Below are 57,671 nucleotides of genomic sequence, written 5' to 3'. Positions count from 1 at the left end.
TTTGGACAGATACAAATGGAGCAAAGTTAATAAGCCAGAAAGCGGAAACAGGCTGGCTGGTCTTTTTGCCAAACGTTCCGCAATTTGGAATGCTGGAAATTAGGTTTGTTAAAGCAAAGGAAGAGGATAGTTTCAAAAACAATCCATTTGTTGTGCGGGAAAATGCCATTTCCACTCCATTCTACGAAATAAGCTGGAACGAAGATGCACAGCTGCAACGCATTTTCGATAAGGAAGCAAAGCGGGAAGTTCTTTCAGGGGATCAAAATGGAAATGTGTTCACCGTATATGAAGACAAACCACTCGCCCATGATGCTTGGGATATTGACATTTTTTATCAAGAAAAATATGAAATAGTGAAAAAGGTTATATCAAGGGAAGTGATAGAATGCGGAACTCTTCGAACAGTTATTCGCACGAAATGGAACTATCGCCAATCTGTAATCGAACAAGATATGATTCTTTATGCACAGAACAAACGCATTGATTTTACAACAAAAGTGGACTGGCATGAAAAAAGGAAATTATTAAAGGTACAATTTCCTGTCGATATCAGAGCGGTAGAGGCTACCTATGATATCCAATTTGGGAACGTGAAAAGACCAACCCACTGGAACACAAGCTGGGATATGGCACGTTTTGAGAGTGTCGGCCATCAGTGGGCAGACTTGTCTGAAGCCGATTATGGAGTAAGTTTATTGAATGATTGTAAGTATGGTTATGATATTAAAGATAATGTGCTTCGGCTTTCTTTACTTAAGGCAGCAACCTACCCTGATCCAACAGCTGACCAAGGGACCCATTTTTTCACCTATTCTCTCTACCCGCATCGAGGAGATTGGCGAGAAGGGAATACAGTGAAAGAGGCATGGTATGTGAATAATCCTTTACAAGCAGTAAAAGGGAAACCAAAGACAGATATCTCATCCTTTATGCAAGTGTATGCACATAACCATATACATGTTGATTCTGTTAAAAAAGCAGAAAACGAGGATGGAATCATTATAAGAATTCATGAATATAAGGGAAAACGTGGAGACGTTCAGATAGATTTTCCGTTTGCATGGAAAGAGTGGTCTGAAACCAATTTAATGGAGGAAGCAGTAACAGGTCCACAAAATGGTGTGTTGAATTTTACTATAAAGCCATACGAAATCAAAACATTTCTTATAACATTTGAATAATTTATCTATATGGGTGTCTGGCATATGAACTTGATAGCTAGCACCCATGTTTGATTGTTTCCTTTTTTGCTATAATAATAGAGAATTCATTGTCTGGAAGAAAAGTGGAGGGGATAATGCTGTTAAAAGTGATGGAGCAGTTTAAGAATCGTGTCTTCAATAAGGTACTGTTGATTTATTCCATAACGATTGTCCTCACCCTGTTTCTATTACTGCTTGTTTTATCAAGGTATTATACACAAGTAAAGGTGCAAGAGGAGCTCGATTATAATTCGAGAACATTGGAAAGAATTGAATCGACTTTTGACCGAAAGCATGAATACCTGCAAAGCTCGGTACGGGAGCTTTATATGAAAAATGATCTTCTTACAGATATTAGTTTTGCGCTTCAGCATACATATGGTGAATATCTTTCCTTTAAATTAAATAAATATTATGACAGTAATTCATTTGTACCCAATAATTTAGATACGTTTTTACAAACCTTTTTTAGCCAGGATAAGGATATTAATGCGGTTGCTCTCCGCAGTATTACCACGAATATCGAGTATTCTTTTATATTTAACCATAACCGTTGGAACAAGTCTCTTCCAAATGAAACGCAAGTAAGAAATGTCCTTCCAAATGAAATCATTGATGATAATGGAAAATACAAGAATACCTATATTTTTAATGAAAGTATTAATGACCCTGCCCTTCTAAAAAATATCGGTTATATTACCGTTTATTATAGCTTCGATGGTATAGAAGAATTACTGGACACCGCAAAATTAAAGCTTATAGGGTCTGTTTATATTTTTGACCGCAAAGGACATCATCTCTACTCCTCCGAAAAGGGCAGCTTGCCGGAGCCATTGCGCAAGCTTAGTTTTTCTACGAACTCAAGAGAAGTTCACTGGAATGGTCAAACCTATTACATGAATAGCTTGGCAGACAGGGAAACAGGCTATATGTACGTAGGCTTTATACCGGAAAAAGAGATTTCGAAGATTACAATCGTTCACTGGACAATGGTTTTATTTACTTCCTTATTTGCAATCATTGCCATTATTATCGCTTATTTTGCGATGAGAAATTATGCTAAAAGAATTTATGCCATTGATGCAACAATGAAGCAGGTAAAAAAGGGAAATTTAGCTGTCAGAGTGCAAAACGATGATAAAAAAGATGAACTTTCCACCATTTCCAATAGTTTAAATGATATGTTAGATGAATTAAATCAATATATTGATGACGTTTATATACTAACTATTGAACAACGGGAAGCAGAAATGAAAGCGCTACAATCACAAATTCAACCGCATTTTCTTTACAATACGCTCGAAGCAATCCGGATGAGAGCGGTGATGGATGGCTCTAAAACAACGAGTGTGATGATTTATAATTTAGCAGAACTGTTTCGCTACTCTCTTACTAGCAAGGATGTCGTAACGATAGGCGATGAAATAGAACATATTAAGAAATACTTAGAACTGATGCAAATTAGGTATTCGTCTCGCTTACAAGTCTATTACCGTATTCCAGATTGCTATTATTCTAATAAAATCATAAAGTTTACTCTTCAACCTATTATCGAAAATTATATAAAGCATGGTTTTAGGAAAGAAGCTAGCGATAATTGGATAGATGTGAAAGCCGAAAAAGGGGATTCTGCTTTGCACGTTTATATTGAAGACAACGGATACGGGATTTCGGCACAAAGACTGCGAGAAATAAAGGAAACCCTGGATTCTCCAGCGATGAAATCAGATTCTATTGGTTTAAAAAATATTCATGAACGAATGCAATTAACGTATGGGAAGGAATATGGCATTCAGATTGAGAGTGTAGAGGGAAAAGGGACTATCGTTGAGATTATCATTCCGATTCTTTAGGAGGTATTGGTATATGTATAATGTATTTCTGGTTGATGATGAACCGCTGATTATCGATGGACTTAAGGTATTGATTCCTTGGAAGGATCTCGATTTACAAGTCATAGGTACGGCACATAATGGGAAGGAAGCTTTGAAGAAATTAGAGGAATCTCCTTGTGATATTTTACTGACAGATATTAAAATGCCTGAAATGGATGGACTTGCATTAATCAACCGGCTGAAAAGAGTCCATCCTGGAACGAAATGTGTTGTCCTATCAGGATTTCAGGAATTTGAATATGTAAAAGAAGGACTTTCCTTAGGTATTGAAAATTACTTGTTGAAACCAGTTAACGAACAAGAATTAATGTCCACACTAAGAAATGCAGTGGAAAAACTAGAAAAATCATCTGTAGACGAAGAAGCCTATTTTGTTTTGCGGGATAATACGATTTGGAGATGGTTAAACGAGGATATTGATTCGAAGGAATGGCGCGATAGATTAGAATTGTATCAGCTTCAGTTTGACGAATGTGATACGACTGTATTAGTTATTCAACTGATGGAGAATGATTCACTTGGATCGGAAGAGTTATATACCTTAAGAACTCATATTGAAAAAAAACTCGAAAATGTCTGTATCGTAAATCCAGAAGGGGAATTTGTGGTACTCGTCACCTCCCATAATCAGGAAGAGTGCTCGAAAAAAATCAAAACGATAGAGGTGTTACTAGAACAGGAAGGGATTGATTACTTTATCTTTAAAGGCTCTACTGTTGCCTATATGAATGAATGCTATCAAAGCCTTTCTGTCGCTAAAAAACTAACATCATTTCGGTTGTTACTTAAGGGGAGTTGTGTCATTTCGGAAGATGATATGAATCCTTATAAAGAAGGGTATATAGAAAACCACGAATCTATTCAGCAAATTATCAAATGGGTGGTAACAAAGGAAAGTTCACAGGCGATAAAAGAGGTCAAAAGAATCATTAAAGAATTTGGCAATCAAGTCTCCTTTATTTCTCCTCATGGGATTCAAAGTTTCGCGATTGAACTTGTCACCTCTATTCAAACGGAAGTAATGAAGCATCCGAGTGAAAAAATAACAGAATATGTGAGAGAAATTATTTCCGTTCAATCTCTAGGTAATTTAGAGGATTTACTAGTTTCATATATTGAAAGTACAGTTCGTCATTTACAGGAACAATCGGAAAATGGCAGTCCCATTATTCAAAGCGTACTGAAGTTTATTCAGGAACATTATCATGAAGAGCAATCCTTAAAAACTCTGAGTCAAAAATTCCATGTCAATTCCATTTATCTTGGCCAACTTTTTCATAAAGAGACCGGCTACATTTTTTCCGATTATTTAAATCAGCTAAGGATTCATCACGCGAAAGAGCTACTGAAAGATACCTACAATAAAGTCGGCGATATCGGAAAACAAGTAGGATACTCAGACTCTACTTATTTTTACAAGCAGTTCAAGAAAATAATCGGGGTAACCCCGAAGGAATATCGGCTGCTAGCATTACAGAAAACAGCAAAATAGTTGCCTGGATTCAGCTAATGAGTGCCATAAGGGAATCTCAAGAAGTGAAAAAATGCTTTGCTGCTGCGTAACAAAAAAAGTGGTGGCAATTTTGGAAGTAACTAACCGTACCCTAAAAAATGGGTACGTTTTTTATTTATCGTTAAACGCATTTTAAAGAGATTTTTTGGCTGTTTTCGGAAAATTATACTAGTAAACAAGAAGCCCCGCCTTAAAACGAAAATAAAAGCGTTTCACACGTGTTCTCAATAATAGATTAACGATTTTAAAGATAAAAATCCCCAATCGATTGGTTTTCCCCCTGTTTTGAGGTGGAAGCTGGCTGGGGGTGTGGGGGGTAGCCCCCGCATTGCGTAACTAGATAAAGCATAAGAGCCATCTTTAGACGGATGAACGGGCCTTTTCGTGTAAGAACTTTTTTTGATTTTGAACTGGCACGAAAACAAGAGAAAATCGAAGGAAATGAGAGATTGGTATTTTTCATTATCCGGCTGATTTGTGACTATTTCCCAAACGGAAAACCCCTGAATTTGCCCGATTTTGGTCGAATTCAAGAGTTTGGATGTTATGTTAACTTATAATTTCTTTATGTTATTTATACTGAAAATAAAATATCCAAATGATAATTGGAAATCCAAACCCAACAATATATTGAAAAATAAAAATTAAAATAGAATGAGGTAATCTGGATTTCTAAAACATAGACGAATAGCATCAACTGGATTTAAAATACTAAATATCCCCCAAAATATAACCACAATACACGCAATTAAATAACCAATCGAAGTATTTTTTAACATTATTTCATTTTTTCTTTTTATCAATAAATTTTATAATAGAGCTTCCAATAATTATTGCTAACACAAGACACCAAAAATATAAACTTATGTTCTTGGGTAAAAATTTCAAAATCCATATAGAAGCCATAATTGTTGCAAGAATAAGATATTGTATTCTTTCATTGTATTCAAACTTCTTTAAATTTGAAATGAGGATAATATAACCTATTGGCGGAGTTACAATACAAAAGAAATATAAAGAACCTTTTTTTAAATACCACGGTTGTTTCTTGCCCATAGTGTCAGTGTTCTTCCTCTCTAATAAATTATTTAACTCCTATGATACATTAAATAGGAAGAACCATCATTAATGTTTTAGCAAGACCAGAGGCTAACCAATCAGGCATACTAGGAACTAATGTTTTTATTCCTCGTTTAACTAAATTTTCAGCCTGTATCACTAATATCTCCAAAGTTATCTAAAACTTTTATTAATCCTACTGTTGTAATAACTTTTTTCCGATGTTTTTTAGTTGATGATTTTACTTGTAATAAATCTATCCCTTTATCAATAGCACTAACGATTTTTTTAGCGTATTTTTTAAAACTTTTACAAGTGCCTTGGCAGCTATGGATCCCTTTCCGTAAGGTTCAATTCCAGTTTTGTCTCCAACTAAATCCCTAATATCTTTTTGAGATAAAACATTTGTAAATAAGTTATCAGATTCTTTAATTTCCTTTTTTGATAATCCTAATTCTTTTGCCTTCTTTGTATCAAATTTATAAATACCATTTTCATCTTTCACAAGACATTGAATTATGGTATTAGTAAGTTCATTAAATTAGTGGGAAGGAAGCCATGTTCCTATTCCCGACGCACACTAGTATTGGAATAATAGTCTAGAACCATATTTAAATGAATAAAGATTTGCAAGCGTTTACCTGTTGTCGGGAGTGGATATGGCAACAGGTTATTTTGTATGGAGAATGGTAAAGGGATCCGGCACCATTTCCTAATTTCATCTCCCCAAATTAGTACAGTAAATCTAATAATTGTTAACTTTTTAATCTATTTTCCTTTCTATACAATAATAATGAAAAGGTTTTCAATATGGAAAGGAGGGGCTTTGCGGCAGTGAAGAAATTTATGAAAGAATTATATAAAAATCGTGTTTGGCTCCTCATGGTTTTACCTGGAACCATATGGTTTTTGTTGTTTTCCTATCTTCCGATGTTTGGAACCGTTATTGCATTTAAGAACTTTCGCTATGATCCAAACGGATTTTTCTCTAGTATTTTTAACAGTGAATGGGTTGGGTTTGATAATTTCAAGTTTCTTTTTAGTACGAATGATGCTTTTGTCATTACTAGAAACACAGTATTATATAATGCGATCTTTATTATATTAGGTTTAATACTGGGCGTTGGTATTGCCATTGTCTTGAGTGAGCTGGCCAATAAGAAACTTTCAAAGGTCTATCAAACCGGAATGTTATTCCCGCACTTTTTATCCTGGGTAGTGGTGAGTTATTTTGTTTACACATTTTTAAGTGCCGATCGTGGTTTAATCAATAATCTCTTAGAGTGGTTTGGTGGACATCCGATATCCTGGTACAATCAATCGAAATACTGGCCGTTTATCCTTGTCATTGTAAACATGTGGAAGGGCGTCGGATATGGAAGCATCGTCTATTTAGCTGCTATTGTTGGTATTGATCGCACCTATTATGAAGCTGCTATGATTGATGGAGCAACGAAGTGGAAACAGATTAGGCATGTGACAATTCCAATGATCACTCCATTGATTGTCATTCTAACCATCTTAAATGTTGGGAAAATATTTAATTCTGATTTTGGACTTTTTTATCAAGTCCCTCGTGATTCAGGTCCATTGTTCTCAACGACAAATGTTATTGATACATTTGTCTATCGCGGATTAACGACAATGGGGGATATTGGAATGAGTACTGCGGCTGGTTTATATCAATCGGCAGTCGGCTTTATCCTTGTTCTGTTAACCAATTATATTGTAAAGAAAATTGATAAAGAATATGCCTTGTTCTAAAAGTTTCGTGAAAAATAGCTTATGAAAGGAGGGAGACCGCTCAAAAAAAAGCGGTGTAAATATATGACAACATCTCCTTCAAATTCGGAGGTATCAGAAGTAGTGGAAAGCAATCTAAACTATCAAACGATACCAAAGGCACGAAAAAACAAAAAGTATAATCCGCATGGCCTTGGTAAAGGAACCAATATCATTATGAATATTATCTTGGCTATTTTTGCGATAATGTGTGTATTTCCTTTTATTTATGTGATTATCATTTCCTTTAGCAATGAGAAATCACTAGAATCGAAAGGCTTTCAGTTGATCCCGGACAAATGGAGTACAGATGCATATACGTATCTTTATCATATGGGCTCCCAACTATTGAATTCTTACGGTATTACTATTGTCGTTACCGTTTTAGGGACGATTATCAGTGTACTCATGATTTCCTTTTATGCGTACGCCATCTCAAGAAACCAATTTAAATATAGAAAGTTCTTTACGTTTCTAGCATTTTTTACAATGCTATTTAGCGGAGGATTAGTACCATTCTATATTGTTACAACTCAATTTCTGCACTTGCGAAATACTATATGGGCATTGATTCTGCCATTAGCTGTAAACGCATTTTATATTCTCATTATGAGAACCTTCTTCCAGCGTTCCGTTCCAGAGTCTATATTGGAATCAGCTAGAATGGATGGGGCAAGTGAATGGCGAATCTTTTTTCAAATCGTTTTCCCGCTTTCCTTGCCGGGAATTGCGACCATTGCTTTATTTAGTACACTTGGTTATTGGAATGACTGGTTCAATGCCCTGTTATTCATCGATAATCCAAAATTAGTTCCATTACAATCTTTATTGATGAAAATCGAAAATAATTTGGAATTTATTCGTCAGAACACGGAAATTTCTGCAAGTCAGCAATCCTTACTTCAATCATTACCACAAGACGCTGCAAAAATGGCGATGGTGGTTATTGCTACTCTTCCGATCGCTGTGGCATATCCGTTCTTCCAAAAGTATTTCATCAGGGGTCTGACAATTGGAGGAGTCAAGGAATAATGGTACACACAATAAAATGATGCAATACGATAGGCTTTAATAGTTAATCAGCTTTTACCCTGTCCAACATTTGCTGTCAGGCAGATTAACTAACCATATAGATTCACACAAGAACAAGGGGGAAAAAAGATGAAAAGAAGGTTACTAGTATTTTTAGTTTTCATTCTTGGTCTATCAGGCGTTCTAGCTGCTTGTAGCTCCAATAGTGAAAAAGCCAATGGAAAAGGCGACAAACCGTATGAAATTACTTGGTATATGATCGGGACTCCTCAAAAGGACACCGATAAAGTAATGGCAAAATTAAGTGAGTATACAAAGAAAAAAATTAATGCAACCGTAAAAATGAAGCAAATTGATTGGGGAGACTACGATCAAAAAATGCAAGTAATTATTGCATCTGGCGAAACATTTGACATTGCTTATACCAGTGGTGCAAATTACGTATTAAATGCCCAAAAAGGTGCTTTTGTACCGGTTGATAAACTATTAAACACAGTTGGAAAAGATATGAAAAAGGCAATTGACCCGGCCTTTTTAGAAGGAGCAAAAATTGATGGGAAATTATATGGAATTCCGTCCAATAAAGAGGTAGGTCAACAAGAAGTACTAGTTTTCAATAAAAGACTAGTGGATAAATATCATCTTAATATTAAAAGTGTTCATACTCTAGCGGACTTAGAGCCATTATTAAAAACTATTAAAGAAAATGAACCAGATGTCACACCAATTGCTACCTTTAAACCATATTTACCATTTGACTATGTATTAGGCGACGAGCTTCCAATGGCATTCCCTCTTGAAGGGGACACTGGCAAAGTTGTAAATTTCTTTGATACAGATATAGCCATGAATACATTAGAGACAATGCATAAGTTTTATAAAGAAGGATTTATTAAAGCCGATGCGGCAACAAGCAAAGATCCATGGCCAATGGAAGTCCAAAATTGGTTTGTTCGTAAAGAAATTTATCAGCCATATGCAGAATTATTATGGTCCCGTTCTGCAGGATATGATGTAGCTGTTCAACCTTTATCGAAACCAGTAACATTTAATGGATCTGTAACAGGTGCGATTCAGGCTATTTCATCTACTTCTAAAAATCCTGAGAAAGCAATGGCATTCTTAAATCTACTGAATACAGATCCATATGTTCGTAACTTAGTAGATAAAGGAATTGAAGGTGTTCATTATAAAACATTGGATGATGGCAAAATTGAAGACTTGCCAGCACGTGTGAAAAACTACAATATGCCGACTTATGCATTAGGAAATCATTTTATCTTGAAACTATATGAAAATGATCCTAAAGATAAGTGGGAAGCATTTAAGAAATTTAATGAAGAATCTACTCCAGCACCATCTCTAGGATTCTATTTTGATACAACACCTGTAAGAACAGAAATTGCTTCCATTACAAATGTATCGAAGGAATTTGCTCCTGCCTTATTGACAGGTAGTGTGGATCCGAAAGAATACGTGCCAAAAATGGATAAAAAATTAAAAGAAGCAGGTTTAGACAAGGTCTTAGCAGAAATACAAAAGCAGTATGATGCTTGGAAGAAGAAAAATGAATAATGATGAACCAAGCCGGACACACCCCGGCTTGGTTTTTTCCACAAGGAGGCATAAAAGTGAAAGAATATCATTTTCCAAAGGATTTTTGGTGGGGCTCCGCTTCCTCGGCGACACAAATGGAAGGAGCTGCAAATAAGGATGGCAAGGGGAAAAATATTTGGGATTATTGGTATGAAATAGAACCCAATCGTTTTTTCCATAAGATCGGTCCAAGTGAGACGTCGCAATTCTATGAGAGATATAAGGAAGATATAGCCTTGATGAAGGAGCTTGGCCATAACAGCTTCCGCTTTTCCATTTCATGGTCCCGTTTAATCCCTACTGGGGATGGAGAAGTCAATCTTAAGGCAGTACAGTTTTACAATCAAGTATTGGAGGAGCTAAGGAAGCATGGCATTGAACCTTTTGTGAATTTATACCATTTCGATATGCCTTTTGAGATGCAGGAGAAAGGCGGCTGGGAAAGCAGAGAAGTAGTGAAAGCATATGTGAATTATGCTGAAAAATGTTTCGACTTATTTGGGGATCGTGTGAATAAATGGTTTACCCATAATGAGCCGATTGTCCCTGTAGAAAACCAATATCTCTATGGACATCATTATCCAGCATTATGCGATTTTCAAAAATGTGTTCAAGCCGGTTTTCATTCTATATTGGCTAGTGCGCTCGCAATTCGCGCTTACCACAAAAAAAATTTAGGAGGACAAATCGGGATTATCCTAAATCTAACACCATCCTATCCAAGAAGTCAGCATCCAGCAGACGTAGAGGCTGCCACAATTGCAGATGCCTTTTTTAATCGATCTTTTCTCGACCCATCGGTAAAAGGAACTTTTCCAAGTGAATTAGTAGATGTATTAAAGAAGGAAGGGTTTATGCCCCATATAGAAGAAAGTGATTTAGAAGTAATAAAAGAAAATACCGTTGATCTGTTGGGCATTAATTATTATCAGCCTAGGAGAGTGAAGGCGAAGGAAAATCTCTTTAATCCAAATGCACCGTTCATGCCGGAACGATATTTTGAATATTATGATATGCCCGGGAAAAAAATGAATCTATATCGAGGATGGGAAATTTATGAGAAGGGAATATACGACATTTTACTCAATGTAAAAGAAAACTATGGAAATATTGAATGCTTTATTTCAGAAAATGGAATGGGCGTAGAAAATGAATCCCGCTTTTTGAATGAGGACGGAATGATTGAGGACCATTATCGCATTGAATTTTATGAAGAGCATTTAAGGTGGGTGCATAAAGCAATCCAAGAAGGAGTCAACGTGAAAGGCTATCATGTATGGACATTCCTCGATAACTGGTCTTGGCTAAACGCCTATAAAAATCGCTATGGTCTGGTATCCGTTGATTTAGATAATGACTTTCAGCGAACAGTAAAAAAGAGTGGTTATTGGTTTAAACAATTAGCGACAACAGGGGTTATCACTCAATAACAGGTATAAAACATTGACCATTGGACGCCTTTGGTTGATAGCATTAATTCATTCTTTTAGCAATATGTGTAAGAGTGAATTGGCGGGTAATTACTATGTCTATTGCATATTAACTTTGTCAATCAATTAAATGAGGCTCTCTGTAATAAGAACATATGATAGATAGAAAGGAAAAAAGGATTATTGAACTTGAATAATAGAATCTTGGTGCCTGACACCACTCATGGACAAATGATAAACCTGTCCTTCAAGTGTGGACAATTATCTCTGTCCACCTGTGGCGTACAAATTACCAAAATGTCCACGGAGGGTGCCAGGCACCAAATTAAAGGAGGGATTTATATGAAGCTAGGGGTAAGTTCATACAGTTTTTTACCAGCCATAAAGTCTGGTGAGATGTCTATTTTCGATGTGATGGATTGGATTAAGGAAAATGGTGGAGAACATATTGAAATGGTTCCAATTGGATTTACATTGGATGATAACCAAGAATTAGTAGAAGAGATTCGGACAAAAGCTGCTTCTCTCCGTCTCGATATTTCTAATTATGCTATCGGGGCAAATTTTATGGATAAAACCGAAAAGGATTATCGAGCAGAAATAGAAAGAGTAAAGAAGCAAGTAGATATAGCTCATGAACTTGGAACGAAGAACATGCGCCATGATGTAGCATCCAGGAATCCGAGTGAAGCAACCATTATACAATTTCAAAAGGATTTACCTGCTATTGTAAATGCATGCAAAGAGATTGCAGATTATGCAGCTCAATATGGCATCACAACAAGTGTTGAAAATCACGGCTATCACGTCCAGCATGCTGACCGCGTTCATCAAATTGTCGATCTAGTAGATAAAGAAAACTTCAAAACAACCTTGGATATCGGAAACTTTCTTTGTGTCGATGAAGATCCACTTTCTGCAGTTAAAAGAAATATATCGATTGCATCCATGGTCCATTTCAAAGATTTTTATGTAAGACCATACGACCACAATCCTGGCCGCGGTTGGTTCTCATCTGCAGCAGGTAATTATTTGCGGGGCGCTATTGTCGGCCAAGGTGATATTCATATTCCACATGTTATGAAAGCAGTGAAGGAATCCAGCTATGATGGCTATCTTTCTCTTGAATTCGAAGGAATGGAGGATTGCCGAATGGGGATCCAGATTGGTTTGGAAAATATGAAACGAATTTGGGATGAAGTCTAAATATACAAGGAGGAATGATTCATGAGTAAGTTAAAAATCGGGGTAATTGGAGCAGGATCTATTTCAGAAATGCATTTTAAAGGATATGACCACAATCCTCATGCTGAAATTTCTGCGGTTTGTGATTTAAAGGAAGAAAGAGCAAAGGCAAAGGCAGAACTTTATAAGGCAACTAAGTACTATACGGACTATCATGAACTAGTAAAAAATGAGGAAATAGACGCTGTCAGCATATGTACATGGAATCATTCCCATGCGGAAATTGCCATCGCTGCTTTAAAAGCCGGAAAGCATGTTTTGGTAGAAAAGCCGTTAACGACCAGCGTGGAAAAAGCCTTGGAGATTGAAAAAGCCGTGCAGGAGAGCGGAAAGCTATTGCAAGTTGGCTTTGTAAGAAGATATGCCTCCAATACCAAAGTTTTAAAATCATTTATTGATGCGGGGGACTTAGGAAGCATTTATTATGCAAAAGCATCATGCCTGCGCAGACTAGGTAATCCTGGCGGTTGGTTCTCTGATAAAAGCCGATCAGGAGGTGGCCCGCTAATAGATATCGGTGTGCATGTTATCGATTTATGCTGGTACTTAATGGGCCGTCCAAAAGTAAAATCGATTACCGGAAATACTTATCGAAAGTTAGGAAATCGCTCCCATATTCAAAATCTATCATTCTATAAGGCTGCCGATTATGATCCAACCAAAAATGATGTTGAAGATATGACAAACGCGTTGATTCGCTTTCAAAATGGAGCATCATTATTTGTAGATGTAAGCTTTACCCTTCATGCTAAAAAAGATGATACACAAGTGAAGTTATATGGGGATAAGGGGGGAGCGGAAATCGAACCTGAGCTCCATATTGTTTCCGAGAAACACAATACAATTCTAAATGTCACCCCGCAAGTAGATCATTTAACGTTTGATTTTAACCAAGCATTTCAGTCAGAGATAGACCATTTCATCGAATGTGTTATGGAAAATAAAGAAACCATCAGTCCTGTACAAGATGGAGTAGAAATCATGAAAATCCTTTGCGGCATTTATGAATCTAGTGAAAAAGGGATAGAGGTCAGTTTTTAGGCAGGATGACCTTTGAAAAGCTCAAAAAAACATTCTTAACAATTAAAAGCCGCTATTTTCTTATTCCTGTTTAACAGTATTCCAATCTGGTGAGATGGCTCTTTTATATAAAGGCGAATGTGCAGACGCAGACTCCCATGATATTAAATTTGAAGCTTTTACATTGGGACGGGAGGACAGAAAATGAGTGAGAGAAAAGAACGTGTGAAATGGTTCCTGGAGGATCGCTTTGGTTTATTTATTCACTGGGGGCTTTATTCGATTCCGGCACGCGGAGAATGGATTCGGAGCAATGAACGATTGAGTGTGGAAGACTATCAACTTTATTTTGAGGAGTATAATCCTGTTTTTTATAATCCCCGTGAATGGGCGAGGGCCGCAAAAGGGGCGGGGCAGAAATATGCAGTACTGACCGCAAAACATCATGATGGTTTTTGTTTATTTGATAGTAAACTAACAGATTATAAATCCACGAATACACCTGCAGGACGTGATTTGATTAAAGAATATATAGAAGCTTTTCGAGATGAAGGGCTTAAAGTTGGACTGTATTATTCGATTATAGACTGGCATCACCACGACTATCCAGCATATGGAGATCGTTATCATCCGATGAGAGATAATGAGGATTTTAAAAATGTCGCAGGGGACTTTTCCAGATATATCACCTATTTTCACGGACAGGTGAAGGAATTACTAACGAATTACGGAAAAATAGATATTTTATGGTTTGATTTTTCATACGATGATATGACCGGTGAAAAGTGGCAGGCAACCAAGCTTGTTGAAATGATTCGTTCAATTCAGCCAGATATTTTAATTGATAATCGACTCGGAGGAAATCTTTTGTCATCGGAACCGGAAATATATGCAGGTGATTTTTATTCCCCGGAACAAATTATACCGGTCGGCGGGATTGTAAATGAGGAAAGTAAACCGGTACCATGGGAAGCTTGTATCACAATGAACGACCACTGGGGCTATCATTCACAAGACAAAAACTATAAATCTCCGCAACAGGTGGTTCGAGCTTTAGTAGAATGTGTCAGCAAAAATGGCAATCTCTTATTAAATGTGGGACCGAATGCGAAAGGAGAAATTCCCGAGGAATCTATGGCTATTTTAAAGGCAGTCGGAAAATGGATGAAGCAAAATGGAGAAAGTATCTACGGCTGTTGCGTATCTAGTCTCCCAAAACCCGAATGGGGAAGATACACTCAAAAAGGGAACTATTTATACGCACATGTTTATGACAAAGGGATTGGTCCTATCTACTTCTATGGATTGAAAGGCAGGATTAAAAAAGCCAGGCTGCTTGTGGATGGAAGTGAACTAAAAGTCGAAGTTCCATGGATGGCCGCAGAGTATTCTGACATCCAAAATGGTGCGTTTATCACGCTTCAAGGAGCGAGACTTCCTGATGAGATAGATACGGTGATCGAATTGGAACTGCTGGAGGAAGATTTCGGATAAGATTTTGTGACTAAAATAGTGTGGTTACAAAGAAGCTGTATCGGAACAAGCATTGAAACTGGTTACCAAAGAAGAAAGGTGCCCTGCATTTACTGCGAACTTCCAAACAAGTCACCAAAGGGGCAGGTTAGTATGTCATAAATGAGGGAACCGAACATCATTTACCAGTATAAGTTCATGAATAGTAAGTACTTATTTCAAAGGAGGGGTGGATGAAATGAAGCTTGAACAAAAATTGACGAATAAAATTGGCATCATTGTGGACAGTCTGCGAATGCCGATTCGTGATGGGTTGAAGACTGCAAAGGAGCTCGGTGCCGATGGTGTCCAAATCTATGCAGTGAAAGGGGAAATGAGTCCAGAAAACTTAAGTGCAACTGCTAGAAAAGAGTTAAAAAGTTATATTGATTCTTTAGGATTAGAAATTTCCGCCTTATGCGGAGATCTTGGTGGACATGGATTTCAGGATGCACAATTAAACCCTAAAAAGATTGAAAAGTCAAAAAGGATTCTAGACCTTGCGGTGGAATTGGGAACAAACATTGTCACAACACATATTGGCATCATCCCTAAAGATCCTAAAGACCCTGTTTACGAAGAAATGCAAAAAGCATGTGATGAGCTTGGAGTATACGCAAAAAGTTTGAATGCTTATTTCGCGATTGAAACGGGTCCTGAGCCGTCAGCAAGATTAAAAGGCTTCTTAGATTCCCTTCGTACCAATGGTGTTTCAGTGAATTTTGACCCTGCCAATATGGTGATGGTGACTGGAGACAACCCAGTGGAAGGTGTGAAACTATTAAAGGATTATATTGTCCATACTCATGTAAAGGATGGAGCAAGATATCGGGACGTTGATCCTCGAGATGTATACGGTGCCCTAGGATATGGCGGCGGAGTAGATCATGAAAAGATTGCTCAAATGGTAACGGAGGGAGAGTATTTTAAAGAACTGCCGCTAGGTCAAGGTAAGGTGGATTTTTTAGCTTATTTTGCCGCCTTACAAGAAATTGGCTATAAGGGTTACTTAACGATTGAAAGAGAAGTGGGAATCAACCCGCTTCAAGATATTGGGGACGCGATAAAGTTTATCAAAACTTTTAAGTAACCCATCAGCAAATAATAGATTAGGAGGAACAAACATGTCTGAAAAACTTAAAGTAGCAATCATAGGTTGTGGAGGAATTGCAAACGGAAAACATTTGCCAAGTTTAAGCAAACTTAAAGAAGTTGAAATTGTAGCATTCTGTGACATTGAAATGGAAAAAGCAAAAAATGCCGCGCAAAAATATGGTACAAAAGAAGCTTGTGTCTATGAGGACTACAAACAATTATTGAAAGATACAACTATTGATGTAGTGCATGTTTGTACACCCAATATATCCCATGCAGAAATTTCAATTGCAGCGATGGAAAGCGGCAAGCATGTTATGTGTGAAAAGCCGATGGCAAAAACATATGAAGAAGCAAAAGCAATGGTGGAAGCATCTGAACGCACAGGCAAAAAGCTAACTATTGGCTATAACAACCGTTTCCGTCAAGACAGCCAGTATCTACATAAGGTTTGTCAGCGTGGGGATCTTGGTGAAATCTACTTTGCTAAAGCACATGCGATTCGCCGCCGCGCCGTCCCGACTTGGGGGGTATTTTTAGATGAAGAAAAACAAGGTGGTGGACCATTAATCGATATTGGCACACATGCACTAGATCTTACACTATGGATGATGGATAATTACAAACCAAAATCAGTAATGGGGACAACCTATCATAAATTAGGGCAGAAGAAAGATGCAGCAAATGCTTGGGGCCCATGGAATCCGGAAACATTCACTGTCGAGGATTCTGCTTTTGGTTTTATTACGATGGAAAATGGAGCGACGATTATTCTTGAATCTAGTTGGGCACTGAATACGTTGGATGTAGATGAAGCCAAATGTTCTCTCAGCGGAACAGAGGGTGGAGCCGATATGAAAGAAGGTCTTCGTATTAATGGGGAAAACTTTGGCAAGCTCTACACTACCAATGTGGAATTAACCTCAGGCGGAGTAGCTTTTTACGATGGTAAAGCTGAAAATGACTCGGATATGGAAGCAAGACTGTGGATTCAAAGTATATTAAACGATACAGAACCTGTTGTAAAACCAAGAGAAGCACTAGTTGTAACACAAATACTAGAAGCCATCTACGAATCTGCCAAAACAGGAAAAGCCGTCTATTTTAACTAACGGGATGAAGGGTCAGGCACCTCGTCCCACTTACAAAAATGTTAATGAAACTCTTCCAATTATTCAAAAATAGTAGAAGTTGGGGAGAAAAGTTTTCTAATTAAAAATTAGGAATGGGACGAGGGACCAGACCCTTCATCCCACCAGAAGGAGTGGCGAAAAATGATAAAGGTTGCATTATTAAGCAGGTGGCATGTACATGCAGATGATTATGCGAATCAGGTAAAAGCCAATGACCAGTTATCTATCCAACTAGTTTGGGATGAAGAACCGGAACGTGGGGAAAAATGGGCTACGGAATTAGAGGTACCATTTGAACGTAATCTTCAAGCAGTTTTATCTAATCCAGCTATTGATGCTGTGATAGTGAACACACCTACTAATTTACATAAAGAGGTTCTGCTTGCAGCGGCAAACCACCAAAAACATATTTTTACGGAAAAGGTGCTGGCCTTTACAGTGAAGGACTGTGAAGAAATTTTAGAAGCGGTAGAGGAAAATGGAGTTAAGCTAATGGTTTCCTTGCCAAGGCTAACAGAAAGCCCATATCTCTATGCGCAAAAGGTAGTAAATGACGGACTTCTTGGTCAATTGACAACGATTCGCTGCCGTATGGCTCACAATGGAGCAGTTGTTCCAGAGGGGAAGACTCAAGGTTGGTTGCCCGCTCGCTTCTTTGACAAGGAACAATGTGGAGGTGGGGCATTTATAGACCTTGGCGCCCACCCGATTTATTTGACGAATCGACTAATGGGACCTGTGCATGCTCTCCATGCTCGACTGCAGCAAACGAACAATCATGGGGTAGATGACAATGCCGTCGTTCTCTTGGAATATAAATCTGGTGCATTAGGGGTAATTGAAACTGGCTTTTTATCTTATGGCAGTCCATTTCAATTAGAGCTTTTTGGCACAGAAGGTACTCTCTTAATTGAAGATCAGCAGATTCGCCTCAGAAGTAGTCGTCTTGGTCAACAAAATTGGGAAGGTCCTGTGGAATCAATAAAGCCAATTGCAATGCCAATGCAACAATGGGTAGAAGAAATTTTAATAGGCAAAGCACCATCCCTTACAAAAGAAGATTTTATCCAATTAACAATGGTGAATGAGGCAGCAGCTTTGTCAAATAGAGAAAACCGTAGAATAGAATTAAAAGAAATTCTGGGGGGATAAAGACTTCGAGAGTAATCATCGGAGGGAGCGAAATTGCAGAGACATCCTATCCCAAACTATCTAAAGCACCAAGATACGGTACAAATAGTTGCTATTACAGACGTTATCAGGGAAATGCAAAAGCAGCAGTTACACTAAGGTTTGTTGTAGATCATGTCTACCCCTTATACCGAATAAAAGCGCTATGAACTGTAAATAAACTGTTTTATTCATGGATGTCTGACCGAGGAGGAACCAATTAGAACAAGTGGGATAGGGGGCGGGTCCCTCTTCCCATCATTTCTTTTATAAAAAGGAATGAAAGCGTTGACGAAAGTTTATTTCCATAATTAGATAAAATTAAGGTTATTTAGTAAATCGAATAAACAAACTGGTAATGACAACATTATGTGATGAGATGGAATGGGGTAAATAGATGATTGATAAAAAAAGTCGTCTACCGCTATATGCACAATTAATTGATATTATTGTCAAAAAAATATCATCAGGTGAATGGAAAGAGTTTGATAAGCTTCCTTCTGAACGTGAACTATGCGAAATGTACGACATTAGTAGAACCACCATTCGTCAAGCAATGATTGAATTGGAGAATGAAGGGCATATTTATAAGGAACACGGTAAAGGAAGCTTTGTATCACCGCGGACATTCACACAAAACCTGGTAAGCTTATATAGTTTTTCAGAAGAAATGAAAAAGCTAGGGAAAAAGCCGTCCGTAAAAATACTCTCATTTGAGATTATGCCCGCACCCAATAAGGTTGCCAAGGAATTGGAGCTTAGGGAGACTGAGCATGTTTATGCATTTATCCGTTTACGACTGGCAGATGATGAGCCGATTATGTATGAAACTACTTATCTGCCAGTAAATCAATTTCCGAATCTAACAAAAAAAGAACTTGAAAGTAACTACATGTACAGCATTTTCCGCAACAAGTACAATATCAATATTACGAATACCAATGAGCGTTTTAAGGCAGTTGGTGTTGGATCCTTGGAAGCGCCTTATTTAATGGAAAAGGAAGGTTCGCCTGCACTGAGAATTGAGCGTGTCGCCTTTTTTCATCAGCAGGCAGTTGAATATACAATTTCTACTGCAAGAGGAGAAAAATTTGTCTATGCCACTGAATTAAGATAAAAAATATAAAGGGTGTAGAGAAGCTAGACAATATGCGATCAAGCCAAATATAGATGAATTAAATCAGTTATTAGGTTTGCAACTTCTTTCCATTAAATAAAGAATGGGCTCCAAAAGGCCGTATCCCATTCTTTATTTAATGGAATAGAGTTGGTTATGATTTCTCTTGGTGAAAAAGGGGCCTTTATTAAATATCAGAACGATTATTTTCAAGCGAGGATTCCAAAAGTTACGGTTGTGAATCCTGTAGGATCAGGGGATTCGGTAGTTGCAGGTTTGGCAACAGCTATCTTACAAAAAAAGTCCGTTGAAAATGTAATAAAAGGTGCTATGACGACAGGTGTATTGAACACAATGGAAGCACAAACTGGCTTTATTGATATCGTAGTAGGAGGTGCCTGGCACCACTCGTGGACATTTTGCGACTTTGTCCTCCTGTGGTGGACAGTCATAAAAAACAGGAATGCGATGCTGAGCTTATGGAAAGCACAAAGGAGGGTCAGGTCCCTTTTCCCAAACGGGATAAGGGACCTGACCCTCCGTCCCAAAAAGTAGATGACATTTACTCCTAAATACGGGATGATTGGGTTAGGAGTTTGAAGGGGAAAGTATTATGTTATAGATAAATAGATAGGATGATTTCTATGAAAATATTACTAGTGGAGGACGATAAGACAATTGCCTCCGGATTGGAATATTCGCTGCAGCATGATCATTTTTCTACCGTTTTGTGCTATGATGCTGAATCGGCAAAAAAGGTAATTGTAGAACGTTTAGAGGAGTTCGATTTGTGCCTGTTTGATGTGTCATTGCCGGATGGGAGTGGCTATGATTTATGTAAATTGGTAAAAAAGCAGAAGGATCTCCCAGTTATTTTTCTGACAGCTGTGGATGACGAGGTCAATGTGGTGATGGGACTCGATATGGGAGCGGATGATTATATTACTAAGCCTTTTCGAATCCGCGAGCTTATTTCCAGAATTAAAACGGTCTTAAGAAGGTATCAAAGGTATGCTCAGACAAAGACATATATGGATATAAATGGAATTAGAATTCATACACAGGAAGGAAAAGTCTATAAAAATGGTCAAGAGATAGTGCTGACCGCATTAGAATACCGCTTATTATTGATTTTTGCCAACCATATTGGACAGATTCTCTCGAGAAGTCAGCTTTTAGAGCAAATTTGGGACGTGGCAGGAGACTTTGTGAATGATAATACATTAACGGTCTACATAAAAAGACTTAGAGAAAAGTTAGAAGACAATCCCCAGCACCCGCAAATTATCAAAACCGTGCGGGGATTAGGGTATAAGGTTGGTGAGTAATTTGCTAAGGAATAAAGAGGTACTACATCATCTCATCACAATGTGCGGGATTAGTTTAGTAGGAATTGTTGCCGCAGCATTTTTATCCATTGCGGCCGCAATACTTGCTCTTATGATTTCTGTTCTGCTAATAAGCTCCAGTCTATTTTTTACCAAAAAGAGATATCGTGAAATTGAAAAACTTGCGGAGTATTTACGGAAAATTCATAGCGGCGAATTTACTCTTGATGTTCGTGATAATGTTGAGGGGGAGCTTAGTATTTTAAAAAATGAATTATACAAAGTGACCATTATGTTGTCCGAGCATAGGTCCCTTTTGCAAAAGGATAAAATCCAATTAACAAATGCAATCTCCGATATCTCCCATCAACTAAAAACTCCGCTGACATCCATGCTGATGATGTCTGATTTGTTAAGTGATCCCGAATTACCTCCTGAAAAAAGAACGGAATTTACCCAAAACCTTCGCAATCAAATAGAACGATTGGAGTGGCTTGTTTCTTCCTTATTGAAGCTTTCCAAAATTGATGCTGGAACTGTCCAATTTAAAAAGGAACCAGTACAGGTTGAAAAATTGCTTCAAAAAGCATTGGAGAATTTGTTAATCCCTATAGACATTAAGGAATTAATCGTGAATTTACAAGGGGAAAAGACTACAACTTTTTTAGGAGATTTTCATTGGACACTCGAGGCAATCATTAATATTTTGAAAAATGGAGTAGAGCATACCCCAGTGGGAGGGACTATTACCATCTCCTACACTGAAAATATTCTGTTTACAGAAATTTGTATTGCAGATAATGGAATAGGCATTGAAAAGAAAGACTTACACAATATTTTTAAGCGCTTTTATAAAGGGAAAAATGCTAGCAATGAAAGTGTCGGTATCGGGTTGGCAATGGCCCATAGCATTATTACCAGTCAACATGGAGATATCGAAGTAAGCAGTAAAAAAGGGGAAGGAACAAGCTTTAAAATAAAGTTTTACAAGCAGGTCATCTAGCGTAAAGTGACAAAACTGTCATTTTTGAAGTCACTGTAAAGTCATAAAAGACAGATAGACTAATCTATAGCATATAGTTGGAGGTATTTTTTATGGGAATTTTAAAAATAGAACATCTGTCAAAACAATATGGCAAGGGTGAAACCGCAGTGAAGGCGCTGGATGATGTTTCATTCTCTGTAAATAAAGGTGAATTTGTCGCGATCATTGGCCCTTCTGGATCCGGAAAATCCACGCTTTTGCATCTGCTTGGTGGTGTGGACAGGCCAACTAGTGGAAAGGTTTTTGTGGATAACACGGATATTTATAGTTTGAACGAAACACAGTTAGCGATTTTTAGACGAAGACAAATCGGACTAATCTATCAGTTTTACAACCTTATACCTGTTTTAACAGTAGAAGAAAATATTACGCTTCCACTTTTGCTTGATGGACATAAGGTGTATAAAAAACAATTTGATGATATTGTGAAGCTTCTTAATCTGGATAATCGCTTAAATCATTTGCCTAACCAATTATCAGGTGGACAACAACAAAGGGTTTCGATTGGCAGGTCATTGATTAGCAATCCTGCCATTATGCTAGCGGATGAGCCAACGGGCAATCTGGATAGTAAGAACAGCAGGGAAATTATTGATCTATTGAAAATGTTTAATAAAACCTTAAATCAGACCTTGCTTGTTATTACTCATGATGAAGATATAGCCCTTCAAGCCGACCGAGTCATTAGTATAGAAGATGGGAAGATTGCTAAGGATGAGGTGATTCGTCCGTGAACATTGTGAACAAACTCACTCTAAGACATATGAGGCTAAATAAGCGACGAACCCTTGTGACCATTATAGGTGTTATTATTTCTGTTGCGATGATTACGGCTGTTGCCACTTTATTTGTTTCCTTTATGGATTTAATGAAAAGGCAGGAAATTGCGGACAATGGAGAATGGCATGTTTTATATAAAGATGTAAACAAGAAGCAACTCGAGGCCATTGAAAAAGATGACGCGACGAAAAAGGTAGTTTTAACAAGGGATGAAGGATATGCCCCTTTAAAGGGCGGGCAAAATAAAAGTAAACCGTATTTATTTATAAAACAATATAGTGCCCAAGGTTTTAAACAGTTCCCGATTGAATTGGAAAAAGGTAGGTTACCAAAGGCGGCAAACGAGGTAGTTCTCTCTGATAGAATATCCACAGATGGAAAAGTGAATTTTAATATCGGCGATTCTATCACCTTGAATATCGGAGAGCGGGAAATGAAATTAGCTGGTCAACCTGTTAAGAAATTTGGACAAAACGACCCATTACAAATAGAGGATGAGAAATTAACCGAAACTTTTAAAAAGCTAACTACTAAAACATATACTGTTGTTGGTTTTATCAACCTTCCGAACTGGGAACCAACATGGGCACCAGGATATACTGTTATTGGTTATATTGATAAAAGCATGATAGGAGCATCCAATAAAGCAGATGCTGCCGTTGTTTTAAAAAAGGTGAATGGATCTCTGTATTCACATGCAGAGGAACTTGCAAAGCAAGAAAATATAAAATCGGTAAAGTTTAATAATGCATTATTGCGATATTATGGAGTAACAAATGACCTCGGCCTAAAACGCACCCTATTTTCATTAACTGCCGTTATTATGGGGGTCATCATCATTGGCTCTGTTTCTCTCATCTATAATGCATTTGCCATTTCTGTTTCCGAACGTTCTCGTCATTTAGGAATGCTTTCCAGTGTTGGTGCGACAAGAAGACAGAAGCAAAACTCAGTATTTTTTGAAGGGTTTATCATCGGCTTGATAAGTATACCACTTGGGATTATTTTTGGACTTACGGGGATTGGAGTCACTTTTCTCTTCATTAATTCGGTCGTTCAAAATGCACTGGGATTAGATGTGAATTGGAGGTTGACGGTTACGCCTTTTTCCATTTTAATTGCGTGTATCGTTTCAATGGCAACTATACTCATTTCAACGTATCTACCTGCTAGAAAGGCATCGAAGATTTCTGCCATAGATGCAATTCGTCAAACGACCGATATTAAACTTACGAGTAAAAGAGTAAAAACATCTAAGTTTGTTCGCAAAATTTTTGGCTTTGAGGCAGAGGTTGGGTTGAAAAACTTAAAGAGAAATAAAAGAAGATATCAAGCCACTGTTTTTTCACTCGTCATTAGTATTGTCCTGTTTTTAGCCGTCTCTTTTTTTAATGCCAATTTAAAAAAATCACTTGTTCTTTCACAGGATAATATAAGTTTCGATATTCAAGTTTCTGTAGATGGTGAGATAACGAAATCGGATAAAGACATATTTAAGACCATTGCGCAGCTTGGAGATGTAACAGATGCTAGCGAAATGAGGAGTATCGATAGTAGTGCATGGATTGATAAAGATTCTATCGCGAAAGAACTAAAGACCAAAGACTATCATGATCAAATGAGGGATGAAAAATTTCCTTACAATATAATGGTACACGAATTAGATGAGCAACATTTAAAAGCTTATGCAAAATCAATTGGTGCAGATTATGGGAAGCTGAATAATCCGAAGCATGTAGCTGGGATTGTGATTGATACTATTTCATACGAGGATATGCAGGCAAAAAAATATGTAGAAACAAAAGCTATTCATGCTAAAGCCGGCCAAAGTATTGATCTGAGCCTTATAGATCCTAATACGGAAAAAACGGAGAGATTTGGAGAAGTAACCTTTGCGGCATTGACGGAACAATTGCCTATGGGTTTATCTTCAAGTGGGCCAGGCAATTTAGATATCATTGTTTCCAAACAGGGCATGAATCAACTGCTTAAAAAATATCCAACTGATGATATTCACTCTTTTCTCTACTTAAAAAGTAAAGATCCGATCAAAACACAAGAAGAAATTGAAAAAATAAAACCTGGCAATATGTATGTTTATAATGTATTTCAAGGCAGGCAGCAGGAAGAACAAATGCTGCTGTTAATGTCGGTATTTACGTATGGATTTATCGCACTCATGACCGCGATATCGGTGGCGAATATTTTAAATACGATTACAACTTCTATCTCGCTCAGAAAACGTGAATTTGCGATGTTGAAATCGATCGGCATGACTCCTAAAGGCTTCAATAAAATGATACATTATGAAAGCATTTTTTATGGAATAAAGTCATTGTTGTACGGCCTTCCAATTAGTATTGTTGTCATGTACTTAATCTATCGATCCCTAATGAACAGTTTCAGCTTTGGATTCTCCCTTCCATGGTTAGAAATTGTCTATGCAATCTTAGCTGTATTCATCATTGTCAGCATCGCCATGCTCTATTCCAGCTCCAAAGTAAAAAAAGAAAACATCATCGACACCCTCAAACAAGAAAGCATCTAGTGGTGCCAGGCACCACTCGTGGACAAAACGCAAAAGTGTCTTTCTGAGGAGGACAATATTAAATGCCCCCTCGGGCGAAAGAAATAGCCCTCATTGCAGGGCTATTTTTATTTAAAGCCTTTAGCCACCGGGATAAAGGGTCCAGTCCCTTGATCTGGGATTAGGGGTCAGACCCCACATCCCATCATCCGAGGAAGTGGGGCAGACTCGCAATCGATAGCTTTAACCTATAAGGGAAAAGAGACTTGCCCCTTCGACCAACCCCTCTCAATAAAAAGGGAAAAGGGACCTGACCCCGCAACCCACCAATTGTCGAAATATTAAAAAGGTATTGTAATTGGGGATGACATGTTTTATTGTTATTTCGAATAGCTAAATAATTTCGAAAATGGGGATGATGATATGGAAGCTGCACAACTTGTACATGTTCATAGAGGAAAAATGCTAGAAAGCGTACACAAGGGGCATATCGCTGTTGTAGATGCGAATGGCAATTTACTTTATCAGGCAGGCAATCCGCAGCAAATGGTTTATGCACGTTCGTCCATGAAACCTGTTCAAGCAATTCCATTAATTGAGACCGGGGCAGCAGATTTCTATCATTTTGATGATGCAGATATTGCACTATGTTGTGCCTCCCATAATGCGGAAAAACAGCATACGAATCGAGTGCTTTCCATTCTTAATAGGATTGGACTTGAGGTTAAAGATTTGCAATGCGGTTCCCACAATCCAAGATGGGAAGAGGTCTATGAGGAACTAATCCGAGATAGAAAACCTATTACACCGTTGTATAATAATTGCTCCGGAAAACATAGTGGGATGTTAACAACAGCACAATATATGAATGAAACAGTTGAAGATTACTATAAACTAGAGCATCCGGTTCAACAAAGAATCCTAGAAGCTATTAGTAGTTTAGCAGAGTTTCCGAAGGAGAAGATTGAAATTGGTATTGATGGCTGCGGGGTACCTGTTCATGGTCTACCTCTAGATAAGCTAGCGTATTGCTATGCACGAATGGCAAAACCAACAGGGCTAAGTAATGAAAGAACTGCGACTGTTAAAAGAATCGTCCAAGCAATGATGAATGCACCGGAAATGGTTGGTGGTACGGACCGATTTTGCACCGATTTTATGACAGTGGCAAATGGCAGAGCATTTGGCAAGGCTGGAGCGGAAGCAGTTTATTGCATTGGCGATATAGAAACCGGAATTGGAATCGCGATTAAAGTAGAAGACGGAAATGGGAGAGGGACGAATCCAGTAGCCGTAGAAGTTTTAAAACAACTGAATCTATTACATGATCATCAGCTCGAGCAACTAAAGGATTACCACTATCCACAGTTGAAAAATTGCCGTCAAGAAACAATCGGACAATTATCGCCAGTTTTTCAGTTAGAGCGTGTAAAAAAAGTAATTCAATAGTTTTATTGTTTACGAAAAAATGCAAAGGATTTTCTTTGCGTTTTTTTATAATTTATTGCGGCTTTAGATTTAAGTTAAGTGAATCCATTTAAAAAAGAAAGGAATGTTCATATAATGAAGGTAATCGTCGTTGGGGCAGGGATTTTTGGAGCAAGTACTGCTTATCATTTATCTAAAAAAGGTGCGGAAGTAATCGTTGTGGATCAATTTCATGAAGGGCAGGCAACAGCAGCGGGAGCAGGTATTGTTTGTCCATGGGTTACAAGCTCAGAGGATGAAGACTGGTTTCGGCTTGCAAAAGCAGGAGCATGCTACTATCCTTCTCTTGTTGCACAATTAAAAGAAGATGGAGAAACCAATTTAGGTTATCGATTAGTAGGTGCACTGGCCGTTAGTGAGGATGATGAAAAACTCGATTATATTCAGCAAAGGGGAAATAAATGCCGTGCTGAAATTCCAGAGGTGGGAGAAGTGCGCCGTTTATCAGCGAAAGAAGCACGTAACCTCTTCCCTCCATTAAAGGAAGGATTGAAAGCTGTTTATGTGGAAGGAGCTGCACGTGTAGATGGCAGATTGTTAAGGGATGCGTTGAAAAGAGGCGCAGAAAAACATGGAGCAATCTTTTATACAGGAGAGGCATTTTTGGAAAGGGGAAATAATAAGATCACAGGAGTGCGTGTTAACGGAGAACTTCTGACAGCAGATACTGTCGTGGTTGCAGCTGGAGCATGGGCACCGGAATTATTAGCTCCATTTGGAATAACATTAAAAGTAGAGCCACAACGCGGTCAAATTGTCCATCTTAAGCTGCCTGACCAAGATACGTCTAATTGGCCAGTCATTCTTCCGCAAAGTAGTCATTATCTTGTTTCCTTTGATGATTCGCGTGTCGTAGTAGGGGCAACGAGGGAAATCGGTGCGGGATTTGATTACCGTGTAACAGCTGCGGGCTTGAAGGAAGTATTAGATGAAGCTTTGCATGTTGCACCAGGACTTGCTAGCAGCACCCTACATGAAGTTAGAATTGGGTTTAGGCCAGCCGGACCGGATATTTTGCCATTGTTTGGGCCAGTTCCATCAATACAAGGTTTAATTATTGCGAACGGTCTTGGAGCATCTGGTTTAACAATGGGGCCGTATATAGGTTCTTTGGTAGCTAGGTTAGCTCTTGGAGAAAGATTAGAATTGGATATTACACCGTATGCACCATTACGGTTTGCTTTGCCAGTAGAATAGTCTTCTTTCATTTAGTAGAGTAGTAAGGTGAAAATATTGTTGTTAAGAAGGTTTTTTCATGGAAAAAAATAAGTGGATTCCATTCCTCCTCACATTTATCATTTCGTTGATGGGCGGAGTAGTTTTTCTGCTCATTCATATGCCAATTCCTTGGCTGCTAGGACCAATGGTGGCGGTCTTTCTGGCGGCACGGATTGGTAAGATGAAACTATATTGGCCAGTTCAATTAAGGAACAGCGGATTAATTATTGTTGGATATACCATTGGTTTATCTTTTACAAAACCGGCCCTAATTCAAATTGTTCATCAATTGCCGTCCATGTTGCTAATGACGGTTTTAACGATTGGGATTAGTTCGATATTTGCTATTTTCATATCAAAATGGACTGGCGTTGAGTATCCCACCATTTTAACAGGAAGTATCCCCGGTGGTTTATCTCAGATGATTACACTGGGGGAAGAAATAAAGGGCTTGGATTTAACGGTTGTCACGTTTTTACAAGTAACACGATTAATGATGATTATTTTTTTCGTACCAATTCTCGTAACAAGTCCTATATTTGCAGTAGGTGATTTCCATGCTGTCAGCGGTAAAATGGCTGCTGGATGGATGGAGTTATTTCCTACTATTATCATTTTTGCAATCGTAAGTGTTGCTTTTGCTTTGCTTGGAAAAAAAGCAAAGCTGCCTACACCATTTTTGCTTGGTCCAATTATTGGTACGGCCATTATCAATATTGGATTGGTGCATGGTCCAAATTTACCTGTAACCCTTACAAATTTTTCGCAATTTTTAATGGGGGGATATATTGGACTGTTAATGAAACCGGATGCTTTAGAGAATAAAGGGAAAATCATAACTTTCTCGCTAGTTAGCGGATTCATTTTGATCTTAACTTCATTAGGGCTTTCCTTTCTTTTGGTCATATTGCATCATGTTAGCAATATTACTTCCTTTTTAAGTGTTGCACCTGGGGGGATGGATCAAATGGGGATAATCGCACATGCGGTACATGCAAATCTGTCTATCGTTACAGGCTATCAATTATTCCGTATCTTTTTCATCTTTTTTATCGTCCCGCCATTATTAAAGTGGTTCTTTAAGCGTCATTATCGCAAACAAAAACAATATCTTCCATAGGGTGCCAGGCACCACTCGTGGACATTTTGAGAAAGTGTCCATATGGGGTGGACAGTTCTGAAATGGAAACTATTTTATGTGTATCAAAGAGCATTTAGCTGCTGATTTTAAATACCCAAGTAATATTGCGCGTAGGGATGTATTTATCTACTGGTTTTCCTTAAAAACCACAAGGTTGTCCAATATTCGGAAATAAATCGCCAACAACTGGGACTTTCCATTGGTGAAAAGCAATATCTTACATCATACGCTTCCTTAAATATTCAAAGGAATTAAATGCACTGCATTTGCGGTGCATTTTTTATTTTGTTTTCAACATAAATTATGATTTACGGTTTAAAAGTGGAATCCGTTAAAACAAATGTCCCCCATTTTCTACCATTGTCCGCGACAGTAAAAACATATTTTTACGATTCTCTAATGTTATCAACTTTACATTTAATATGCCTATTCGTTGACTTGAGCCATTATAGGTGTTGTGATTGATTACAGTAAAAGGATATATCCTTTTTACTTGCACTACTTTGATTAACCAAGGTCCATTGCAGTTATAATCGCACTTTGTCATCACCAAATTGGTTTTCATCAGAAGTATTAACAGATCTAATAGCAGAAGTTACAATGGCAGTAATATGCAGCACGGTAGCATTTAGCCACTCGTTTAAAATTTCTCCTATGATTTTTTGATAGAAACTATAATTTTACTTCCTTTAATGTCTCGCATTATTTTGTATGGGTTTCTTTCCATCTAATGTAAAGGACAATAATCCTCACTACAAAGATAAAATGTTCTAAAGCCATGATTTTATTGAATGAATGAATATTTTAAAGTGAATTATTGGGTGAAATTAGGGGCATTTTTTTCAGCCATATAAGATAATGAAGACAAATGTCCTAGAATTTAAAATCTTCCCTAACTTAAAATAGAATCGAGGTAATTTTCAATGAGTATTCAAAAGATTATCGATATCATCGAAAATAATTCCCATGTCTATGAAATATTAAAAAACTGTCCCTATCAAATATTAAAGAAATGGTCCATCTTCAACTATCACAGTGGAGAGATGATTCTTCGCCAGGGGGAAAGATTTGATTACTTTTTTATCATTGTACAGGGGACGGTAAATATTTATATGATGTCGGAAAACGGAAAGAAGTATTCTCAGGCAGTGTATAAAGATGGTGATTTTATTGGGGAATTAGAAATATTTGATCATGCTCCATCTGCTTGTTATGTGGAAGCCATCAATAATCTTAAGCTAATCGGATTACATATGAATGAATTTTGCGAGTGGTTACGGGTGGATTCTCATATGAGTCATTATTTTAATAGAACGCTTGCCAAATATCTGTATAACCTTTCTAAAAAGGCAGGTATGGACAGTTTGTATTCATTAAAATACCGCTTATGCAATTATTTTTTAGATCATATGAAAGCGCTTAACGAGGAATCGAATGAATTTATTGTAAAAGTGGATAAAACACAAATTAGTGATCAATTAGCAGTTACTTCTCGCAGTATTAATAGGATATTGCAGGAATGGAAAGAGAAGGGCCTGATTAAAATTAGACATGACTCCATTTCAATCACAAACCTTAATTTCTTAATCGATGAGAAGAATAAAAGCATGTTAGAGTAGGAGGAACCATTATGACATTAGATAGACAGCCCCATATTCAATTGTCTAGTGAAGTGGATGTTGATTATGCATTACTTCCAGGAGATCCAAAAAGAGTCGATAGGGTAAAAAATTTTTTAAATGATGTGCAGGAAATTACCTATAATCGGGAGTATAAGAGTGTAATAGGATACTATAAGGGGATTAAGGTACTAATTCTATCTACAGGTATCGGTAGCCCTTCTATGGGAATTGCCATTGAAGAACTGAAAAGAGTCGGGGTTAAATGTTTAATTCGCATAGGAAGCAGTGGATCGTTGCAACCTGAGGTAAAGCTAGGTGATTTAATTATTGCAACGGGTGCTGTCAGAAATGAAGGCACATCTGATAGCTATATTGAAAAAGGCTATCCAGCATTTGCTGATATAGAGCTCGTTCATCATATTAAGCATGCAGCAGAACGGGAAAAACACCCGCATCACATGGGGGTAATTCGCAGTCACGATAGTTTTTATACCGATAAGGAAGAAGAAATCTATGAGTATTGGTCAAAACGTGGAGTTATTGGCTCTGATATGGAAACCTCGAGTCTGTTTGTTATAGGTAGATTAAGAGGAATGCAAACCGCCTCCATTTTAAATGTTGTCGTACCTTGTGCCGGTGGGTTGGAAGCAGGTATCAATCAATTTGTTGATGGCGATAGCATCACGTTTGAAGGGGAAAAGAAACAAATTATTGTTGCGTTAGAGGCAATTGTCTCTTTCCATAAAAATAAAACAAAGGGGGAAGCGTAATGAATAAGAAAAGCATGTGGTCGTTCAAGTTTTCTACAGCTGCATTGGTACTTATTCCAGCGGCGATTGGTATTAATTATTTAGGCAAATTATTTGCTGGGTTATTGAAATTGCCATTATATCTCGATTCCATTGGTACTGTATTATCCAGTATGTTGGCGGGGCCAATTATCGGAGCTATATCAGGTATTGTCAACAATATCGTTTATGGTCTAACTGCTGATCCAGTTTCATTTGTTTACGCTATTACAAGTTGTGTAATTGGTCTGGTTGTTGGAATTATGGCATACAAAGGATGGATAGCTAATATTGGAAAGGCATTTGTTATTGGTCTTGTAGTAGGTATCCTCGCAGCTATCGTATCGACTCCGTTAAATATTATATTTTGGGGTGGTCAAACCGGTAATGTATGGGGAGATGCACTTTATGCGACGCTAATCGCCAATCATTTGCCACAATGGGTTGCATCGTTCTGTGACAGTATTGTGGTGGATGGCCCAGATAAAATTGTAACCGTTATTATCAGCTTTTTAATTTATAAAGGACTTCCAAGAAATTTAACAAACGTATACGACAATCAAAATAAGATTGAATCTTTATAAGCCAAATAAAAGCAGGATGAGACTGATAGGTTACATCATCTTTAATTCCTGCTTTCTTTTATTAGCATTAAATCTATACATAAATTGGGGATAAACGCACTGTGTCAAGGAGGGGATATAATTGCAATCTATGACACTATATGTAGAAAAAAATTCATTGATTCATAAAATCGATCCTATATCAAAATTATTATTTGTTGTGATTTCTATTGCTATTTCTTATATTGTTCCAACTATTTCTGTCGTTTTAGGATCAGTTGTTATTAGTATCCTTTTATTGATAATCGGTAAGGTTTTCCGTCATATTTTACCGATTATCGGTGTGAGTTTAATATTAATTCTTTCTATTATTATTGTTCAGGGATTGTTTCATCCTGAAAGCAAAACACCGTTATTCACGTTGGGGGGCATCGTCTTTTATAAAGAGGGAATTTCCTATGCTTTATTGCTGACACTAAGAGTTATCAATATGCTATGTGCATTCGGGGTTCTTATCTTGACAACAAAGCCAGATGAACTCATAGAGACTCTTATTAAAAAGGGGATGTCACCAAAATTGGGATATATTTTTCTTTCTGTTCTGCAAATTGTTCCACAGATGAGGGCCACTATGGGTAAAATAACGGATGCACAGCGCTCCAGAGGGATGGAAACGCAAGGAAATGTATGGATTAGAATGAAGGCCCTCTTCCCATTAATTGGACCGGTTGTTCTAAATTCTTTAAACGATACTAGAGAAAGAGCGATTGCCCTAGAAATTCGGGGGTTTAATGCGAAAGGGGTAAAAACCTTTTACAACCCATCTAGAAATTATCCATATAGGATAGCTATAAAATTCGGATTAATATTAGTACTGATATTAGCAATCGTATGGAGGGTATGGAAATGAATATCATTCGTGTGGAAGGATTGAAATATAAATATCCTCATACAGATAAATTGGCTCTCGATGATCTTACATTTGATATAAAAAAGGGAGAATTTATTGGGATAGTAGGGAAAAATACAGCTGGAAAATCAACATTATGCTATGCATTAACAGGATTAGTTCCTCATTTCTTTAAAGGAGCATATGGTGGCCAAGTATATGTTGATGATCTGGAGATTCTAAAGTCAGACATTAGCGATATTTCTCTAAAAGCCGGATTAGTATTTGAAAATCCTTTTTCCCAGATGACTGGATCAAAGTATACAGTTGCAGAGGAAATTGCATTTGGGCTTGAGAATATGGGTTTAGATAGAGAAGAAATGATTACTCGGATTAATGAGAGTTTACTATTGTTAGATATTGAACATATAAAGGATAAAAATCCTTTTAGTCTCTCTGGCGGACAAATGCAGCGACTAGCCATTGCAAGTGTTATTGCGATGCGTCCAGATGTGCTGATTTTAGATGAGCCCACATCACAGTTAGATCCACAAGGGACGGAGGAAGTCTTTAAGGTAGTGGAAAAGTTAACAAAAGAAGGAATCACCATCATCATGGCAGAACACAAAATAGAAAAAATAGCTCAGTATTCTGATAGAGTTATGCTTTTACATAATGGAAGGCTAATTGATTTTGACACACCTCAGAAGGTATTTTCTCGTGAAGATATTTTAGATTTTGGTGTATCTCCTCCTATTTTTACAAAAATCTGCAGGGTGTTAAATATCAGAGATGCAAATACTGATTTGTACCCTGTTACATTAGAACAGGTTCCGAAAAAAGAACTTACACTTTCGAAAGAAACGATTTCGAAACGGAGGTAGTAAAAAATGAACTTAATTAGGGTTCAGGATTTGTCTTTTTCCTATGGTGATAACCAAATGATTTTACAAGGGTTGAATCTGGAGTTTACCGAACAGACAACCGCTATTATCGGTCAAAACGGAGCAGGGAAAACGACATTTGTAAAATTACTTAAGGGACTTTTAACGCCTAGTTCAGGGGATATTTTTATCAACAATATAAATACGAAAGAGTTAACAGCTGCTAAACTAGCGAAATATATCGGACTTGTTTTTCAAAATCCAAACGACCAAATCTTTAAGAGCAAGGTCATCGATGAAGTAATGTTTGGGCCATTAAATATTGGATATTCTGAGAAAGAGTCGAAGGAGTATGCTATAGAGGCACTAGAGTTAGTTGGGCTATCCGGAGAAGTCGATCGTAATCCTTATGATCTAAGCCTCTCGCAAAGAAAAATGATTACAGTTGCCTCCGTGCTCGCGATGCAAACCAATATCATTATTTTTGATGAACCAACTATGGGGCAGGATTATGAAGGAAAGGAAAAACTGAAGGAAATTATGCGAAGACTTCATCATAATGGGAAGCTAGTAATATCCATTTTACACGATATGGATTTTGTGGCAGAGGTATTTGAGAGAACGATTGTTTTTAACCGTGGTAGAGTATTGATGGATGGAGATACTCGGAGTGTTTTTTCCAAAGTGGAAATGTTGAAAGGAGCATATCTAGACCAGCCATTTGTTACGCAAGTTGGAAAGCAGTTGGGATTTGCCGACACGTTTTTGAATGTGGATGAGTTGGTAGAATATGCTGTTAGTAGGGAGATCCATAATTAAAATGGTAGTTGAGATTTACGGCTGATAGCAGCAACAATCAGCCGTTTTTTTATTGTAGAAAAGCAATGAGGAAGTAGAAAGGTTAGGAAAATGTCCTGCAATGTCTGTTATCTTTTTTCATCAAACAAACATCAGCATGTAAATCTATCGAAATCAGATTGAAAACTTCCATTGATAAAATGAAAGGTAACTATTTTATACATAAGTCTATAAAGAAGAGGGGAGTACCATAATGGACGAACATGTTAAGAAATCCTTAGATGAGTGGAAAGAAGAAATAGGAGAGCTTTTACTGAAAATTGATTTGGAATACGAAGAAGTAAAACAAGAGCTTCAAGTGTATTCCTACAAATTCAGCATTACAAAGCAAGTTCTTCAATCGACTGTTAATGGTGATATTCTCCGAAATATCCGTGAATTATATCTAACCCCTTTCGAACAGAAATTCAACCAACTAAAAGAGGTTATCAAGGATCTGGAGGAAAAAAAGAAAGTTTTTCAACTGTTTATTGATAAGATAGATAAGGTGAAAGGGAGTGGAAATGAAGGGTTGAATTCGAAAGATCATTATACAGCTGTATGATATTCTGCTTTTATTAAATCTAAATGAACCAACTTCATTAAAAAGAGGATCAGTAATATAATGCTGGATCCTCTTTTTCTTTATTTCACCAGTCTGTCCACTTCAGGTGTACAACCTAGTGATTTGTCCACGAGCGGTGCCAGGCACCATAGATGGAAATGAGTTTTCAAAAAATTTAAAATGATTATTGACAGCCCACATGAATTCAATTATTCTATCTTTATAACATATGTAACAAGGAATGACATATGTTAAAATCAACAGAAAAATTCCACAAATTGTAACATATGTTACACCTAGTACGTGGCAGATTAATATATCCAGAAAATGAAAGCGCTTAAAATTACTGGTGAAAAAAGAGGAGGTGGTCGTCATGAAAATTGCTATTATTGCTTGTGCGATACTAGTTGCGCAATATGCGTTCTCACTTATTCAAATTAGATATTATCGGAGAAGCATTGATAGAATTGTAGGCGGTTACAAAGGGGATGATGGATTTTACATGTTTTCTGGCATGGAGCGGAACAAGTTCCGTCCAGGCGCAATTGCTGTTCTTGTAGTAGATAAAGATTATATTGTACATGAGTGCCACATGTTAAAAGGAATCACCATCTTATCAAAGTTTAAAGAAATGGAACAGTATAAAGGACAGCATGTTGGATCCATATTGAATGATGTGAACGAGAATTTTGCTGTAAAGAAAAAAGGGAACAAGATTCCGGCTTTTGGCAAAGCACTTTTAAAGGCAGGGGAAAATGCAATTATCAATATTTCAAAACAAAATATATCAATAGGTTCTTAGAAAGGGGTATGGAGAATGGATTGGATTAAATGGTTGGGAGAGCACTTTATCGGAATGTTTGATGCTGGCGGGAAGCAGTTTATGGGTCTGGTAACAGGAATTATTCCAACATTGGTTGTACTTTTAACCTTTACCTATGCAGTGATGAAATTTATTGGTGAAGAAAGAGTAAATCGAGCAATTCAATTTGCCTCGAAATACATGTTGCTAAGGTATACTTTAATGCCAATACTTTCTGTATTAATCTTAACAAATCCAATGGCATATACATTTGGTCGCTTTTTACCGGAAAAACAAAAACCCGCTTTCTATGATTCGGCTGTGTCCTTTGTTCATCCGGTTACATCCTTCTTCCCATATGCAAACGCAGGAGAATTGTTTGTGTACCTTGGGATTGCTAATGGTATTAAGCAAGCAGGCTATTCGATGTCTGAATTGGCAGTACGTTATTTTATTGTAGGTATTGTCGTCATACTATTACGCGGAATTATTACGGAATTAATCACAAAATATATAGCAAAAAGAATGGAAGCAAAGTCAGAATAAGGAGGGGAATATGAATGAGCTATCAAGCTGTATTCGTATCGAAAGGACCAGGTGGATGGGGAGTAGGTCTTCATATTGAACCAAAAGGGAAAAAAACAAAGGTTGTTTCGATAACAGGTGGAGGCATTCATCCGGTTGCAGGAAAAATAGCAGAATTAACAGGTGGAGAAGCCATTGATGGCTTCAAAAATTCGGTACCAGAAGATGAAATGATGTGTGTTGTAATCGATTGTGGCGGTACAGCAAGAATCGGTCTATACCCTATGAAACGAATTCCTACTATTGATATTCTTGCATCATCTCCATCTGGACCGCTTGCTAAGCATATAACAGAAGATATCTTCGTTTCCGGAGTTACGGAAAAGCAGGTATCCCTTGCAGAAGGGTATACCGAAGCAGCAGGAGCACAAGAAGCAACAGAATCGAAATTTAATGTAAAGGATAAAGAGGCATTTAAAAAGGAATATAATCAACTCAAAAAGGAAAATCAAAATACGAGTGATAACTTCTTAACAAAGTTCTCCAGAGGAATTGGAAAGGTTACGGGAACTTTTTATCAAGCCGGACGTGATTCGGTTGACATGCTAATTAAAAATATCATTCCGTTCATGGCGTTTGTCAGTTTACTAATCGGAATTATTAATTATACCGGTATCGGGAATTTAATCGCGCATTCATTATCACCGCTTGCCGGATCACTTTGGGGATTATTAATTATCGTTATCATATGTACTTTACCATTCCTATCTCCAGTGCTTGGCCCAGGGGCTGTAATTGCACAGGTAATTGGAGTATTAATTGGTAGCCAAATTGCATTAGGTCATATACCACCGCAGTTTGCATTGCCGGCTTTATTCGCAATCAATGGTCAAGTAGGGTGTGATTTTATCCCAGTTGGTTTATCATTAGGAGAGGCAAAGCCGGAAACAGTCCAATATGGTGTACCAGCGATTTTATATAGTCGTCTCATTACGGGAGTATTATCGGTTATTATTGCTTATTTCGCCAGCTTCGGCATGTTTTAAAACTTCAGGCTATGCATATCAGCTAGTTCTATCTCGCTGCTTATATGCATAGTTTATTCATCTTTATAATCGATTTCATTTGTTTTAAAGAAAGGATAAGAAATATGGCTCTACAAGAGAATAGAAGAATCCTAATTAAGGTAGCCCAAATGTATTATGAAGAAGGTGCTACACAGTCAGAAATTGCAGATAAAATCGGTGTTAGCCGTTCCCTAATTTCTAAATATTTAACAACAGCAAGGGAATTAGGTATTGTCGAGATTACCATTCATGATGAACATGATCCGCAATATCGTCTACTAGAGCGAAAGATTGAAAGACTATATGGTTTACGGGAAGTCGTTTGTATCGATAGTGTTGGGTTGGAATCATCGAAAAAACAGCTTGGAGAAGCTGCGGCGCAATATTTATTAAGAATGATGAAGGATGGTCAAATTATTGGGATTTCCTCAGGCACAACCTTACATGAAGTCGCTAAGTCTTTAAATTCCCCACAGCCATATCCATCCGTGACAATCGTTCCCCTTGTTGGCGGGGTTGGAGATGAAAGAGTAGATATCCATGCTAATTCCTTAGTAGCCAAAATTGGCGATGCTCTTCAAGCAAATTATAAGCTTCTTCATGTTCCTGTAATGGTGGATTCCAAGGAAGCAAAAGAAGTTTTAATAAGACAGCCTTCCATAAGAAAAATACTGGATCTAGCGGAGAAGTCGAGTATTGCCGTGGTAGGGATCGGAGGCAGCCCTGAGCATTCTACTATGGTGAAATCGTATCTTGGATCCAGCCATCAAGAAATTACGCAAGATGGAGGGATTGTCGGAGATATTTGTTACAACTTTATCGATAAGTTTGGAAAATCCATTCCAAATTCATGGAATGAGCGGGTGATTGCGATGGAAATAGATGTTTTGAAAAAGATTCCGCTTGTAATTGGAGTGGCTTCGGGGTTAGAAAAGGTAAATGCCATTAAAGCAGCGTTAGAAGGCAATCTTATACATGTATTAGTAACCGACGAGGTAACTGGTCAAGCTTTAGTAGGATAGAAAGAAAAAGCTGCAAAGATAATACTTGCGGCTTTTCTTGTCTAGCTTCACTGCCTATCGGCTAGTGGATTTCTCCGTCTTCTCCCTACGATAAGTCAACATCAGTTCCTGAACTACATCACTGTGTTTCCTTTATCTCAGTCGAAGACTCCGCAGGTGAAATTTGAGGTGCTAATTTCACTCAACCATACGCCGATGAGCAAGTCGCTTGCGCTTTTCTTAGTACTTTATTACTAAAATGTTTTCAGTGCTGAATTTTTAGAAAGTTCTGTGTTGACAGCCCTTTCATTATTGATTAAACTGAAAGCATATTAACAAATGACACAAGTTGTGACAAATGATAATTTAAAATGAATTTTGCCACTCTTCATATCATTTGTTATTTTTCTAAATTAATTTTTCCTATATAAACGAATTGTTTTGTAGAGAAAAATGGGTGAGGAGGATTAGCAAATGTCAATTTATCAACAACTTTTACAACGTGAAAAAGAAAATAACCCAATCAAGGTGGGTGTTATAGGTGCAGGGCAAATGGGGTTTGGAATGATTGCGCAAATATCCAAAATTCCTGGAATGTGTGTTACTGGAATATGTGATATGAATCTTGAAGCTGCAGAAAGAGCGCAAAATTTCTATAACTCACAGGCCGCTAGAAAAGAGGTAATGGTGGTCACAACAGACTACCGTAAAGTGATTCAATCACAAAATGTAGAGGTAATTGTGGATGCAACAGGAGTGCCAGAGGTTGGAGCGAATATTTCCCTTGAAGCATTAAGATCGAAAAAACATATCGTTTTACTAAATGTAGAGGTAGATATAACAATTGGATCCATTATGCATCAATTCTTCACCAATGCCGGATTAGTCTACACCGGTTCTGCTGGTGATGAGCCTGCCGCAACTCTTGAATTATACGAATTTGCTAAAACGATGGGACTGGAAGTACTAGTAGCTGGGAAAGGGAAAAACAATCCATTTATTCCTACCTCTAACCCTGATATCTGTGCTGCTGAAGCCAAACAAAAACATATGAGTGCACATATGCTAGCTGCTTTCCAAGACGGAACTAAGACGATGGCGGAGATGAACCTCTTAAGCAATGCAACAGGACTAATACCTGATAAAGTAGGAATGCATGGGGTAGAAGCAAACCTTGAAACGGTAGCAGATAAGCTTAACCTTATCGAAAACGGTGGTGTACTAGAAAACTTTGGTGTTGTTGAATATGTAAAAGGTTTGGCACCCGGTGTATTCGTTATTGTAAAAAGCGACTTAGCTCCTGTTGATGACGAACTTAGATATTTAAAGGTCGGTAAAGGTCCGCATTATGTACTCTATCGCCCATACCATCTAGCAAGCTTGGAAACTCCTATTACAATTGCAAAGGCAGTACTTCAACATGATTCTTCCATACAGCCGCTTGGAGCACCAGTAGCTGAAACCGTTGCAGTAGCAAAGCGTGATATCAAGGCTGGGGAAAAAGTAGATGGTATCGGTGGCTATTCTGTGCGAGGCGTACTTGAAACAAACGCTGACATGAAGAGTAACGGACATATTCCAATTGGATTAATCAGCGGCAATATTATTGCGAAGAGAGATATCTCGCTAGGTCAATTTTTAACATTGGATGATGTTGAATTAGATACATCTACTACTGTTTGGAAATTAAGAGCGCTTCAAGATCAACTTTTTCCAACATCTATTTCTAATAATAGCCAACTTGTAAAATTGTAAACAAATATTGAGATAACTATTTGCGGGAGGGGTTAGAAAACTATTATAAGATGCCATCTCCACTGCCCTTTCCGTGTGATGCTTTGGAGGTAAAAACGATGACACAATCAACCGTACAAGAAATTGGTATACTAGTTCCATCCTTTCAAGAGGATAAAATAGTGATTTTATTTGGACCAAGTGCCCCAGCAGAATTAAGAGAGATCTCGGTAATTCATGCATTCAACGAACTTGGCGAAGAACCATTAAAAGTAGGAGGAACTCTGACTTTTGATGATGAAACATTTACCATAACCGCAGTTGGATCTCTTGCCAACCAAAACTTTAAAGAGTTAGGGCATATTTCTATTTATTTTCAAGAGCACGAGGGTGAGGTACTTCCTGGGGCAGTCTTTGCAAGTCCATCCCGTTTCCCAACTATTAAAGAGGGAACCATCATATCAATCAAATAAACATAGCAGTATCAATGCTCCTTTTATCAGATAGAGTCCTATTAACTGATTTTAGGAGCTTTTTATTTTGGATTAAAAGAAGGAAAAAATATTAGTTTCTGTCTGCGGCGCCTATTGGCAGCGGTTTTCTACGTTCTTCCCTGTGGGTAAAACATACATTTAAAATTGCACCATAATCTCACTCATCCCGTACGCCAATGACCAAGGCGCTTTCTGCCTTTCTAATTGGCTGCCTATCGGCTAGTGGATTTCTCCGTCTCCTCCCGACGATAAGTCAACATCAGTTCGTGAAATACCTCACTGTGTTTCCATTATCTCCGTCGGAGACTCCGAAACCCATACGCCGATGAACAAGTCGCTTACGCTTTTCTGAATGTCTAGCTGCAGCGCCTATCGGCTAGTGGATTTCTCCGTCTCCTCCCGACGATAAGTCAACATCAGTTCGTGAAATACCTCACTGTGTTTCCTTTATCTCCGTCGGAGACTCCGAAACCCATACGCCGATGAACAAGTCGCTTACGCTTTTCTGAATGTCTAGCTGCAGCGCCTATCGGCTAGTGGATTTCTCCGTCTCCTCCCGACGATAAGTCAACATCAGTTCGTGAAATACCTCACTGTGTTTCCTTTATCTCCGTCGGAGACTCCGAAACCCATACGCCGATGAACAAGTCGCTTACGCTTTTCTGAATGTCTAGCTGCAGCGCCTATCGGCTAGTGGATTTCTCCGTCTCCTCCCGACGATAAGTCAACATCAGTTCGTGAAATACCTCACTGTGTTTCCTTTATCTCCGTCGGAGACTCCGAAACCCATACGCCGATGAACAAGTCGCTTACGCTTTTCTGAATGTCTAGCTGCAGCGCCTATCGGCTAGTGGATTTCTCCGTCTCCTCCCGACGATAAGTCAACATCAGTTCGTGAAATACCTCACTGTGTTTCCTTTATCTCCGTCGGAGACTCCGAAACCCATACGCCGATGAACAAGTCGCTTACGCTTTTCTGAATGTCTAGCTGCAGCGCCTATCGGCTAGTGGATTTCTCCGTCTCCTCCCGACGATAAGTCAACATCAGTTCGTGAAATACCTCACTGTGTTTCCTTTATCTCCGTCGGAGACTCCGAAACCCATACGCCGATGAACAAGTCGCTTACGCTTTTCTTGTAATTATCAAAAAATTTGCACCAATCTCTTGACGAATGGATAAAATGGTATTACGATATTTACAAATGTAACTATATAGAACAAATGTAAAGAAGGAGGCTGTATCATGATGTTAAGCACAGTAAAAACACCACCCCATATTACAAACGAAAAGCTGGTGAACTTATATAAGGAAATGTGGCTAATCCGTTATTTTGACGAAAAAGTGGATCAATTTTTTGCAAAAGGGATGATTCATGGAACTACACATTTATGTGTTGGCCAAGAAGCTACAGCTGCAGGTGCAATCGCGGCCCTTCAAGAAATAGATAAAATTACAAGTACTCATCGTGGGCATGGTCATTGTATTTCCAAAGGGGCAGACGTAAACCGCATGATGGCTGAGCTATTTGGAAAAGAAACAGGATACTGTAAAGGAAAAGGAGGCTCCATGCACATAGCAGATGTGGATAAGGGAAATCTCGGCGCGAACGGAATTGTTGGCGGAGGAATCCCGCTAGCTGTTGGAGCTGCACTTACATCGAAAATGAAGAACCAAGGGTATGTTGTTCTTTGCTACTTTGGAGATGGAGCAAGCAATGAAGGAAGCTTCCATGAAGCTATTAATCTAGCATCTATTTGGAAATTACCTGTTGTATTCCTTTGTGAAAATAACCAATATGGCATGAGCGGGTCAGTAAAAGAAATGACGAACATCGAAAACATAGCTGATCGTGCTGGCGGCTATGGGATTCCGGGAAAGGTCATAGATGGAACCGATATGATAGAGATTATGAATACTGTATATGATGCAGTTGAAAATGCAAGACAGGGAAACGGTCCGACTCTACTAGAAGCGAAAACATACCGCTGGAAAGGTCATTCAAAGAGCGATGCAAAGAAATATCGGACTCGAGAAGAAGAAGAAGAGTGGAGAAAAAAGGACTCCATAAAGAAATATAAGGAGTTATTAATTCAAGAGGGATTGCTGACAGAAGAAAAAGCTTCTCAGCTTCAGGCAGAAGCAAAGCAAGAAATTGAAGAAGCTGTGAAATTTGCAGAAAATAGCCCGGAACCATCCATCGATTCGTTATTAGAGGACGTTTATGCATAAGGAGGAGAAAAAGTCATGAGAGAAATCAGCTATTTAGAATCAGTAAGAGAAGCGATGAGCCAGGAAATGAGAAAGAACGAGGATGTTTTCCTTCTAGGAGAAGATATCGGTGTCTATGGAGGAGCATTTGGTGTAACCCGCGGCATGATTGAAGAATTTGGTCCCGAACGCGTACGGAATACACCAATCTCCGAAGCAGCGATAGCCGGGGGAGCAGTAGGTGCAGCGCTAACAGGTATGAGACCAATCCTGGAACTTCAATTTTCTGATTTCATCACGATTGCAATGGATAATCTAGTAAACCAAGCAGCGAAGCTACGTTATATGTATGGGGGAAAAGGAAAGGTTCCAATGGTGCTTAGAACTCCTGCAGGTTCCGGAACGGGTGCTGCAGCTCAGCATTCCCAAAGCTTAGAAGCATGGGTAGCTCATATTCCTGGATTAAAGGTCGTTCAACCTTCTACTGCTTATGATGCAAAAGGATTGTTAAAAGCAGCTATGGATGATGATAACCCGGTAATCTTTTACGAACATAAGCTTCTATATAAAACAAAAGGGTATGTACCAGAAGAACAATATTCGATTCCATTAGGAAAGGCTGATATTAAGAGAAAAGGGAAGGATGTAACGATTGTTGCTACTTCTATCATGGTTCATAAAGCCTTAGAAGCGGCCGAGGTTTTAGAAAAAGAGGGAATCGATATTGAGATAGTTGATCCGCGAACTCTTGTCCCACTTGATGAAGAAACCATTATCGAATCTGTGAAAAAGACTGGACGCGTAATAGTTGTACATGAAGCGGTAAAGAGAGGCGGATTTGGCGGTGAAATCGCCAGTGTTATTGCAGAAAGCGAAGCATTTGATTATTTGGATGCACCAATCAAACGCCTTGGCGGGCTGCCTATCCCAATTCCATATAATCCGAACTTAGAAAAGGCAGCAGTACCTCAAGTGGCAGATATTATAGCAGCAGTCAAAGAAACGGTTCAGTTTAAATAAGGGAGGGACTAGTATGGCAAAAGAAATCTTCATGCCGAAGCTTAGCAGTACGATGGAAGTAGGAACCCTCCTTCAATGGTTTAAAGAAGAGGGAGATCCCGTTTCAATGGGAGATCCGCTTTTTGAAATCATGACAGATAAAATCAATATTGAAGTAGAGTCATATGAGGATGGTTTTCTATTAAAAAAATACTTTGAAGTGGATGATGAAATTCCGGTGAACCAAATTATCGGTTATATTGGGGAAAAAAATGAACAAGTTCCCAATGAATCTCCGGGAATCTCATCAGGTGATTCGCAGGAATCGGTCAGTGCTGTCCAACAAGAAACGTCAATAGAGACAGATACAAATGAACACGTTTATTCTTCTACTGAGAAAGTCCGGGCTACGCCTGCTGCAAGACGGGTGGCAAGAGAAAATCAGATGGAACTTGCTCTTGTATCCGGAAGCGGACCAAATGGCAGAATTCAAGAAAGAGATGTCTTGCAATTCCTTTTACATCACGAGAATGAAGTAAAAATTACACCGCTAGCTAAGAAAATAGCCGATTCCAATCAGGTGGATATCGCTTCGCTTCAAGGATCAGGTGTGAATGGAAAAATTGTAAAGGAAGATGTAGCTCAAGCAATTACGAGCCATAGACAGGATACGTCAGCACCTGTGAAACGCAAAAGACTTTCCGGTATGCGCAGAGTAATTGGGGAACGCATGCAGCAAAGTGTTAACACTGCTCCACATGTTACCCTAACAAGCGAAATTGATATGTCCAAGGTGAAAGAACTCCGGGCACAGTTGTTGCCAATCATCGAAAAACAAACAGGCTACCGTTTATCTTTTACAGAAGTGATCGTGAAAGCAGTAGGAGTTGTTCTTTCCAGACATGCTTCTGTAAATGCATCCTTGATTAGTGATGAAATCGTTTATAACGAAGAGATTAATATTGGCTTGGCTGTAGCAGTCGACGATGGATTACTAGTTCCTGTCCTAAAAAATGTGAATACAAAAGGACTTGCAGCCATTACAAGAGAAGCAAAAGAAATTGGCAAACAGGCACGCGATTCCACATTACAGCCTCAGCAGATGAAGGGTTCGACTTTCACTATCAGTAATTTAGGAATGTACGCAATTGATGCGTTCACACCAATTATTAACCTGCCAGAAACAGCGATTCTTGGTGTGGGCAGAATCCAAGATAAACCGGTAGTTATTAATCAATCTATCGAGATTCGCCCAATGATGACGGTCAGTCTATCCTTTGATCATCGGGTCATTGACGGTGCACCTGCTGCAGCATTTTTAACTGAGCTCAAACATGTACTGGAGAATCCATTTGAATTACTAGTATAGAAGAAACAGTAATTTATTCTTTTTGTGATCCCCGGTAATCGAACGAGTTAAAGTTTGCTAGTTGTTAACTATAGTTGCTTGAATAAGAGGTGGCAAAATGAACAAGACATATGATATTGCAGTAATCGGAGGAGGACCTGGGGGCTATATTGCAGCCTTCCAAGCCGCCGAGAACGGTAAAAAGGTAGCGATTATCGAATCCGACTTTTTAGGAGGAACATGCCTGAATCGTGGCTGCATTCCTTCTAAGACATTATTAAAACACGCAGAAATCATCGAATCCATCGAAAAAGCGAATAATTGGGGCATCGAAACAGGTACTCTCACCTTCTCATTGCAAAAGATGAAAAAACGGAAAGATGATGTAATTCAACGACTGCGTAATGGGATTGCCTTTTTAATGAAAAAGGGACAGGTAGATGTATTTGAAGGATTTGGAATGTTGGAGGACAACAACCAAATTAAAATTTTACAAGAGGAAAAGGATGAAGTTATTCATGCAGAAAAAATAATTATTGCAACTGGATCCACTCCAGTCGTTCCTCCTATTCCAGGATTAAACGATGTTCATTTTGATACAAGTGATACGATTTTCGAACTTCCGCATATTCCGGAATCGATTACGATTATCGGAGGCGGAGTAATAGGGGTAGAATTTGCCTGCATCTTTGCTAGTTTAAAATCAAAAGTTACGGTCATCGAAATGTCCGATAGATTAGTACCTGGTGAGGACTTAGAGGCATCTAAACTTCTTGAAAAAGTCTTAAAGAAAAAAGGTGTTCAAATCTTCGTAAGCACAAAGGTAGAAAAGGTAAAAAAAGCAGGAGACCTAAAATCTATTGTTTGCACAGATAAGTTGGGAAAGGAACTCACTGTCGAAACGGAATCCTTACTGATTAGTGTTGGACGAAGACCGAACCTATCTGCAGTTGCAAATCAATCTCTACAAATGAATGGACCTTTCATTAAAGTAAACAAAAAAATGGAAACAAATTTGCCAAATGTATATGCGGTAGGAGACGTTGTCGGAGGGTACCAGCTTGCACATGTCGCTAGTGCGGAAGGGATTGTGGCAGCTAACAATGCCTCTGGAAAAGCAGACCTGATTGATTACAAGGTAGTACCAAGATGCATTTATACGTTACCCGAAATCGCTAGTGTTGGCATGACAGAAGCAGAGGCCCTTCAAATAGGCTTGACCGTTCGTACTGAAAAATTTGACCTCTCAGGAAGTGGAAAAGCATTAGCCCTAGGTGAAACAGAAGGGTTCACTAAAATTGTCTATGACGAAAAATATGGAGAAATCATCGGGGTGACCATGGTTGGCCCGCATGTAACGGAAATAATTTCGGAAGCATCTGCCTTTATGTTTTTAGAAGGCACCGTTGATGAAGTAGCAAAAATGATTCATCCTCATCCAACGGTTTCGGAGGCATTTTTTGAGGCGGCGTTGATGGTGAAAAATAACCAAAAAGAAAAAGCTTTCCATAATTGATATTCTTTCAAGTGCTAGAGCACCTCAAAAATGTTCTAGCACTATTTTTATAACCTCAACAACTATTAAGGCTTATAAATTCCTAATCTATTACGGAAAAATTATACAGTACAATCTTGAACAAAAGTACGTAATGCTATAGGAAAAAAGTTGTGATGAAAACGGTTACAAAATATTCGGAATACCCACTATAATCAAATTATAAGGAGGTTTAAAGGATGTTCCTTGATGATAGATGTGTCAATTTATTGCATGAATTGATTAGAAATCCTCAAATAAAAAATAAGGAACTGGAAAATAAATTTCATCTAAGCAGAAGACAAATTACTTATTCAATAGAAAAAGTGAATCAGTGGTTAGTAACCAATCAACTTAGTCCGATTACGAAGAGTAAAAATGGATACTTTATTATCGATAAAAAGGTTTTTGAGCATTTTTCTGATGGAGAAAGCGAGACATATTCCGTAGAGGAATACTTACCAACGGAAAAAGAAAGAGCGATTTTAATTATTTTATATTTATTAGGCAAAAAAGAATCGGTCTCTCTCTTTCATATTATTCAGCTATTAAATGTAAGCAGAAATACTGGTATAAGGGATATTAAAGAAGCGGAGGGATTTGTAAACAAATATTCACTCTCTATCGTGTATTCACGCCAAGATGGTTACGATATCGTAGGAGATGAATTGCAAATTCGGAGGCTATTAGTGGAAGTTGTCAAATCAGTATTGAACTTTTACAAGGGGTATAAGTACTTCGAAAAAATATTGCAATTAGATATCAGTGTAATGAGAGAAAAAATAAGGTCTATAGAAAAATTACTGAATATTCACTTAACTGACGAAAGCTACGAAAGTCTTCCTTATATTTTTGAACTTATTTTCCAAAGAATTGAACAAGGAAAGCTTTTGCAAGCTCAGTTTAATATTCATCTGGAGGAACTTGAAGATACCGAAGAATATGCTGCAACAGAGATGCTACTAAAAGAAGATAAAGATTTGCCTTTTACAGAAAGAATTTGGTTAACACTTCAACTTTTAACGTCCAATGTACGATCTGCAGATCTTTTAACCGATGAAAGAATTAAAAATTTGCGAGCAGCAATCATACAGGCAATTGATCATTTTGAATTAAAATCGTGCATTTTCATTGCGGACAAAGAAGAAATCGTGGAAAAGTTGATGGTTCATATGCGCCCAGCTTATTACAGAATCAAGTATCACTTGACTCTAAAGAATCACTTTCCTCAAAAAATATTAGAGGAGTATCGAGATTTAAATGAAATGGTGAAGGCCTCTATCCATCCTATTGAGGAATTAATAGGAGAGAAATTGCCTCCAAGTGAAATTGCCTTCATTACAATGTTTATTGCGGGACAACTCATAAAACAAGGGGAGCAATTGAACAAAAAGAAACGAGCATTGGTAGTGTGTACGAATGGGCTAACCATCTCGAAAATTATGATTCATACTCTAAACGAGTTATTTCCAGAGTTTTATATCGCGGACAGTCTTTCTTTACGGCAATTTCAAAGTTACGGACAAGAATATGATATTGTGTTTAGTACTATTCCTGTTCAAACAGAAAAACCAGTATATTTAGTAAACCCATTAATGACTGCATCTGAAAAGGAAGTTTTAAGAAAGCAGGTTATCAATAAGATAGATAAACAAAGTTTTAACAACATCAATGTCAATAAAGTAATAGAAACTATAAAAGAACATGCTATTGTAACCGATGAGATTGCTTTATTAACTTCTCTGTCTAGGTTGTTTCGAGTTAGCCAAAAGAGAGAGAGGAAGGATTTAAATAGAAATATAAATCATGATTTAAGACAATTTTTGCCAAGTGAATTTATTCAATTACGAGACAAAGTAAAAGACTGGCAGGAAGGAATTAGTATTGCATGTCAGCCGCTAATTGAAAGCAATATTGTTAAACCATCATATGTAAAGACTTTGATAGAAGAAAATGATCATCATCACCTCTACAGCTTTTTAGGAAAATGGATGGCCATTCCCCATGCTGCTCCTGAAAAAGGAGTAATGGCAGATGCATTCGCTATGTTAATTTTAAAGGAACCTATCTCTTTTAAAAACGGACATAAGGTATCTATTATCACGCCGCTGGCAATTTATAATCAAAATCGGCACTTGAAGGCACTTTCTCAACTAGTAAAGCTTGCGGAAGATGAGGAAAGAATTTCAAGAATACTAGAATCACAGAATGTGTCCGAGGCTTGGTTGATGATAAATGGAGCAAGCTAGGAGGAATAAAATGTTTTTCAATAAAAAAATAACCTTTTTTAATCTAGAAGTGAGTACTCGGGAAGAAGTATTAAAAAAAATGGCAGACAAATTATATGAGGCTCAACTTGTAGAACCAACGTTTTATAAAGGAATTTTGGATAGGGAAGAGGTCTTCCCAACAGGTCTTTCCGTCGTTCCGTATGGAATTGCGATTCCTCATACAGATGCTGATAAAGTAAAAGTGCCGCAAATTGCATTTGCGTCTTTAAAAACACCTGTAAAGTTTAAACAAATGGGTAATCAGGATAGTGATGTAGAAGTTTCCTTGGTATTTATGCTTGCTTTAAAAAAAGCAGAAGACCAAATAAATATGCTGCAAAAATTAATGGATGTTTTCCAAAATGAAACCATGCTTATTGGGTTTACACAATGTAAAACACAAGAGGATTTCGAAGTTTTATTAAATCAGGTAGGGCTTGCTTAAAGAGTTAATCTGATTAGTACTCGATTGAATCGAAACTTGTAACTTGCATCTCTTTTCGGGTTACAGGATTTTGATTTAGCAATAATTTCAATTATACCTTTATAAAAAGTGAATGAAAAATTAGGAGGGGAAGAAATGTCGGTTATACAATGGTTTGTTGATCTTGGAGCAAGTGTTATGCTGCCAATCTTATTGTTCATCTTTGGAATTATAATAGGGACGAAACCCAGTAAAGCCTTTAAAGCGGGATTAACGGTAGGAATTGGGTTTGTGGGCTTAAACCTTGTTATCGGGTTATTAACAAGCAGTTTAGGGCCAGCAGCAAAGGCAATGGTGGATCATTTTGGATTTAAACTCGGTTCCATCGATGTTGGGTGGCCAGCAGCGGCTGCGATATCGTATGGTACTGCATTAGGAAGCTTAGCGATTCCACTAGGAATAGGAATTAACGTCGTTCTTCTAATAACTGGCCTCACAAGAACGTTGGATGTTGATATTTGGGATTATTGGCATTGTGCTTTTACTGGTTCACTGGTATACGCATTAACAGGTAACTTTGCATTAGGACTATATACAATTGCAGTACACTTAATTGTGATTTTCTTCCTTGGTGATTTAATTGCAAAGGATATTAGTAAGTTTTATGGATTCAAAAACATCACCTTCCCGCATGGCGCATCTGCACCATCCTATCTTGTAGCAAAGCCTTTGAATTGGCTTTTTGATCGAATTCCAGGATTTAATAAATTAGAAGCAAATCCTGAAACAATCCAAAAAAGAATCGGAATATTCGGTGATTCTACTGTCATGGGTGTTTTAATTGGTATCGTGATTGGAATATTAGCAGGTTACAATGTAAAGGAAGTTCTACAGTTAGCTGTTCAAACAGGTGCTGTTATGATGCTAATGCCTAGAATGGTGTCCCTACTTATGGAAGGGCTTTCACAAATCTCTGAGGCTGCCAGCGAGTTTGTAAGGAAGAAAATGCCTGGACGTGACTTGTATATTGGGATGGACAGCGCTTTGTCCGTTGGGCATCCAGCCGTCTTATCCGCTTCATTAATTATTGTTCCTATTACGCTGTTTTTAGCGGTTATTTTACCAGGTAATAAAGTCTTGCCGTTTGGAGATTTAGCAACGATTCCTTTTCTAGTTTGCTTAATGACACCAGTGTTTAGAGGAAATATTATTCGAACCGTAGTTGCAGGAACTATATACATGGCCGTTGGTTTATTAATTGCTTCCTGGGCAGCACCACTTATTACCCAATCAGCACTTGCTGCTAAATTCGACATGGGTGGAAACACTAGCATTTCTGCACTAGTAGATGGCGCTGTATGGACAACATTCATCTTTGTTGGATTGGCAAAAGTGATTAGTTGGTTAGGAATTACCGTTATTGGCGTTATAGCCGTCGGAGGACTTGTCTACATGAACAAAATCAAGCCAAAACGTGCAGAAAAGCTAGAAAATAACAACAGCGCAAAAATGTGATTGGGACTGAACACCTGTCCCCTGTCTACTACGATGCGGGTTCCCTTTTCCAAAGTGGGATGAGGGGACAGGTACCTTGTCCCACTATGAAAGGAGAGAGTCTATGTTAGAAGAAATAAAAAAATTGGTTTGCGATGCGAATAAGTCTTTAAAAGAATTAAATCTCGTAAAATGGACGAGTGGAAATGTAAGCTTTCGAGATAGTAACACCAATAACGTTGTGATTAAACCAAGTGGAGTTCATTTTGACGATCTAAAACCGGAAGATATGGTTGTGGTAGATTTATACGGCAATGTTGTTGAAGGACATTTAAAACCATCCGTAGATACCGCGAGCCATTTGTATGTATATAGACATCGAGATGATATTCATAGCATTGTCCATACCCATTCGCCTTTCGCAACTAGTTTTGCTATACGGGGCTTGAATATTCCTTCTTATACGACAACAGCAGCGAATATCTTTAAAGATTATGTTCCATGCTCCGATTTTGCTGCAATAGGGGAAGAGGAAATTGGAAGGCAGATTGTTGATAACATAGGCTCTTCACCCGCTGTGCTGCTACGTAATCATGGAGTGTTCACAGTGGGAACAGATATCGAGCATGCATTAAAGGCAGCAGTTATTTTAGAGGAAACAGCGGAATATGCCCACTATGCAACATTACATGATCCAGATTTGATGCCTCTAAGAAAAGAGATTATTGAACAATGCAATCATTTTTACAGAACATCATATGGCCAGACAGAAAAGAAAGACCAAACTATATTATAAAGGATGAGGATAAATGAAAAAGCTATTAATTATGTGTGGAACAGGTATTGCGACATCAACCGTTGTAACAGGTAAGGTGAAAACCTGGCTAGCGGAAAATGGCCTAGAAAATCAGGTTCAGCTATATCAATCGAAAATAAGTGAAGAGCTGAGTAGAATCAATGATTATGATATTGTAGTCTCTACAACTCTTGTTCCCGATAATATTAAAGAAAAAGTTATTGATGGAGTTCCGCTTTTAACAGGGATTGGAAAAGAAGAGATGTTTGAAAAAATTAAAGAGCAAATTCTTTCTTAAAACTTTAAGTAGCTTGCAGCCACAAGTCAGGTGTCTGCAGGCTTTTTTAACATATTAAGATAGTATATAACTTTTATCCTAACAAATTACTTATTCTTGTCTAGCTTCAACACCTATCGGCTAGCGGATTTCTCCGTGTCCTCCCTACGATAAGTCAACATCAATTCCTGACCTGCGTCCCTGTGTTTCCTATATCTCAGTCGAAGACCCTGAAGGTGACATTTGCAGAGCTAATTTCACTCATCCATACGCCGATGACCAAGGAGCTTGTGCTTTTCTTATAAGGAGGTAAAAAATATGAACAATTACAAAGTATTATTCCTAGATGTAGACGGAACGATTGTCAGACCGGACGGTACCATAGAGCCATCGACAAATAGGGCAATCACTGATATACAAAACCTTGGCATTCAGGTAATTCTGACAACCGGAAGACCGATACATGAAGTCGAAAGTTTAGGGGAATACTTACGGATTCAATCGTATATAGGGTATAACGGCGGAGCAGCGACTTTAAATGGAAGGAGTATATTTAAAATACCATTCCCCAAAGAAAGTGTTCAGGGGATATTAACAATTGCAAAAAAATATCAGCATGAATCTTCTTACGCATTATGATTCCTCTTTCACAATATTTTTTAAAGAAATTTGATTATCATCGTAACAAGGCTATCACCTATACTGACTTTCGTATTCAGGATGTTCTGGGGGCAACGGTCATTAATCTAAAAAAAGAGGAAGTTCATTTATATGATGGTTTACCGGAATAAATTCATCCGAAGCTAATGTAGAAGGATTGAACCATTACTTCGATATTATACGGAATAATGTAAATAAAGGTACTAGTGTGAAGAGGGTGTTAGATTATTTAGGTATACCAATAGAAAATTCGATTGCATTTGGTGACGGTTTAAATGACAAAGAGATGCTTTGTTGTGCAGGGGAGGGTTTTGCAATGGGAAATTCCCATCCCGAACTCTTTAAATATGCAAAGCATAAAACAACAGATGTTATGGATTCAGGGATTTATAACGGGTTAAAGCTCCTAGGGTTGTTAGAATAACATAAAATAGATTGAAAAATACAAGTATGGCTCATTCCCTTTATCTAATTCATTTTATTATTGTTATAATAGAAACAGATAATTTCATGAGGTGAAGTCATGCTAAGCTGGGAAGAAAGAAGACAACTAGTTAAAACCGCAAATTTATATTATATAGAAGGAATGACCCAAGAACAAATTGCTAAAAAAGTTGGTGTTTCCCGCCCCGTTATTTCCAAACAACTTCAAAAAGCAAAGGAATATGGGATTGTGGAAGTTTTTATTAAAGATGAGAGCTTACATACTGTAGAAATTGAAAAACAGTTAGAAGAAAAATTCCAATTAAAGGATGCTATAGTAGTTCCAGTGACAGGCGGGTCACCTGAATTAAGTAAAAAAGCAGTAGGTCAAGCAGCTGCCAACTATGTATCGAAAAATCTTAAAGGTGTAGAAAAAATAGGAATCAGCTGGGGAACTACGTTGGCTGCTTTTGTTCAGGAATATCCCTATCAAAGAAATGAAAAAATTAAAGTAATACCATTAGTTGGCGGTATGGGAAGCAAGCAGGTTGATATCCATGCAAACCAACTGGCATATGAATTAGCGAAAAAGATGCATGCTGCCTGTTCTTATCTGTATGTTCCGGCAGTAATAGATTCGGAGGAATTAAAGGAACGATTGGTAAGTATGAACGATGTTAAGTCTGTGTTAGAAGAAGGTAGAAGCGTGGATATTGCTCTTGTAGGTATTGGGAATCCGTATCAACCTAACTCGATTCTAAAGGAAGTTGGATATCTAAAAGAAAAGGATATTGAAGAATTCCGTAATGCAGGCGCTGTTGGCGATATTTCTTCCCGTTTTATTAATAGGAATGGAAATCCAATTGAACATAGCATCAATGAAAAGGTAATTGGTATAACATTGGAGGAAATTGCAGAAATTAACTTAGTCATAGGTGTAGTGGAGGGAATAGGCAAAAAGGATAGTATTCTAGGGGCGTTAAATGGTGGGTACTTAGATGTCCTGATTATTGATGAAGAAACAGCTTCTTCCATATTATGTTAGTGAAAAGTTCTAAATTAGTATCCCAATCTGTAGAATAATAACAAAAAATTGTGTATAATATAATAATTACAAATGTCACTTCTGATAACAAATGAAAAATTAAAGCTGAAATAAATTCCTGTTATTACAGAAATAATAAGTTTATTCGTATAACGTGTAGAATATCATTACTTGTTATTTTGAGGAGTGAAGATGATGAAAGAAACAGAAATGAAGGCAAGCCTCTTTTGTTTACAATGTAATGACGATACACCGCACTCCATAATTTATATTAATGATGAGATCACCAGTGTTCGTTGTGAGGAATGTCAGCATACGGTTAGCATACAGGTCGATATCATGAAGGAATTCTATAAAGAGATATACGAACGTGTTTTTACAAAGCCATCTCGTATTACGCAGGAATATCGTCAAGATTTAAGTCATTTCTTGTCAAGATTACCTTTTCGAGTTGCCAGTAAGCCATATAGACTAATGCGTGATCTTAATGAATCACGAAAGATTATTCAACAATATCGTAATAAGAAAAAAAGTGTTTAGGTTTTAAAAATGCGATTAAGTCATGCTGAAAATGAGGTAATAAAACTATTTCACTAGTATGAGGTAACAATCTTTTACTATTTGAGATAGTTTTTTTAGTTGCTGAGGTAAGAACAAATTGAACATCTAAATTAACGTGAAGTAAGAGCATCAATGATAGAGGTGTTAGAAAACCATTTTACATCAAAAAGGTATTTTAATGGTGTTAAACACTTTTAAAATACCTTTCTAACATTAATTTATAAAGTACTTGGCTGCAACTTCTTCAATATCTTGAGGGTCTAATATAAATTGATCATTATTCGCTTGTAGTACATCATCATACATTTTTTTATTTTCCCCATGCAGTTGGTGATAGTGAATGGAATTGATGTCTAGGTCTTTTACCGCCAATCCTAGGCTAACAATATCAGAGGTAGTCATATTTGTGGCAATTAAAAAGTCTGATATTGAATTAACTAAGGATGGTAAATGGGTAATGTTGTTAGGATTTAATGCGGATTTTGCAATTCCAACTAATGCTGCTTGCTGTAGCTGTTGTCTTCCAAATTCCCCGTTTTTTAATGAATATCTCTCATGGACAAGCTCCGATACCATCTTACCATCAAAAGTATGAGTACCAGCCCTAATTACTTTATTTTTGTTTTCTTTGTACCACGGATGTGTTAGCGTAACGTCAAAAGGAACATTTACTTCTACATCTCCGATTGCATCTACCATAGATTTAAATCCCCAATAATTGGTTTCTACATAATAATTGATTGGAATCCCAGTCAGATTGCCAACTGTTTCAACCGCAGCTTGAACACCCTCTTTTTGCCCTTTGGTTGCCTGCATAATATATTGAACACTAGTAAGTTTTGTATAGCCAAACCCCTCTAAATATACTCTTGTGTCCCGAGGTATGCTCAAAGTATGATACTCTTTCTTTTTTAAATCAACATGTACGATTATCATGGAATCGGAATGACCAATCTTTTCATCTTTTCTTTGGTCTGACCCTATGAGCAATATGTTTAAGACGGAATCGCTTAATTTATTTTCATCGGCAGTGCTATTGGAGGCAGATGTATTTCCAGGAGTTACAACAGGTGCTGCTTTAAAATGTTGGGCGGGTTGTAATTGATAGTATAAAATACCACCAATTGCCAATAGTAAGATAAAAATAATTAAAAAGGTATATCCTATAATTCTTCGCTTCTTTTTCTTGCTGCTGAGGCTCTTTTTATCAGTACTTTCCATAATTCCTCCAGGTTATTTTTTAAATAGTCGCAATTTAACAACCATGAGGCTATTTTACTATTATTTTAATAACCTTTCAACTAATATCCATATTGTATAGGTCATATTAATTAGTAGGAGAATAGGAAATCGCAAAGAATTTATTCAACTGATCTATAAGCATATAGTAGGAGAAATTATTTAGATTCATGTGGAAAAAAGGTATGGTAAAAAATAAAAATAAAAGAGGTCCCCACATATAGGATAAAAATGGAATTGAGTAGTTCCATAATTTACACCTCCGAACAAGTTAATGGAGTTACACATGTGGTACGGAAATTTGTCTTTCAGTTTATCCATATAAAAGTTTTTTCATACAGCACTTATTATATACATTTTATGTAAATTTAAAGTAAATATCATGTTTAAATGTTGTAATTTAAAAGAGAAGCCTTATCGGCAGATGTACCGAAAAGCTTCTCTTTCTTATGATGAAAGACACCATATTATAAGGTATACACAGGTACTTCAAATAATAATGTGTATATGGTTAGTTCATTGAAAAGAGCAGATAGGGTAGAGGTTTGCTTTACAGCCCATCCTACATCAGTTGCATATTGATGATTAGCGTACCCTTTCTCTTCCATACCCGCTGGATTCCAACGCATTTTGTATAATGTATCTTGTCCATTATGAATATAATTATTTGAAACAAATTGTGCACCTTCAATAATCGCCTTATCAATAGTGGTCCATCCATGATCATACGCATATTGCGCACCATTTTGGGTAGCATTGCCATCCGTTGCACCGATACCATACATGTTATAAACCGTTACTCCGTTTATTTTTACACCCTTTGCCAATTGGCTTGTACCATGTCCAGTTTCTAAAAAGGAGTGACTGATTAAATATAACTCGCTAATATTGTATGTCTTAGCAGCGGTGATAAATGCTTGGCCATGACCTTCTAGTACACCTTCTCCTTTTAATATATTATTATTTAATTCGGATGCCGTTGTACCAGAATAGCTAGATAATAGAAGGAACTGGAAATATTCGCTAGAATTTTGTGCGAAATTGTTTGGATTCAAATAATATTCAACTTGGTCGGCTGTTGCGTCTACTGTTCCTAAGCCATCTGCTTTTGGACTAGCTTTCATTTGCATTGCAACAGCTTCACTAAGAGAAATATTGTAGTTTATTTCCTTCTGGGTGCTGACATCACCTTTTTGGATATATCCAGTAGTAGGTACACCATTCACATAAACCTTACATTCATACCAATTTGTTGTAAATGTTTTATAGCTTAATATAGTGTATCTACTA

51 protein-coding genes (2 of these 51 only partly in view) are annotated in these 57,671 nt (G+C 37.7%); 48 read left to right on the top strand and 3 right to left on the bottom strand.

What is annotated here, in order from left to right:
- The 3 genes from CWO92_RS04425 to CWO92_RS04415 all read left to right on the top strand — a co-directional run.
- On the top strand, window positions 1-1,184 hold the 3' portion of the coding sequence (locus tag CWO92_RS04425) for an alpha-mannosidase (protein WP_101352988.1). The gene continues 1,945 nt to the left of window position 1, outside the view; the window shows 1,184 of its 3,129 coding nt (coding positions 1,946-3,129); its start codon lies off the left edge, out of view; the stop codon is at window positions 1,182-1,184.
- A gap of 116 nt (window positions 1,185-1,300) precedes the next feature.
- Complete coding sequence (locus CWO92_RS04420; protein WP_101352987.1) at window positions 1,301-3,058, top strand: sensor histidine kinase; 1,758 nt, start codon at window positions 1,301-1,303, stop codon at window positions 3,056-3,058.
- A 13-nt stretch (window positions 3,059-3,071) separates the two neighbouring features.
- Complete coding sequence (locus CWO92_RS04415; RefSeq protein ID WP_101352986.1) at window positions 3,072-4,592, top strand: response regulator transcription factor; 1,521 nt, start codon at window positions 3,072-3,074, stop codon at window positions 4,590-4,592.
- A gap of 1,336 nt (window positions 4,593-5,928) precedes the next feature.
- On the opposite strand, the gene CWO92_RS04405 is transcribed toward CWO92_RS04415, so the two are convergent.
- On the bottom strand, window positions 5,929-6,177 hold the full coding sequence (locus CWO92_RS04405; protein WP_101352984.1) for a hypothetical protein: 249 nt from the start codon (window positions 6,175-6,177) through the stop codon (window positions 5,929-5,931).
- 341 nt (window positions 6,178-6,518) lie between these two features.
- On the opposite strand from CWO92_RS04405, the gene CWO92_RS04400 reads away from it, so the two are divergent.
- From CWO92_RS04400 to CWO92_RS04180, 45 genes are all read left to right on the top strand, one after another.
- The gene (locus CWO92_RS04400) at window positions 6,519-7,436 is read left to right on the top strand and encodes an ABC transporter permease (protein WP_437177508.1); all 918 of its coding nucleotides are present in this window, start codon (window positions 6,519-6,521) and stop codon (window positions 7,434-7,436) included.
- Window positions 7,437-7,631: 195 nt separating this feature from the next.
- Window positions 7,632-8,486 (top strand): carbohydrate ABC transporter permease, encoded by an 855-nt coding sequence (locus tag CWO92_RS04395; RefSeq protein ID WP_233269990.1) that lies wholly within the window; start codon window positions 7,632-7,634, stop codon window positions 8,484-8,486.
- A gap of 129 nt (window positions 8,487-8,615) precedes the next feature.
- Window positions 8,616-10,061 (top strand): ABC transporter substrate-binding protein, encoded by a 1,446-nt coding sequence (locus CWO92_RS04390; protein ID WP_101352981.1) that lies wholly within the window; start codon window positions 8,616-8,618, stop codon window positions 10,059-10,061.
- Window positions 10,062-10,117: 56 nt separating this feature from the next.
- Window positions 10,118-11,512 (top strand): glycoside hydrolase family 1 protein, encoded by a 1,395-nt coding sequence (locus tag CWO92_RS04385; RefSeq protein ID WP_437177505.1) that lies wholly within the window; start codon window positions 10,118-10,120, stop codon window positions 11,510-11,512.
- Between the two features lie 342 nt (window positions 11,513-11,854).
- A complete protein-coding gene (locus tag CWO92_RS04380) occupies window positions 11,855-12,718 on the top strand; it encodes a sugar phosphate isomerase/epimerase family protein (protein ID WP_101352980.1) in 864 nt (287 codons plus the stop codon).
- Window positions 12,719-12,739: 21 nt separating this feature from the next.
- The gene (locus CWO92_RS04375) at window positions 12,740-13,798 is read left to right on the top strand and encodes a Gfo/Idh/MocA family protein (protein WP_101352979.1); all 1,059 of its coding nucleotides are present in this window, start codon (window positions 12,740-12,742) and stop codon (window positions 13,796-13,798) included.
- Between the two features lie 183 nt (window positions 13,799-13,981).
- Complete coding sequence (locus CWO92_RS04370) at window positions 13,982-15,271, top strand: alpha-L-fucosidase (RefSeq protein WP_101352978.1); 1,290 nt, start codon at window positions 13,982-13,984, stop codon at window positions 15,269-15,271.
- 217 nt (window positions 15,272-15,488) lie between these two features.
- The gene (locus tag CWO92_RS04365; protein WP_101352977.1) at window positions 15,489-16,379 is read left to right on the top strand and encodes a sugar phosphate isomerase/epimerase family protein; all 891 of its coding nucleotides are present in this window, start codon (window positions 15,489-15,491) and stop codon (window positions 16,377-16,379) included.
- Window positions 16,380-16,413: 34 nt separating this feature from the next.
- Window positions 16,414-17,496, top strand: a complete 1,083-nt coding sequence (locus tag CWO92_RS04360; RefSeq protein WP_101352976.1) for a Gfo/Idh/MocA family protein — start codon at window positions 16,414-16,416, stop codon at window positions 17,494-17,496.
- A gap of 162 nt (window positions 17,497-17,658) precedes the next feature.
- Window positions 17,659-18,669: a Gfo/Idh/MocA family protein gene (locus CWO92_RS04355; RefSeq protein WP_101352975.1), complete on the top strand. Its 1,011-nt coding sequence runs from the start codon at window positions 17,659-17,661 to the stop codon at window positions 18,667-18,669.
- A 415-nt stretch (window positions 18,670-19,084) separates the two neighbouring features.
- Window positions 19,085-19,804 carry a GntR family transcriptional regulator gene (locus CWO92_RS04350; protein WP_101352974.1) on the top strand — a complete coding sequence of 240 codons (720 nt, stop codon included), beginning with the start codon at window positions 19,085-19,087 and terminating at the stop codon, window positions 19,802-19,804.
- Between the two features lie 96 nt (window positions 19,805-19,900).
- On the top strand, window positions 19,901-20,359 hold the full coding sequence (locus tag CWO92_RS04345; RefSeq protein ID WP_101352973.1) for a PfkB family carbohydrate kinase: 459 nt from the start codon (window positions 19,901-19,903) through the stop codon (window positions 20,357-20,359).
- 89 nt (window positions 20,360-20,448) lie between these two features.
- Window positions 20,449-21,132 carry a response regulator transcription factor gene (locus CWO92_RS04340; protein ID WP_101352972.1) on the top strand — a complete coding sequence of 228 codons (684 nt, stop codon included), beginning with the start codon at window positions 20,449-20,451 and terminating at the stop codon, window positions 21,130-21,132.
- A gap of 1 nt (window position 21,133) precedes the next feature.
- Complete coding sequence (locus CWO92_RS04335; RefSeq protein WP_101352971.1) at window positions 21,134-22,135, top strand: sensor histidine kinase; 1,002 nt, start codon at window positions 21,134-21,136, stop codon at window positions 22,133-22,135.
- A 92-nt stretch (window positions 22,136-22,227) separates the two neighbouring features.
- The gene (locus CWO92_RS04330; RefSeq protein ID WP_101352970.1) at window positions 22,228-22,911 is read left to right on the top strand and encodes an ABC transporter ATP-binding protein; all 684 of its coding nucleotides are present in this window, start codon (window positions 22,228-22,230) and stop codon (window positions 22,909-22,911) included.
- A complete protein-coding gene (locus tag CWO92_RS04325; RefSeq protein ID WP_101352969.1) occupies window positions 22,908-25,505 on the top strand; it encodes an ABC transporter permease in 2,598 nt (865 codons plus the stop codon). Before CWO92_RS04330 ends, CWO92_RS04325 begins: the two co-directional genes overlap by 4 nt.
- Window positions 25,506-25,907: 402 nt before the next feature.
- Window positions 25,908-26,933: an asparaginase gene (locus CWO92_RS04320; protein ID WP_101352968.1), complete on the top strand. Its 1,026-nt coding sequence runs from the start codon at window positions 25,908-25,910 to the stop codon at window positions 26,931-26,933.
- A 114-nt stretch (window positions 26,934-27,047) separates the two neighbouring features.
- Entirely contained in the window at window positions 27,048-28,169 is a 1,122-nt protein-coding gene (locus CWO92_RS04315; protein WP_101352967.1) for an NAD(P)/FAD-dependent oxidoreductase, read from the top strand.
- A gap of 58 nt (window positions 28,170-28,227) precedes the next feature.
- Window positions 28,228-29,310: an AbrB family transcriptional regulator gene (locus CWO92_RS04310; RefSeq protein ID WP_101352966.1), complete on the top strand. Its 1,083-nt coding sequence runs from the start codon at window positions 28,228-28,230 to the stop codon at window positions 29,308-29,310.
- Window positions 29,311-30,254: 944 nt separating this feature from the next.
- Window positions 30,255-30,950: a Crp/Fnr family transcriptional regulator gene (locus tag CWO92_RS04305; RefSeq protein WP_101352965.1), complete on the top strand. Its 696-nt coding sequence runs from the start codon at window positions 30,255-30,257 to the stop codon at window positions 30,948-30,950.
- An 11-nt stretch (window positions 30,951-30,961) separates the two neighbouring features.
- Window positions 30,962-31,723, top strand: coding sequence for a nucleoside phosphorylase (locus CWO92_RS04300; RefSeq protein WP_101352964.1), 762 nt, complete (start codon window positions 30,962-30,964; stop codon window positions 31,721-31,723).
- Entirely contained in the window at window positions 31,723-32,325 is a 603-nt protein-coding gene (locus CWO92_RS04295) for an ECF transporter S component (RefSeq protein WP_101352963.1), read from the top strand. Before CWO92_RS04300 ends, CWO92_RS04295 begins: the two co-directional genes overlap by 1 nt.
- A gap of 130 nt (window positions 32,326-32,455) precedes the next feature.
- Window positions 32,456-33,214, top strand: coding sequence for an energy-coupling factor transporter transmembrane component T family protein (locus CWO92_RS04290; RefSeq protein ID WP_233269987.1), 759 nt, complete (start codon window positions 32,456-32,458; stop codon window positions 33,212-33,214).
- Window positions 33,211-34,077 carry an energy-coupling factor ABC transporter ATP-binding protein gene (locus CWO92_RS04285; protein WP_101352961.1) on the top strand — a complete coding sequence of 289 codons (867 nt, stop codon included), beginning with the start codon at window positions 33,211-33,213 and terminating at the stop codon, window positions 34,075-34,077. Before CWO92_RS04290 ends, CWO92_RS04285 begins: the two co-directional genes overlap by 4 nt.
- A 6-nt stretch (window positions 34,078-34,083) precedes the next feature.
- Window positions 34,084-34,896 carry an energy-coupling factor ABC transporter ATP-binding protein gene (locus CWO92_RS04280; protein ID WP_101352960.1) on the top strand — a complete coding sequence of 271 codons (813 nt, stop codon included), beginning with the start codon at window positions 34,084-34,086 and terminating at the stop codon, window positions 34,894-34,896.
- Window positions 34,897-35,128: 232 nt separating this feature from the next.
- The gene (locus CWO92_RS04275) at window positions 35,129-35,479 is read left to right on the top strand and encodes a hypothetical protein (RefSeq protein WP_101352959.1); all 351 of its coding nucleotides are present in this window, start codon (window positions 35,129-35,131) and stop codon (window positions 35,477-35,479) included.
- A gap of 373 nt (window positions 35,480-35,852) precedes the next feature.
- Window positions 35,853-36,281, top strand: a complete 429-nt coding sequence (locus CWO92_RS04270; protein ID WP_101352958.1) for a transcriptional regulator GutM — start codon at window positions 35,853-35,855, stop codon at window positions 36,279-36,281.
- 15 nt (window positions 36,282-36,296) lie between these two features.
- Entirely contained in the window at window positions 36,297-36,827 is a 531-nt protein-coding gene (srlA, locus tag CWO92_RS04265) for a PTS glucitol/sorbitol transporter subunit IIC (protein ID WP_101352957.1), read from the top strand.
- A 14-nt stretch (window positions 36,828-36,841) separates the two neighbouring features.
- Window positions 36,842-37,852 (top strand): PTS glucitol/sorbitol transporter subunit IIB, encoded by a 1,011-nt coding sequence (gene srlE / locus CWO92_RS04260; protein WP_101352956.1) that lies wholly within the window; start codon window positions 36,842-36,844, stop codon window positions 37,850-37,852.
- 104 nt (window positions 37,853-37,956) lie between these two features.
- Window positions 37,957-38,895, top strand: coding sequence for a sugar-binding transcriptional regulator (locus CWO92_RS04255; protein ID WP_101352955.1), 939 nt, complete (start codon window positions 37,957-37,959; stop codon window positions 38,893-38,895).
- A gap of 453 nt (window positions 38,896-39,348) precedes the next feature.
- On the top strand, window positions 39,349-40,629 hold the full coding sequence (locus CWO92_RS04250) for an NAD(P)H-dependent oxidoreductase (RefSeq protein ID WP_101352954.1): 1,281 nt from the start codon (window positions 39,349-39,351) through the stop codon (window positions 40,627-40,629).
- Between the two features lie 98 nt (window positions 40,630-40,727).
- A complete protein-coding gene (locus CWO92_RS04245) occupies window positions 40,728-41,081 on the top strand; it encodes a PTS glucitol/sorbitol transporter subunit IIA (protein WP_101352953.1) in 354 nt (117 codons plus the stop codon).
- A 1,267-nt stretch (window positions 41,082-42,348) separates the two neighbouring features.
- Entirely contained in the window at window positions 42,349-43,332 is a 984-nt protein-coding gene (pdhA, locus tag CWO92_RS04240) for a pyruvate dehydrogenase (acetyl-transferring) E1 component subunit alpha (protein ID WP_101353118.1), read from the top strand.
- Window positions 43,333-43,347: 15 nt separating this feature from the next.
- Window positions 43,348-44,331 (top strand): alpha-ketoacid dehydrogenase subunit beta, encoded by a 984-nt coding sequence (locus CWO92_RS04235; protein WP_101352952.1) that lies wholly within the window; start codon window positions 43,348-43,350, stop codon window positions 44,329-44,331.
- Between the two features lie 13 nt (window positions 44,332-44,344).
- On the top strand, window positions 44,345-45,679 hold the full coding sequence (locus CWO92_RS04230; protein ID WP_101352951.1) for a dihydrolipoamide acetyltransferase family protein: 1,335 nt from the start codon (window positions 44,345-44,347) through the stop codon (window positions 45,677-45,679).
- Between the two features lie 97 nt (window positions 45,680-45,776).
- Window positions 45,777-47,174, top strand: coding sequence for a dihydrolipoyl dehydrogenase (gene lpdA / locus CWO92_RS04225; protein WP_101352950.1), 1,398 nt, complete (start codon window positions 45,777-45,779; stop codon window positions 47,172-47,174).
- A 218-nt stretch (window positions 47,175-47,392) separates the two neighbouring features.
- Window positions 47,393-49,441, top strand: coding sequence for a BglG family transcription antiterminator (locus CWO92_RS04220; RefSeq protein ID WP_101352949.1), 2,049 nt, complete (start codon window positions 47,393-47,395; stop codon window positions 49,439-49,441).
- Window positions 49,442-49,451: 10 nt separating this feature from the next.
- Window positions 49,452-49,907: a PTS sugar transporter subunit IIA gene (locus CWO92_RS04215; protein WP_158176459.1), complete on the top strand. Its 456-nt coding sequence runs from the start codon at window positions 49,452-49,454 to the stop codon at window positions 49,905-49,907.
- 135 nt (window positions 49,908-50,042) lie between these two features.
- Window positions 50,043-51,401 carry a PTS galactitol transporter subunit IIC gene (locus CWO92_RS04210; RefSeq protein WP_101352947.1) on the top strand — a complete coding sequence of 453 codons (1,359 nt, stop codon included), beginning with the start codon at window positions 50,043-50,045 and terminating at the stop codon, window positions 51,399-51,401.
- Between the two features lie 103 nt (window positions 51,402-51,504).
- Window positions 51,505-52,176 carry an L-ribulose-5-phosphate 4-epimerase gene (locus tag CWO92_RS04205; RefSeq protein WP_101352946.1) on the top strand — a complete coding sequence of 224 codons (672 nt, stop codon included), beginning with the start codon at window positions 51,505-51,507 and terminating at the stop codon, window positions 52,174-52,176.
- Between the two features lie 13 nt (window positions 52,177-52,189).
- On the top strand, window positions 52,190-52,474 hold the full coding sequence (locus CWO92_RS04200) for a PTS sugar transporter subunit IIB (RefSeq protein WP_101352945.1): 285 nt from the start codon (window positions 52,190-52,192) through the stop codon (window positions 52,472-52,474).
- Window positions 52,475-52,771: 297 nt separating this feature from the next.
- Window positions 52,772-53,092: an HAD family hydrolase gene (locus CWO92_RS04195; protein ID WP_101352944.1), complete on the top strand. Its 321-nt coding sequence runs from the start codon at window positions 52,772-52,774 to the stop codon at window positions 53,090-53,092.
- Between the two features lie 229 nt (window positions 53,093-53,321).
- Complete coding sequence (locus tag CWO92_RS04190) at window positions 53,322-53,537, top strand: HAD hydrolase family protein (RefSeq protein WP_367593480.1); 216 nt, start codon at window positions 53,322-53,324, stop codon at window positions 53,535-53,537.
- A gap of 99 nt (window positions 53,538-53,636) precedes the next feature.
- Window positions 53,637-54,581: a sugar-binding transcriptional regulator gene (locus CWO92_RS04185; protein WP_101352942.1), complete on the top strand. Its 945-nt coding sequence runs from the start codon at window positions 53,637-53,639 to the stop codon at window positions 54,579-54,581.
- Between the two features lie 195 nt (window positions 54,582-54,776).
- Window positions 54,777-55,121: a bh protein gene (locus tag CWO92_RS04180; RefSeq protein ID WP_101352941.1), complete on the top strand. Its 345-nt coding sequence runs from the start codon at window positions 54,777-54,779 to the stop codon at window positions 55,119-55,121.
- A gap of 234 nt (window positions 55,122-55,355) precedes the next feature.
- On the opposite strand, the gene CWO92_RS04175 is transcribed toward CWO92_RS04180, so the two are convergent.
- Together CWO92_RS04175 and CWO92_RS04170 are read right to left on the bottom strand one after the other, a co-directional pair.
- Complete coding sequence (locus tag CWO92_RS04175) at window positions 55,356-56,363, bottom strand: LCP family protein (RefSeq protein WP_101352940.1); 1,008 nt, start codon at window positions 56,361-56,363, stop codon at window positions 55,356-55,358.
- Between the two features lie 485 nt (window positions 56,364-56,848).
- Window positions 56,849-57,671, bottom strand: the 3' end of a protein-coding gene (locus CWO92_RS04170; protein ID WP_235851555.1) for a glucosaminidase domain-containing protein. It continues 1,793 nt past the right edge of the window; the window shows 823 of its 2,616 coding nt (coding positions 1,794-2,616); its start codon lies beyond the right edge, outside the window; its stop codon occupies window positions 56,849-56,851.

It is taken from the genome of Heyndrickxia camelliae (assembly GCF_002844575.1).
GTDB lineage: Bacteria > Bacillota > Bacilli > Bacillales > Bacillaceae_C > Margalitia > Margalitia camelliae.
This window is presented reverse-complemented; position numbering and strand designations above follow the sequence as displayed.

Bases quoted from the DNA above. Each gene is read 5' to 3' on its own strand.
- CWO92_RS04200 (WP_101352945.1), top strand. From the start codon at position 52,190: ATGAAAAAGCTATTAATTATGTGTGGAACAGGTATTGCGACATCAACC.
- srlA (WP_101352957.1), top strand. From the start codon at position 36,297: ATGGATTGGATTAAATGGTTGGGAGAGCACTTTATCGGAATGTTTGAT.
- CWO92_RS04295 (WP_101352963.1), top strand. From the start codon at position 31,723: ATGAATAAGAAAAGCATGTGGTCGTTCAAGTTTTCTACAGCTGCATTG.
- CWO92_RS04380 (WP_101352980.1), top strand. From the start codon at position 11,855: ATGAAGCTAGGGGTAAGTTCATACAGTTTTTTACCAGCCATAAAGTCT.
- CWO92_RS04245 (WP_101352953.1), top strand. From the start codon at position 40,728: ATGACACAATCAACCGTACAAGAAATTGGTATACTAGTTCCATCCTTT.
- CWO92_RS04400 (WP_437177508.1), top strand. From the start codon at position 6,519: ATGAAAGAATTATATAAAAATCGTGTTTGGCTCCTCATGGTTTTACCT.
- CWO92_RS04175 (WP_101352940.1), bottom strand. From the start codon at position 56,363: ATGGAAAGTACTGATAAAAAGAGCCTCAGCAGCAAGAAAAAGAAGCGA.
- CWO92_RS04270 (WP_101352958.1), top strand. From the start codon at position 35,853: ATGAAAATTGCTATTATTGCTTGTGCGATACTAGTTGCGCAATATGCG.
- lpdA (WP_101352950.1), top strand. From the start codon at position 45,777: ATGAACAAGACATATGATATTGCAGTAATCGGAGGAGGACCTGGGGGC.
- CWO92_RS04290 (WP_233269987.1), top strand. From the start codon at position 32,456: ATGACACTATATGTAGAAAAAAATTCATTGATTCATAAAATCGATCCT.
- CWO92_RS04360 (WP_101352976.1), top strand. From the start codon at position 16,414: ATGTCTGAAAAACTTAAAGTAGCAATCATAGGTTGTGGAGGAATTGCA.
- srlE (WP_101352956.1), top strand. From the start codon at position 36,842: ATGAGCTATCAAGCTGTATTCGTATCGAAAGGACCAGGTGGATGGGGA.
- CWO92_RS04375 (WP_101352979.1), top strand. From the start codon at position 12,740: ATGAGTAAGTTAAAAATCGGGGTAATTGGAGCAGGATCTATTTCAGAA.
- CWO92_RS04285 (WP_101352961.1), top strand. From the start codon at position 33,211: ATGAATATCATTCGTGTGGAAGGATTGAAATATAAATATCCTCATACA.
- CWO92_RS04230 (WP_101352951.1), top strand. From the start codon at position 44,345: ATGGCAAAAGAAATCTTCATGCCGAAGCTTAGCAGTACGATGGAAGTA.
- CWO92_RS04235 (WP_101352952.1), top strand. From the start codon at position 43,348: ATGAGAGAAATCAGCTATTTAGAATCAGTAAGAGAAGCGATGAGCCAG.
- CWO92_RS04340 (WP_101352972.1), top strand. From the start codon at position 20,449: ATGAAAATATTACTAGTGGAGGACGATAAGACAATTGCCTCCGGATTG.
- CWO92_RS04315 (WP_101352967.1), top strand. From the start codon at position 27,048: ATGAAGGTAATCGTCGTTGGGGCAGGGATTTTTGGAGCAAGTACTGCT.
- CWO92_RS04355 (WP_101352975.1), top strand. From the start codon at position 17,659: ATGATAAAGGTTGCATTATTAAGCAGGTGGCATGTACATGCAGATGAT.
- CWO92_RS04420 (WP_101352987.1), top strand. From the start codon at position 1,301: ATGCTGTTAAAAGTGATGGAGCAGTTTAAGAATCGTGTCTTCAATAAG.
- CWO92_RS04350 (WP_101352974.1), top strand. From the start codon at position 19,085: ATGATTGATAAAAAAAGTCGTCTACCGCTATATGCACAATTAATTGAT.
- CWO92_RS04330 (WP_101352970.1), top strand. From the start codon at position 22,228: ATGGGAATTTTAAAAATAGAACATCTGTCAAAACAATATGGCAAGGGT.
- CWO92_RS04205 (WP_101352946.1), top strand. From the start codon at position 51,505: ATGTTAGAAGAAATAAAAAAATTGGTTTGCGATGCGAATAAGTCTTTA.
- CWO92_RS04370 (WP_101352978.1), top strand. From the start codon at position 13,982: ATGAGTGAGAGAAAAGAACGTGTGAAATGGTTCCTGGAGGATCGCTTT.
- pdhA (WP_101353118.1), top strand. From the start codon at position 42,349: ATGTTAAGCACAGTAAAAACACCACCCCATATTACAAACGAAAAGCTG.
- CWO92_RS04310 (WP_101352966.1), top strand. From the start codon at position 28,228: ATGGAAAAAAATAAGTGGATTCCATTCCTCCTCACATTTATCATTTCG.
- CWO92_RS04195 (WP_101352944.1), top strand. From the start codon at position 52,772: ATGAACAATTACAAAGTATTATTCCTAGATGTAGACGGAACGATTGTC.
- CWO92_RS04210 (WP_101352947.1), top strand. From the start codon at position 50,043: ATGTCGGTTATACAATGGTTTGTTGATCTTGGAGCAAGTGTTATGCTG.
- CWO92_RS04180 (WP_101352941.1), top strand. From the start codon at position 54,777: ATGAAAGAAACAGAAATGAAGGCAAGCCTCTTTTGTTTACAATGTAAT.
- CWO92_RS04185 (WP_101352942.1), top strand. From the start codon at position 53,637: ATGCTAAGCTGGGAAGAAAGAAGACAACTAGTTAAAACCGCAAATTTA.
- CWO92_RS04390 (WP_101352981.1), top strand. From the start codon at position 8,616: ATGAAAAGAAGGTTACTAGTATTTTTAGTTTTCATTCTTGGTCTATCA.
- CWO92_RS04305 (WP_101352965.1), top strand. From the start codon at position 30,255: ATGAGTATTCAAAAGATTATCGATATCATCGAAAATAATTCCCATGTC.
- CWO92_RS04280 (WP_101352960.1), top strand. From the start codon at position 34,084: ATGAACTTAATTAGGGTTCAGGATTTGTCTTTTTCCTATGGTGATAAC.
- CWO92_RS04300 (WP_101352964.1), top strand. From the start codon at position 30,962: ATGACATTAGATAGACAGCCCCATATTCAATTGTCTAGTGAAGTGGAT.
- CWO92_RS04275 (WP_101352959.1), top strand. From the start codon at position 35,129: ATGGACGAACATGTTAAGAAATCCTTAGATGAGTGGAAAGAAGAAATA.
- CWO92_RS04215 (WP_158176459.1), top strand. From the start codon at position 49,452: ATGTTTTTCAATAAAAAAATAACCTTTTTTAATCTAGAAGTGAGTACT.
- CWO92_RS04365 (WP_101352977.1), top strand. From the start codon at position 15,489: ATGAAGCTTGAACAAAAATTGACGAATAAAATTGGCATCATTGTGGAC.
- CWO92_RS04415 (WP_101352986.1), top strand. From the start codon at position 3,072: ATGTATAATGTATTTCTGGTTGATGATGAACCGCTGATTATCGATGGA.
- CWO92_RS04220 (WP_101352949.1), top strand. From the start codon at position 47,393: ATGTTCCTTGATGATAGATGTGTCAATTTATTGCATGAATTGATTAGA.
- CWO92_RS04250 (WP_101352954.1), top strand. From the start codon at position 39,349: ATGTCAATTTATCAACAACTTTTACAACGTGAAAAAGAAAATAACCCA.
- CWO92_RS04395 (WP_233269990.1), top strand. From the start codon at position 7,632: ATGAATATTATCTTGGCTATTTTTGCGATAATGTGTGTATTTCCTTTT.
- CWO92_RS04320 (WP_101352968.1), top strand. From the start codon at position 25,908: ATGGAAGCTGCACAACTTGTACATGTTCATAGAGGAAAAATGCTAGAA.
- CWO92_RS04255 (WP_101352955.1), top strand. From the start codon at position 37,957: ATGGCTCTACAAGAGAATAGAAGAATCCTAATTAAGGTAGCCCAAATG.